The 56,196-nt window shown below is 43.6% G+C and carries 66 protein-coding genes (1 of these 66 running past the window's edge); 18 read left to right on the top strand and 48 right to left on the bottom strand.

The features are described 5' to 3' along the window. Window positions 1-581: 581 nt before the first annotated feature. The 22 genes from ACE2AL_RS16670 to ACE2AL_RS16565 form a co-directional block, all read right to left on the bottom strand. Complete coding sequence (locus tag ACE2AL_RS16670) at window positions 582-2,258, bottom strand: hypothetical protein (RefSeq protein ID WP_375083707.1); 1,677 nt, start codon at window positions 2,256-2,258, stop codon at window positions 582-584. A gap of 2 nt (window positions 2,259-2,260) precedes the next feature. Continuing rightward, window positions 2,261-2,827, bottom strand: a complete 567-nt coding sequence (locus ACE2AL_RS16665; RefSeq protein WP_166184524.1) for a hypothetical protein — start codon at window positions 2,825-2,827, stop codon at window positions 2,261-2,263. Further along, window positions 2,772-3,548: a hypothetical protein gene (locus tag ACE2AL_RS16660; RefSeq protein ID WP_375083706.1), complete on the bottom strand. Its 777-nt coding sequence runs from the start codon at window positions 3,546-3,548 to the stop codon at window positions 2,772-2,774. Before ACE2AL_RS16660 ends, ACE2AL_RS16665 begins: the two co-directional genes overlap by 56 nt. Next, on the bottom strand, window positions 3,530-4,147 hold the full coding sequence (locus ACE2AL_RS16655; protein WP_375083705.1) for a tail fiber assembly protein: 618 nt from the start codon (window positions 4,145-4,147) through the stop codon (window positions 3,530-3,532). Before ACE2AL_RS16655 ends, ACE2AL_RS16660 begins: the two co-directional genes overlap by 19 nt. Continuing rightward, window positions 4,147-6,156, bottom strand: coding sequence for a phage tail protein (locus tag ACE2AL_RS16650; RefSeq protein WP_375083704.1), 2,010 nt, complete (start codon window positions 6,154-6,156; stop codon window positions 4,147-4,149). Before ACE2AL_RS16650 ends, ACE2AL_RS16655 begins: the two co-directional genes overlap by 1 nt. A gap of 12 nt (window positions 6,157-6,168) precedes the next feature. After that, entirely contained in the window at window positions 6,169-6,786 is a 618-nt protein-coding gene (locus ACE2AL_RS16645) for a phage tail protein (RefSeq protein WP_375083703.1), read from the bottom strand. Continuing rightward, window positions 6,773-7,963, bottom strand: a complete 1,191-nt coding sequence (locus ACE2AL_RS16640; RefSeq protein WP_375083702.1) for a baseplate J/gp47 family protein — start codon at window positions 7,961-7,963, stop codon at window positions 6,773-6,775. The genes ACE2AL_RS16645 and ACE2AL_RS16640 overlap by 14 nt, the downstream gene beginning before the upstream one ends. After that, on the bottom strand, window positions 7,953-8,288 hold the full coding sequence (locus ACE2AL_RS16635) for a DUF2590 family protein (protein ID WP_048608849.1): 336 nt from the start codon (window positions 8,286-8,288) through the stop codon (window positions 7,953-7,955). Before ACE2AL_RS16635 ends, ACE2AL_RS16640 begins: the two co-directional genes overlap by 11 nt. Further along, window positions 8,281-10,380, bottom strand: coding sequence for a phage tail tape measure protein (locus ACE2AL_RS16630; protein ID WP_375083701.1), 2,100 nt, complete (start codon window positions 10,378-10,380; stop codon window positions 8,281-8,283). The genes ACE2AL_RS16635 and ACE2AL_RS16630 overlap by 8 nt, the downstream gene beginning before the upstream one ends. Then, window positions 10,377-10,460, bottom strand: coding sequence for a hypothetical protein (locus tag ACE2AL_RS16625; protein ID WP_375084321.1), 84 nt, complete (start codon window positions 10,458-10,460; stop codon window positions 10,377-10,379). The genes ACE2AL_RS16630 and ACE2AL_RS16625 overlap by 4 nt, the downstream gene beginning before the upstream one ends. A 107-nt stretch (window positions 10,461-10,567) precedes the next feature. Then, on the bottom strand, window positions 10,568-10,831 hold the full coding sequence (locus ACE2AL_RS16620) for a putative phage tail assembly chaperone (protein ID WP_375083700.1): 264 nt from the start codon (window positions 10,829-10,831) through the stop codon (window positions 10,568-10,570). A gap of 101 nt (window positions 10,832-10,932) precedes the next feature. Further along, window positions 10,933-11,310 (bottom strand): hypothetical protein, encoded by a 378-nt coding sequence (locus tag ACE2AL_RS16615; protein WP_375083699.1) that lies wholly within the window; start codon window positions 11,308-11,310, stop codon window positions 10,933-10,935. Beyond that, entirely contained in the window at window positions 11,310-11,642 is a 333-nt protein-coding gene (locus tag ACE2AL_RS16610) for a M15 family metallopeptidase (protein ID WP_239354602.1), read from the bottom strand. The genes ACE2AL_RS16615 and ACE2AL_RS16610 overlap by 1 nt, the downstream gene beginning before the upstream one ends. Next, window positions 11,639-11,932, bottom strand: a complete 294-nt coding sequence (locus tag ACE2AL_RS16605; protein ID WP_239354600.1) for a phage holin family protein — start codon at window positions 11,930-11,932, stop codon at window positions 11,639-11,641. The genes ACE2AL_RS16610 and ACE2AL_RS16605 overlap by 4 nt, the downstream gene beginning before the upstream one ends. Window positions 11,933-11,945: 13 nt before the next feature. After that, a complete protein-coding gene (locus tag ACE2AL_RS16600; protein WP_048608860.1) occupies window positions 11,946-12,401 on the bottom strand; it encodes a phage protein in 456 nt (151 codons plus the stop codon). Continuing rightward, window positions 12,401-13,519 (bottom strand): DUF2586 domain-containing protein, encoded by a 1,119-nt coding sequence (locus tag ACE2AL_RS16595; RefSeq protein WP_375083698.1) that lies wholly within the window; start codon window positions 13,517-13,519, stop codon window positions 12,401-12,403. The genes ACE2AL_RS16600 and ACE2AL_RS16595 overlap by 1 nt, the downstream gene beginning before the upstream one ends. Window positions 13,520-13,531: 12 nt before the next feature. Next, window positions 13,532-14,236, bottom strand: a complete 705-nt coding sequence (locus ACE2AL_RS16590; protein WP_048608864.1) for a phage protein — start codon at window positions 14,234-14,236, stop codon at window positions 13,532-13,534. Further along, on the bottom strand, window positions 14,226-14,705 hold the full coding sequence (locus tag ACE2AL_RS16585) for a phage tail protein (RefSeq protein ID WP_375083697.1): 480 nt from the start codon (window positions 14,703-14,705) through the stop codon (window positions 14,226-14,228). Before ACE2AL_RS16585 ends, ACE2AL_RS16590 begins: the two co-directional genes overlap by 11 nt. After that, window positions 14,702-15,154, bottom strand: coding sequence for a head completion/stabilization protein (locus ACE2AL_RS16580; protein WP_272671135.1), 453 nt, complete (start codon window positions 15,152-15,154; stop codon window positions 14,702-14,704). Before ACE2AL_RS16580 ends, ACE2AL_RS16585 begins: the two co-directional genes overlap by 4 nt. A 336-nt stretch (window positions 15,155-15,490) precedes the next feature. Next, entirely contained in the window at window positions 15,491-16,198 is a 708-nt protein-coding gene (gene gpM, locus ACE2AL_RS16575) for a phage terminase small subunit (RefSeq protein WP_375083696.1), read from the bottom strand. Continuing rightward, window positions 16,198-17,235 carry a phage major capsid protein, P2 family gene (locus tag ACE2AL_RS16570; RefSeq protein WP_375083695.1) on the bottom strand — a complete coding sequence of 346 codons (1,038 nt, stop codon included), beginning with the start codon at window positions 17,233-17,235 and terminating at the stop codon, window positions 16,198-16,200. The genes gpM and ACE2AL_RS16570 overlap by 1 nt, the downstream gene beginning before the upstream one ends. 28 nt (window positions 17,236-17,263) lie before the next feature. Beyond that, complete coding sequence (locus tag ACE2AL_RS16565; RefSeq protein ID WP_272671140.1) at window positions 17,264-18,058, bottom strand: GPO family capsid scaffolding protein; 795 nt, start codon at window positions 18,056-18,058, stop codon at window positions 17,264-17,266. A gap of 161 nt (window positions 18,059-18,219) precedes the next feature. Here ACE2AL_RS16565 and ACE2AL_RS16560 point away from each other — a divergent pair, with 161 nt between their 5' ends. The 3 genes from ACE2AL_RS16560 to ACE2AL_RS16550 are packed head-to-tail and all read left to right on the top strand — an operon-like array spanning window position 18,220 to window position 21,355. Then, window positions 18,220-20,007: a terminase large subunit domain-containing protein gene (locus tag ACE2AL_RS16560; RefSeq protein WP_272521529.1), complete on the top strand. Its 1,788-nt coding sequence runs from the start codon at window positions 18,220-18,222 to the stop codon at window positions 20,005-20,007. Further along, window positions 20,007-21,038 carry a phage portal protein gene (locus ACE2AL_RS16555; RefSeq protein ID WP_375083694.1) on the top strand — a complete coding sequence of 344 codons (1,032 nt, stop codon included), beginning with the start codon at window positions 20,007-20,009 and terminating at the stop codon, window positions 21,036-21,038. The genes ACE2AL_RS16560 and ACE2AL_RS16555 overlap by 1 nt, the downstream gene beginning before the upstream one ends. Continuing rightward, window positions 21,038-21,355 carry an ogr/Delta-like zinc finger family protein gene (locus ACE2AL_RS16550; protein ID WP_141395919.1) on the top strand — a complete coding sequence of 106 codons (318 nt, stop codon included), beginning with the start codon at window positions 21,038-21,040 and terminating at the stop codon, window positions 21,353-21,355. The genes ACE2AL_RS16555 and ACE2AL_RS16550 overlap by 1 nt, the downstream gene beginning before the upstream one ends. Here the strand turns inward: ACE2AL_RS16550 and ACE2AL_RS16545 are convergent. From ACE2AL_RS16545 to ACE2AL_RS16495, 11 genes are all read right to left on the bottom strand, one after another. Continuing rightward, window positions 21,341-21,562, bottom strand: a complete 222-nt coding sequence (locus tag ACE2AL_RS16545; RefSeq protein ID WP_096864691.1) for a hypothetical protein — start codon at window positions 21,560-21,562, stop codon at window positions 21,341-21,343. The two genes, ACE2AL_RS16550 and ACE2AL_RS16545, sit on opposite strands and share 15 nt — an antisense overlap. 120 nt (window positions 21,563-21,682) lie before the next feature. Beyond that, window positions 21,683-22,054, bottom strand: coding sequence for a hypothetical protein (locus ACE2AL_RS16540; RefSeq protein ID WP_375083693.1), 372 nt, complete (start codon window positions 22,052-22,054; stop codon window positions 21,683-21,685). Window positions 22,055-22,067: 13 nt separating this feature from the next. Further along, window positions 22,068-22,766 carry a hypothetical protein gene (locus ACE2AL_RS16535; RefSeq protein ID WP_369106749.1) on the bottom strand — a complete coding sequence of 233 codons (699 nt, stop codon included), beginning with the start codon at window positions 22,764-22,766 and terminating at the stop codon, window positions 22,068-22,070. A gap of 1 nt (window position 22,767) precedes the next feature. Next, entirely contained in the window at window positions 22,768-24,894 is a 2,127-nt protein-coding gene (locus ACE2AL_RS16530; RefSeq protein ID WP_375083692.1) for a replication endonuclease, read from the bottom strand. Continuing rightward, window positions 24,891-25,229 carry a DUF3850 domain-containing protein gene (locus ACE2AL_RS16525; RefSeq protein ID WP_239354574.1) on the bottom strand — a complete coding sequence of 113 codons (339 nt, stop codon included), beginning with the start codon at window positions 25,227-25,229 and terminating at the stop codon, window positions 24,891-24,893. Before ACE2AL_RS16525 ends, ACE2AL_RS16530 begins: the two co-directional genes overlap by 4 nt. Continuing rightward, window positions 25,226-25,468, bottom strand: a complete 243-nt coding sequence (locus ACE2AL_RS16520; protein ID WP_272661885.1) for a hypothetical protein — start codon at window positions 25,466-25,468, stop codon at window positions 25,226-25,228. The genes ACE2AL_RS16525 and ACE2AL_RS16520 overlap by 4 nt, the downstream gene beginning before the upstream one ends. Window positions 25,469-25,539: 71 nt before the next feature. Continuing rightward, the gene (locus tag ACE2AL_RS16515; RefSeq protein ID WP_272661887.1) at window positions 25,540-25,890 is read right to left on the bottom strand and encodes a DUF5347 family protein; all 351 of its coding nucleotides are present in this window, start codon (window positions 25,888-25,890) and stop codon (window positions 25,540-25,542) included. A gap of 9 nt (window positions 25,891-25,899) precedes the next feature. Then, the gene (locus ACE2AL_RS16510) at window positions 25,900-26,055 is read right to left on the bottom strand and encodes a hypothetical protein (protein ID WP_369103817.1); all 156 of its coding nucleotides are present in this window, start codon (window positions 26,053-26,055) and stop codon (window positions 25,900-25,902) included. A 10-nt stretch (window positions 26,056-26,065) separates the two neighbouring features. Further along, the gene (locus ACE2AL_RS16505; RefSeq protein ID WP_272539261.1) at window positions 26,066-26,326 is read right to left on the bottom strand and encodes a hypothetical protein; all 261 of its coding nucleotides are present in this window, start codon (window positions 26,324-26,326) and stop codon (window positions 26,066-26,068) included. Between the two features lie 7 nt (window positions 26,327-26,333). Further along, the gene (locus tag ACE2AL_RS16500; RefSeq protein WP_195697486.1) at window positions 26,334-26,843 is read right to left on the bottom strand and encodes a phage regulatory CII family protein; all 510 of its coding nucleotides are present in this window, start codon (window positions 26,841-26,843) and stop codon (window positions 26,334-26,336) included. Between the two features lie 30 nt (window positions 26,844-26,873). Further along, entirely contained in the window at window positions 26,874-27,098 is a 225-nt protein-coding gene (locus ACE2AL_RS16495; RefSeq protein ID WP_375083691.1) for a helix-turn-helix transcriptional regulator, read from the bottom strand. A gap of 140 nt (window positions 27,099-27,238) precedes the next feature. Between ACE2AL_RS16495 and ACE2AL_RS16490 the strand changes: the two genes are divergently transcribed. From ACE2AL_RS16490 to ACE2AL_RS16480, 3 genes are read left to right on the top strand one after another with little or no spacing between them, the layout of a single operon-like run. Beyond that, the gene (locus tag ACE2AL_RS16490; protein WP_375084320.1) at window positions 27,239-27,826 is read left to right on the top strand and encodes a phage repressor protein CI; all 588 of its coding nucleotides are present in this window, start codon (window positions 27,239-27,241) and stop codon (window positions 27,824-27,826) included. A gap of 11 nt (window positions 27,827-27,837) precedes the next feature. Beyond that, window positions 27,838-28,284: a hypothetical protein gene (locus ACE2AL_RS16485; RefSeq protein ID WP_375083690.1), complete on the top strand. Its 447-nt coding sequence runs from the start codon at window positions 27,838-27,840 to the stop codon at window positions 28,282-28,284. Then, complete coding sequence (locus ACE2AL_RS16480) at window positions 28,274-29,290, top strand: tyrosine-type recombinase/integrase (protein WP_109911729.1); 1,017 nt, start codon at window positions 28,274-28,276, stop codon at window positions 29,288-29,290. Before ACE2AL_RS16485 ends, ACE2AL_RS16480 begins: the two co-directional genes overlap by 11 nt. A gap of 279 nt (window positions 29,291-29,569) precedes the next feature. Here ACE2AL_RS16480 and ACE2AL_RS16475 read toward each other — a convergent pair whose 3' ends face one another. The 15 genes from ACE2AL_RS16475 to ACE2AL_RS16405 all read right to left on the bottom strand — a co-directional run bounded on the left by ACE2AL_RS16475 (window position 29,570) and on the right by ACE2AL_RS16405 (window position 43,752). Next, complete coding sequence (locus ACE2AL_RS16475) at window positions 29,570-31,213, bottom strand: thiamine pyrophosphate-binding protein (RefSeq protein ID WP_349415571.1); 1,644 nt, start codon at window positions 31,211-31,213, stop codon at window positions 29,570-29,572. A 41-nt stretch (window positions 31,214-31,254) separates the two neighbouring features. Beyond that, a complete protein-coding gene (locus ACE2AL_RS16470; RefSeq protein ID WP_206083612.1) occupies window positions 31,255-32,724 on the bottom strand; it encodes an aldehyde dehydrogenase in 1,470 nt (489 codons plus the stop codon). Between the two features lie 11 nt (window positions 32,725-32,735). Further along, a complete protein-coding gene (locus ACE2AL_RS16465) occupies window positions 32,736-33,527 on the bottom strand; it encodes an aspartate dehydrogenase (protein WP_206083613.1) in 792 nt (263 codons plus the stop codon). Window positions 33,528-33,538: 11 nt separating this feature from the next. Next, window positions 33,539-34,333, bottom strand: coding sequence for an SDR family oxidoreductase (locus ACE2AL_RS16460; protein ID WP_206083614.1), 795 nt, complete (start codon window positions 34,331-34,333; stop codon window positions 33,539-33,541). Then, window positions 34,330-35,172 (bottom strand): alpha/beta hydrolase, encoded by an 843-nt coding sequence (locus ACE2AL_RS16455; protein WP_349422104.1) that lies wholly within the window; start codon window positions 35,170-35,172, stop codon window positions 34,330-34,332. The genes ACE2AL_RS16460 and ACE2AL_RS16455 overlap by 4 nt, the downstream gene beginning before the upstream one ends. A gap of 15 nt (window positions 35,173-35,187) precedes the next feature. Next, window positions 35,188-35,700, bottom strand: a complete 513-nt coding sequence (locus tag ACE2AL_RS16450) for a cupin domain-containing protein (RefSeq protein WP_206083618.1) — start codon at window positions 35,698-35,700, stop codon at window positions 35,188-35,190. A 26-nt stretch (window positions 35,701-35,726) separates the two neighbouring features. Further along, window positions 35,727-37,007: an MFS transporter gene (locus tag ACE2AL_RS16445; RefSeq protein ID WP_206083619.1), complete on the bottom strand. Its 1,281-nt coding sequence runs from the start codon at window positions 37,005-37,007 to the stop codon at window positions 35,727-35,729. 18 nt (window positions 37,008-37,025) lie between these two features. Continuing rightward, a complete protein-coding gene (locus ACE2AL_RS16440; RefSeq protein ID WP_375083689.1) occupies window positions 37,026-38,240 on the bottom strand; it encodes an NAD(P)/FAD-dependent oxidoreductase in 1,215 nt (404 codons plus the stop codon). Between the two features lies 1 nt (window position 38,241). Further along, a complete protein-coding gene (locus ACE2AL_RS16435) occupies window positions 38,242-39,171 on the bottom strand; it encodes a VOC family protein (RefSeq protein ID WP_272539271.1) in 930 nt (309 codons plus the stop codon). A gap of 107 nt (window positions 39,172-39,278) precedes the next feature. Then, the gene (locus ACE2AL_RS16430; protein WP_206083622.1) at window positions 39,279-40,055 is read right to left on the bottom strand and encodes an IclR family transcriptional regulator; all 777 of its coding nucleotides are present in this window, start codon (window positions 40,053-40,055) and stop codon (window positions 39,279-39,281) included. Window positions 40,056-40,087: 32 nt separating this feature from the next. Continuing rightward, window positions 40,088-40,843: an SDR family oxidoreductase gene (locus tag ACE2AL_RS16425; protein WP_206083623.1), complete on the bottom strand. Its 756-nt coding sequence runs from the start codon at window positions 40,841-40,843 to the stop codon at window positions 40,088-40,090. After that, window positions 40,836-41,876: an aromatic ring-hydroxylating dioxygenase subunit alpha gene (locus ACE2AL_RS16420; RefSeq protein ID WP_206083624.1), complete on the bottom strand. Its 1,041-nt coding sequence runs from the start codon at window positions 41,874-41,876 to the stop codon at window positions 40,836-40,838. The genes ACE2AL_RS16425 and ACE2AL_RS16420 overlap by 8 nt, the downstream gene beginning before the upstream one ends. 54 nt (window positions 41,877-41,930) lie before the next feature. After that, window positions 41,931-42,239: a recombinase-like helix-turn-helix domain-containing protein gene (locus ACE2AL_RS16415; protein ID WP_206083625.1), complete on the bottom strand. Its 309-nt coding sequence runs from the start codon at window positions 42,237-42,239 to the stop codon at window positions 41,931-41,933. Between the two features lie 2 nt (window positions 42,240-42,241). Then, a complete protein-coding gene (locus ACE2AL_RS16410; protein WP_272574039.1) occupies window positions 42,242-42,556 on the bottom strand; it encodes a non-heme iron oxygenase ferredoxin subunit in 315 nt (104 codons plus the stop codon). A 266-nt stretch (window positions 42,557-42,822) separates the two neighbouring features. Then, a complete protein-coding gene (locus tag ACE2AL_RS16405; protein ID WP_206083627.1) occupies window positions 42,823-43,752 on the bottom strand; it encodes an MBL fold metallo-hydrolase in 930 nt (309 codons plus the stop codon). Between the two features lie 460 nt (window positions 43,753-44,212). On the opposite strand from ACE2AL_RS16405, the gene hypF reads away from it, so the two are divergent. The 12 genes from hypF to hypE form a co-directional block, all read left to right on the top strand. Continuing rightward, window positions 44,213-46,489, top strand: a complete 2,277-nt coding sequence (hypF, locus tag ACE2AL_RS16400) for a carbamoyltransferase HypF (RefSeq protein WP_375083688.1) — start codon at window positions 44,213-44,215, stop codon at window positions 46,487-46,489. A 605-nt stretch (window positions 46,490-47,094) separates the two neighbouring features. Next, window positions 47,095-48,213: a hydrogenase 2 small subunit gene (gene hybO / locus ACE2AL_RS16395; RefSeq protein WP_206083631.1), complete on the top strand. Its 1,119-nt coding sequence runs from the start codon at window positions 47,095-47,097 to the stop codon at window positions 48,211-48,213. Window positions 48,214-48,215: 2 nt separating this feature from the next. Continuing rightward, window positions 48,216-49,202, top strand: a complete 987-nt coding sequence (gene hybA, locus ACE2AL_RS16390; protein WP_206083633.1) for a hydrogenase 2 operon protein HybA — start codon at window positions 48,216-48,218, stop codon at window positions 49,200-49,202. After that, window positions 49,186-50,373 carry a Ni/Fe-hydrogenase cytochrome b subunit gene (gene hybB, locus ACE2AL_RS16385; protein WP_206083634.1) on the top strand — a complete coding sequence of 396 codons (1,188 nt, stop codon included), beginning with the start codon at window positions 49,186-49,188 and terminating at the stop codon, window positions 50,371-50,373. The genes hybA and hybB overlap by 17 nt, the downstream gene beginning before the upstream one ends. Beyond that, entirely contained in the window at window positions 50,370-52,073 is a 1,704-nt protein-coding gene (gene hybC / locus ACE2AL_RS16380; protein WP_206083635.1) for a hydrogenase 2 large subunit, read from the top strand. Before hybB ends, hybC begins: the two co-directional genes overlap by 4 nt. Next, complete coding sequence (locus ACE2AL_RS16375; protein WP_206083636.1) at window positions 52,073-52,567, top strand: HyaD/HybD family hydrogenase maturation endopeptidase; 495 nt, start codon at window positions 52,073-52,075, stop codon at window positions 52,565-52,567. The genes hybC and ACE2AL_RS16375 overlap by 1 nt, the downstream gene beginning before the upstream one ends. Next, window positions 52,560-53,045, top strand: a complete 486-nt coding sequence (gene hybE / locus ACE2AL_RS16370; protein WP_272574043.1) for a hydrogenase-2 assembly chaperone — start codon at window positions 52,560-52,562, stop codon at window positions 53,043-53,045. The genes ACE2AL_RS16375 and hybE overlap by 8 nt, the downstream gene beginning before the upstream one ends. Beyond that, on the top strand, window positions 53,045-53,386 hold the full coding sequence (gene hypA, locus ACE2AL_RS16365; RefSeq protein WP_206083638.1) for a hydrogenase maturation nickel metallochaperone HypA: 342 nt from the start codon (window positions 53,045-53,047) through the stop codon (window positions 53,384-53,386). The genes hybE and hypA overlap by 1 nt, the downstream gene beginning before the upstream one ends. A gap of 89 nt (window positions 53,387-53,475) precedes the next feature. Further along, window positions 53,476-54,567: a hydrogenase nickel incorporation protein HypB gene (gene hypB, locus ACE2AL_RS16360; protein ID WP_375083687.1), complete on the top strand. Its 1,092-nt coding sequence runs from the start codon at window positions 53,476-53,478 to the stop codon at window positions 54,565-54,567. Beyond that, on the top strand, window positions 54,558-54,854 hold the full coding sequence (hybG, locus tag ACE2AL_RS16355) for a hydrogenase maturation factor HybG (protein ID WP_206083804.1): 297 nt from the start codon (window positions 54,558-54,560) through the stop codon (window positions 54,852-54,854). Before hypB ends, hybG begins: the two co-directional genes overlap by 10 nt. Continuing rightward, window positions 54,838-55,950, top strand: coding sequence for a hydrogenase formation protein HypD (gene hypD, locus ACE2AL_RS16350; protein ID WP_206083640.1), 1,113 nt, complete (start codon window positions 54,838-54,840; stop codon window positions 55,948-55,950). The genes hybG and hypD overlap by 17 nt, the downstream gene beginning before the upstream one ends. Further along, a protein-coding gene (gene hypE, locus ACE2AL_RS16345) for a hydrogenase expression/formation protein HypE (protein WP_349415575.1) crosses the window boundary here: on the top strand, window positions 55,951-56,196 show its 5' portion. 780 nt of this gene lie beyond the right edge of the window; only the first 246 of its 1,026 coding nucleotides appear in the window; its start codon is at window positions 55,951-55,953; the stop codon falls past the right edge of the window.

The following is a 56,196-nucleotide window of genomic DNA, read 5'->3' as shown; positions in this document are numbered from 1 at the left end:
GCAGCGGTTGTTTTTTTCGTGACATGTCACAGCGTGATTTATTTTTTCTAAGTATGTCACGCTAATTCCCCCAAATAATTTTCCAGTTCATTTCAGTTTTTCATTTCTTCTAAAGCCGCATGTTTACTGGCTTTTTGAAATTATGCGGCTAATATCGCGATCCAATAAAACTCACGTAAAATAGAAAATATTTATATATTTCATTGTGTTGTGTTTTTTGCGCGATCCATCACGTGATCTAAAAACTGAAATCTATTGAAATTCTTTTCACACATTTCAGTTTGAGATTTTTGGCAACTCTCTAGTATTGGCGCGGCTTGGCGATATGTTTTGTAGAATTTTAAAACTGAAATAATTTTTAGATCCAAATTGTGCAGGCGGGTGCGGTGTAGTGCGTTTTACGTGGTGAAATCTTTTATTTCGTGAGCACTGTGACTCGCCAGCGCAATACAGTAAGTGCGATCCATTTTATTTATTGCATGGTGTGGCTGGGTAATTGGTGCGCTCTGAGTTGCTCTCAGGCTGCTATATTGGATGCATAAAAAAGCCCACACTCGGTGGGCAAATGGTGGACGATAACTTTACTTACCAATGACGGGAGAATACTTTTTATTCAATGTGTCTGACTTGGAGCCTGTGCCTTTGATAGCTGCTGCATTTATTGGCGCACCTGTATTGCTGTGAGTATGTGCGGCTGTGAGTTCTGCTAATTCCTTGACCACATCTAATGTGTCTATCATCAATTGTGCGACGTTGATTTGCTGGCTACCTATCCAAACAACAGGGGCAATAATCTGTTGCTGTGCGCCTGCAATGCTTTGCTTTATTTGTCCAACTTTCTCTATCAGCTTTTGTCCCACGGTGATACTTGAGTTTTGCCCAACATCAAGGGTCATGTCTTTTTCAATACTGGCGACATAATTTGATGATGTGGCGATTGAGTAGTCACCCTCTGATAATTGCTGTATAGCGCCCGCTAGTAATTTTCGTGTACCTAGAACGGTTAATGTGTCGCTGGCCTGTACTGTAGTTTCCCTCGCGACCAGTTCGCGCTGTTCTTTGTCCGCTTTGATAATACGTAACATTGACGCTTCATTAATGCTTTGGTCTGTTTCACGGTTCCAACTACCATCTTGGGTTACACGCTGAAAAACTTCTTTGCGCTGTTGCTGCAATTGCTCCCCTGGTTGTATGTCCGGTAGGGTATTATTTTGACTGAGCGTTTGCCGGATAAAGGGTTTATCTGGCCTGCCGCCTTCAAAAGCAATTTCGACTAATGTTCCCTCGGGTGGAAATTGAAACATACCGCTTTCACCGCCTGCCATTGGTAGTGGTAAAGGTACGGCTTTGTAAGTTGGTGCGGCTGATTCGTTACCGTCACTATCTAGCAATTGTACGTCAACGGCATATTTCGGTCTGAATGGGTCAGAAATATCACCGGCACTAACTGACTCGCTAGGTGATTCAATTCGCGCGAATTTTGGTAAATGTAAACCTGCGGATAATTCGGGGTAAGCCTTATCAATTTGTTTTTGAATTGGGCTCTTATTTTCGGCTTTCCCTGTCAGTGGATTTGCGGCTGTCCAATAGAGCGTAATATCGTCATTTTCAAGCTGAATTTTATTAACCCGCTGATTATTTACCACGGTTCCAGCACGTAAAGCGGGGATTAATGGATAAGTGGCACTGTTACCTGCAGATTGATTTTTTGAAAACTCTTCAGGTATCTCGTAGTTATCGGCTTTAAACATCGAATCAGCCCAACTGCCGACAAAAACTTTACCATCTGGCATTTGATACCACACATAATCAGTGATGCTAAAAACAGCCCCTAAATTGGTTAATAGCTGATATCCAGTGCCGTTGTGGGTGAAATGAGGAATAGGTGTATTGATATATTTCGCATCGGGCAAAATAAAGGTTAGTCCGCTATTTTCCTGTAAGTAGTCGGTGATGGTTTTTAATGTAGGGTGCTGAAATGAACATGGCCACATTTTATCAAACAAGCCAACGAGCTCACGAACAAACAATTTTTGAAAGCCATTATCTGCAGGTTGTGAGCGTTCAACGTACCCAGTGAAATACCGATACAATGAATCCGTGTAACCTGTATCAAATCGCACTAATTTACCTGTGTAGTCGTTTTCTGTTTCAACAGTTAAAAAGCCTCGACCACACGCTGATAGTTCAAGCATGATTTTAGCATCCACAATATGGACTTCATCATTAGATAAATAACAGCGGCTAATGGGTTTCATTATTATTTATTCCCTAAATCATCAATCGGTTTCAAAACCGTACTTTCAAACCAACTTAATTCGTCTTTTTCTTCTTGTGACTCTGCCGTCGGTGCTTTCGGGTTGCCCGTCTGCTTTTTCGCTTTGACTTGGGCTGCGGCTCTGGCGTCTTTTTTCTCAGAAACAGATAAATGCTCTCTTAATGTGAATGTGACTTGCCACGCCATCTGCCCGTCAATTTCACTGGCATCAAGATTGTTGGTAAAAGTACCAATGCGAAAATTAATCGCTTTAGCTGTGTGATTAGCTACCCGATAACGTTTTAGCTTTCCGTTCTCGGTGGCTCTCGCTAATGTAAATAAGCGCGTGAGGATTTTTTCATCAATAAAATTAATCACGCCCGTTATACGCAACTCTTGGGGCTTAATGCCTTGCTCTGCGACGGATGTGCTTGACGTTTGACCGGACTGGTCTTTATCTTGAAATTGAATTGATGAATTAACTTTGATGTTTTTCAGCGGAATAGCTTCACCGTCAAGAGCTAGTGTTATCGTCGGGTTCTGTGCTGTTGATTGATTTTGTTGGATCATGAAGCATTCCCTTTAGTGGTGCCAGTTCGCTTCCTGCGAACAGTGTTGCCAATGTAAAAATAGCATCTGGCTCAGGGATATCTTTTTGTAGCCGTTCCGCTAAATAATCGCCTGTGCCTTTGCCCGTGAAACTCCAAATAACTACCGATTTTCCAAGTAAATCCGTGAGTTTATTGCCAATCTCTTTAAGTGCGTTCTTTCTGGCTGATTTAAAGCCAGACATAGCGGATTTCATTGCATCGATACCGCTTGCACTGCCTGCGCTATTTTTGGCCTGTTCTATCAATTGGGCATTAATTGTTGCCCGACTTGTTGATGTTGATAGTGACTGCGGTTTGGGTAAGCCGCCAAACTGTTTGCCCGGCAATTGCATTTTGGTGACTTGCAGATTAGCCGCTGTTTTTGCCATGCGTTCCACCTGTGAGAAAACATGCAATGGAAATACAGACGAAAACACTTGCAACAATGACATAAATTCGACCTGTGATTTAGCGCAGACCATCATGACAACAATGTCAGTTTCACCCACACCCGCCAATTTCTTTGCAATATGGTTAATGGCGTTGGTTGGGCTTAAATAGCAGCCTGTATCGGTTTTTTGCCCAAGCCCGTAGACAAACGGATGTGCTGATACCATCGAACATGTTAACCCCGACATAGTCGGGGACATTTTCATCAATGATTTACGCCACGTTGGGTGGATTATGGTTTCACTGGCCATTCGATATCCGGTGCGTTTGAGGTGTCAATATCAGATACTCTGACGCTGTAAACTTCCCACTGTCTAAGTAGCTCAATTTCTTCATCAGTTGCCATTCCTAAGCGCACTTTGCGCTCAAGCATTAAGATATTTTGCTCTGCCTCTTCTAAACGCTGAGTTTTTTCCTGCTCTGCTTGTTCGACTAGCATCGCTTTTTGCGCATCAGTATCTGTTACCCATTTTTTACCGTTCCACACATCGAACTCAGTTTTTGGTACTAACAATGTTAAATTGCTTGGTAGCTCACCAATAAAATCAACGTTCATCGGTTGACGGGTTTCTGTGCTGTACGCTGTTTTACCTCGGTTATCTGTGACGATTTCCCATTTAGAGCCATCTTCACTACGCACCACCGCAAAGCCCGCTTTTGTCGGTAATTCAGGTGCGTCGATATAAGCTCCAGCGGATACACTCACATCAAAATAAATATTCTCCATGCTCGCGTTCAAATATTCGCGCGTTTGTGGGTCTGCAATATAGACTTTAATCCAACCTGCTTTTGTTGCTAAACCATTGTCGCCAATTTTGGCTTGTTCAATCTCTAAATTATAGTTTTTCATTATGCTGCTCTCACAATATATAAAAATGCAATGTTGCGCGGACGAAATTCATTTGCAGTCGGAACCACTCTTGATGAATCAAAAGTAATTTCATAAAGCGGTGTTTGCCCTGTTCCGGGGGCGCCTTTATTAGAGCAACTTCCTGCAAATGCGCCCGTCGGAATTGATGAATCTGCGGAAGCCCAAGACCGAATATTTTCACCTGTGATTTTGCGCATGGCATCACTTTGGTTTGATAATACGGTGCGGCTATTGTCCACCCCTCGACTGGCATCAAGGCCACGAATAAATTCTGCACGTAAATCAGGAAGTACGCCCGATGGATAAGCCGACGCCAATAACGGATACGTTGCTTTATTGAATGATTGACCATTGCAAACTAAAAAACCAGATGGAGCTGTTGCATGAGGCCATGGTATAGGCGCACCGACAGGGTAATCACTAAGTTCAGTAGCCGTTATTGTCTTTATATATCCGTTTCTATCAATAATTGTGTTTGATGTTGAAAGCGTATCAATCCACGGAGTTTCTATATCTTTTCCTGCAACATCTGAAAACCGATAAGATAGCGTGAGAGGGTTTCGATTAATAAATAACTGCGCACGTTTATTCGATTGATAGCTAACTTGAACGCCTCCCCCCGCACCCGGAAAACCGTCACTTTTTGCAGTTAGGGTTGACCCATATTGAATAAACATAGTTTCGTTTAATTCACCAATACCCGCTAGCTCATAACTTGCCACACCGAAACCAAAATCACCAATATGCGCCAGCGTGCCTGATTTTTCTGGTAGAATATGGTCATACCAGCGGTTAGCAATGCTCTTGCCTCTTATTTTCGCAATCTCACCAGTACCATCTAACTGTATGCCTGCTGCCCCCTCTAAATTAGACGTTACTTTTCCTGAGTTTGATTGAATATTTCCAGCAGATGTAATATGCCCATTAATAACACCGCCTTTTTTATCAAACTTTCCATTCAGCCCGTTGGTTAATGCTGCATTTGTTGCATAGTCACCCGCTGGTTGTTTTTTGCCTAATTCAGTGGTTAACAATTGCTGATTAACAACCAATTCAGTGCTATTACCTGTTTGACTTGTAATATTGGCTTTATCAATTTTTTTACTTAAATCTAATTTTAAACGAGTTTCTAAAGCGCTGATTTCTTGGCTACTTAAAGCCCCCATTGAGCGCAAATCTTTTACGTTCCCTGATGCATCAATGCTGGCAATGGCAAATGTTTGGTGAGTAAATCCAGCCGCATCAACATAATTATTTAATGTTGCTGCTGATGTGATTTTAACAACGGTATTCCATTGGCTAACAATGTTGCCCTGATAAGAAAAATCAGCGTAAATCTTAGTATTGCGCAGGCCATTTAAAATCTGATTTTGTGCCAGTTCACCGCGCAAACCGCCCACATAGCCCAAGCCTTTTTTAACCATGTATTGTTCACCACTGCGGGTGACTTCAAAACCATCATTAAAGAATGCAGCTGCGCCATAACTATCAACATTAATTAGGCGCTGTATTTCATCAATACCCGACAAACGCGCCGTGAAATCAATTTGCCACGTTTCCGCACTGGTTTTGATTTGAGTTTCTTCGGCTGCGCCTTGAAACTCCAATATAAATGAGCGGGTTAACACGTTCCCTTGCTGCCCATTTTGGGTTTTAAGTTTCTTTTGGATAGGGGCGTGGGTAATCATTGCAACCGTGCCGGATGCTTTATTTAATAAGCCTATCCAGTTGAAATCAAAGTTACCGACTTCTGCACCCAATGTGACGCTATAGGCCACTGCATTTTCGCTGGCTAAACCTGCTTTATTGACCGCTTGACGGTGAACAATTTGATTTGCAGGGGGTAATTTTTCATTGCGGTCAATCGGTTGTGTCGGGTCTAAATTCGGCACATTGGCAAACACGAATTCATCCAACAATACGGCCTTACCGCTTGCTGCTTCTTGGGCTTTCCAATTTTCGAAAGCAACTGTAATAACTGATGCCATGAATGTAGTCCTTTACATTAATGATGCGCCAAAGGTTTCACTTGACGCGGTAATTTGTCCAATTCGAATAAATAACGGCTGATTTGGGAGCGTGGCGTAATAGCAAATATAATCGGCTTCAACAAAGCCCACTCGCATTCCTAACTCATGCACCGCCATGACTTCAAAGCGATAGCGCCTGCACGTTCGCCCGTACTGTCTAATGATTTGTAATAACAAATCCGGGTTATTTGCGATTTGACCATCACTGACCCGTAAAATAATGACATCCCAGTCAATATCCGGTTGTCGCTCATTGATTTCGATATAGCCGACGCCAAGGCGTTTAAATATCTCAATAAACCCCGCGACGCTGCCCGAGTCCTTGGCATTAATAAACGCATACTTCACGCGCTTACGGTATAAATCCAACGGTTCATTATTAAAGCGGTGGATATCTCGCTGATAGGCCAACAAGTTTAATAATGGCTCGGTGCATGTATCGGGGTCTAATTGCGCCAAAGGCCACGTTAACCAGCTATAAACCATTTCCCAAAATCGCTTTGCGGCTCGTAATAATGTGGCGAGCTCACCAAGGTTCATCCATGACGGCAGTTGCAGTCGTTTTAATCGTTCTTTAAACTCGGGCATTTTGCACCTCTATCGTGAGCGATTTTAGGCGAGGAACGCTTAAATCACTGACAATGTCGGGAATGCTAAACACAATAGAATCCAAGACGGAAAATTGTTTATGTAACTCACGGCCTAAATTTGAGAATGAAAAACGCGAATATGGCCATGTTTTTTTAACGTCATAATTGGTGTTCTCACGAAAGGCACAACGCACCAAATCACCCGCATCTTGTTTAAGTTTTTGCAGTTCCTCAGCCGTGAAGTTTTCCACGCTTTGCACAAATAACGTGATTTTTAATGCGTGCTGTGTTTCCGGCATAGGAAAGCACTGCATATCATCACCGTGCCCGTGGTGGCCTTGTGCATTAATATAATCATTCACTTTGTCGATAAATGGCTGACTGGTGACGCCACTGTCTAATAACAAATAGGCATTAGCCGTTCCCGCGCCGCGCGGTGCATCATGTAAAAAGAAAATACGGTCAATACTCAAGCCGACAACATTCGCTATCATGCCGCGATACACTGCATCAGTGTGATATTGACCGACTAAGTTGTATTGATTGCGGCAGCGGTCACGCAAATCATTGTCACTTTCTGCATTTGCACCCGGAACTAATAACCAATTTTCTTCACTTTGAACACGCTCAATCCCTGCAATCGCCACGGGTAAAATACGAAAATAACCAGGAGCAAGATTGTAAGCCCCTCCGGCATTTTCAGCGATAACCGGCACTAATGCGCTATCGGTATTTATCGCTTGGGTTTCAACGGTTTTCATACTGTAAATAATTCCGTTGATACGCTCTGTTTGCACTATGGTTCCGGCAGGAATGGTGACCGTTCCCGCACCTGCGGCACGATAAAAACGGATGACGCCTTTTGCTTCGGTGGCAGGCTTGCGCGTTAAATTGACGCCCCATGCAAACATATCTAGCCATTGCCCTGATGCAGTGGCTAAATACATATTTTTCAAGGTGACATTAATTAATGCTTCCGTAAGCCAGCGAACAGGCTTTGTTACGATGGTATTAATCAAGCGCCAAAACGGTGACATGTCCGAGGTGTTAGTAACAAAGCCCTCATCGTGGACAATTTCCGCAAATTTATCGCTAATTTCTTCCTCTGAGACTGGCATCCCGCTATCACGTAAAACCTGTTCATAATCAATTTCAGGGATGTTTTTACTGTTCATAATTTACCCCTAAATTGATACGGCCAAAATCATACGTATCCGCGGTTACCCAAAGTCGCTTGGTATTTTCTTCATCAATCACAACGGTACCCGGAACTAACCGTTCATCACTTTCAACCAAGATTTCCATTTGCGTGCGAATGTCCGCGCGTAATGTTGGGCTACGCTCTGCCACTAATTGGGTGGCGAGTCCGCTTTCAATAATACGGTGTGCCACATCTTGGGTGATTGATTGACGGTTATTGCATAACTCCGGTTCATTGCCGGAGTTTAATGTCAAATCTCGGTTTGTAATTAATAAATCAATGTAGAGTAAGTTATCCATTATCAAGCGCAGTCCATTCCGCTAAATCCGTTGGTGACATTCCGTTTGTCACATTGATATTTACTGTATCGTATCGCTTGCTGTTATCAATCGATTGGGTTCGGTTATTGCTGATTTGCCGACTAATACCGCCTTTCTCTACACCGCTAAGTTGCCCACCGACTAATAAACCTGCCGCGCCTGCTGGGGCGGGTGAGCCGTCAACGGTTCCTGTGGTTTTGGTTTCAATATTGACGCCCGGCAAGTAATTTAGTGTTTCTACAATGGTGTTATATACACTACGAAAAGAATCCGTAATTGATTGCCAAACCTTTGAAAAAATAGCTTTAATACTATTTCCCATTGCTTCAAATGTTTTATCAATAGGTGAATCACTAAAGAAATTGCAAACCGTATTCCACCCATCCGTAATGGCCTGCCACGTTTGAATAAATGCAGTCTTCAAAGTGTCAACCACAATCATGATCGCCTTGAATGCCCATGTATCAGCAAAATAGGCTGTAAATTCTTGCCACTTTTGTGACATCCATTCCCACGCCTGCATAGCAACAAGCCCGACGGCACGCACTGCAATCGCAACCACTTTAAATGCTGTTGTGTTCATTACTGCAGCTTTAACATCATCCCAATGTTTAATGAGTTTATAAATGCCATAAGCTAAAAGCGCGATAGCGCCAATAACTAATAAGACAGGCCAACTCATAAATGAAAAGCTAACACCTGCCGCCATTGCCGCAATACGCACCGCTAACAATGTGCCACGAATAAATTTAAGTGCGGTATTCCATGCCAATATTGCTGTGCGATATAGCCAAATAGCAGCGGTGCCAATTTTCAGCACACCACTAAATACCCCCATGATGATACTTAACCCTGCCATGATAAATTTGGAAATACCCATCACGATATTGGCGGCAGCACCTGCGGCAGCAAAACCGAGCGTCCCCATTGTTATATAGCCTACCCATCGTGCAATGTTAGGGAATAATGTAAACCACCGTACAAGGGTTTGACCGCCCTCCGCGAGTTTATCGATTAATGGGGTAATGACAGGTAATAACGTCATACCAATGGCGATACGGATAGATTGCCAAATAGACATAAGCCGTTCCCACGGATTGGCTAATTTTGCGGCTTGCTCCGTGGTGCGCTTCATTCCATCACTGGCACCCAAGAAACCAATATTTTTACGCAAAATATCAACATTGCCATAAAGCTGTTTGACCACGACGGCAGAATCACCAAAGGCCGCTTCAATTTCTTTTTGGGCTTTTAAATTGCCCTCAATACTTGCGCCATATTTAGCCTGTAATTTATCCAACATTTCAGGCATGGATAACATCTGACCTGACGCATTGACGAATGACAGGCCGAGTTTTTTACCGCTATCGGTAGCTGTTTTGAGGAATGCTTCATACGCTCCCGACGACTCACCGCCTAGCGTTCTTTGCAGTTCACCCAATACCGCAAGCTGCTCATCAATCCCGACGCCAAATTGCGTACCTGCATTTTTTGCGCCCTCCATCAAACCTGTTATTTCAGCCATCGATACGCCAAATGCTTTTGACATATACACGGCCTTACCTGCCAAATCTTCGGCAAATTTAACATGCCCAACGGCATTGGCTTGGTTTTCAAACTGATTGAACATTTGCCCCATATATTCGGTGGCTTCGGTTGATGTAGTTTTTAATGCCGCTGCGGTTGTGTTTGTGATACGGGTTAATTGCGGCAAATCTTGCTGTGTGACATTGTTAATGGCTTTGCTGATTGCCGTAGTGGAATTGACAAAATCAATGGATGATTTTCCGTATTGGGATGCGAATTTCAGGGCGTCTTTAGACACTTTAGACATGATGCCATCATCAATACCCTGTAATGATGCACTCATCATGGCGTCATTCATTTCAATGGCAGGGTCAAGAATGCTTTTAATAGACCAGAACGCCCCGGCAAGACCTGCACCGCCTACAGCAATTTTACCAAAGGCGACTTGGCTATCTCTAGCAAAATTAGAGACAGCCGATTGCACTTGTCGAATAGGCTTTGTGATATTGTCGATAAGGCTGAGAGTAAAATCTAACTCGCTCATGAGTCACCTTTAAACGCTAATACAATTCCGTTTGCGACTGCAATTTGCGTGTTTTCCCAGTGACGGTTATCTAACCAGATTGCAGTAGCGATATTTTCTTCCGTGTCCGGCTCATGAGGTAAATAGTGTTTTCTGAGCGCAATGAATTGCTCTAACTCATTGCGCTCAATTGCACGAACACGGTTTTTTAGTTTTTTACGCTAATTTCCAGTTTTGGCGCGTATTCTTTGTTTACTGCTTCGGCAAGTTGTGCGGCAGCCCCGGGAAAGCTGAGTAATTCGTCTAAATGTTCTTTGCTTTCAGCGGTGACAATACGTTTTAAATAAGTGGTGAGCGGAGCAACTTTATTGTCCATCGACATATCGTTAATCATGCCGTTATAAGCCGTGATATTTGGCTCAAAGCTAACGTCTTTTTCATTGATAGTTAACGTAATAATTTTTTTAGTCATGAGATAGTTCCTTTCTCTTTCTGATTTCGTCCGTTAATTGGTTGTGCCGTGCGGCACATTGACCGTATAAAATAGCCATTTTTTCTAATGGCTCTGAGATATCACGGCCTGTTGTTCCCGTGAGTCTCGGAATGTCCGTCGAGCATTTTTTTAACAGGTTTTCCTGATAGTTCACGCTCGATATTGTCGGCGGTTTGGTTGTACATGCTGACAAACTCATCACTAACACAAACGTTAGTAAACACAGGCTTAATAATTTCAGTGCGTATTTCTCTGGGGGCAGCATTGGCAATCCCCTCCAATTTTTCCTCAAGCGCTTGGCCTGATTGGCTTGATATTTCTTCAAGATTAATACGGGTTTTATCTGCCACTTTTTGAGCTGTTAGCTCTAAGCTGTCGTGATAAAGCCCGTTGACTCGCCAACCTGCGCCAAATGCACAAAGTAATAACGCAAGTATTAACGCAAGTTGCTTTGTCATTACTTAACCCCGTTATGCTCTAATGAGTAGTGATTACCGTCATTAAATCGACCGCCCCACGTTCCTCCGATAGATTCCCAATATTCGCCAAGCGGTTGATGGTCAGTGGATTTTGTCAGCCACACACCATTTTTAAACAGATTAAAATCGACGGCTAAACGTTGCGTATGCAAACTGTTTTTAATGCCTTTGCCTGATTTTGCGTTAGCTGCGGCCTGTTCTGGCGTGCGGTAAGCTTCACCAAAGGTGAGGCGGTAGCCGTGCTCGTCAGCCCAAAAAATTAATTTAGCAATCATCACGGTAAACAATGCTTGTTTTTCACTGAGTGTCATTTTTTTAACTTTCCTTGTAATAATGCGCTTCCACGCTTTTTCAGCCACATTTCAACCAATTGATATCCTGCTATCCCGAATGCCGTGCCAATTCCTGTGAGTGCTAAGGGTGAAATATCAGGAAACCATATCAATAAAGCCCCTGCTAAAACTGATATTGCCGCGCCTAAAATTACACGCCCAAAAAACAACCGAACTGTAATTTGCTCATCACTAGTTAGAATTTTTCCTATAGCAATCAAGACCCCCATAAAAAATAGGGCTATAAACGTTTTTTCGTGTTCTTCCATGAACAAAATTACCTTATCCGATAAGGGTTTGAGTTAATTCCGACTCTAAATACGGAATACCTTTAATCCGCACAAAATCAGGACTGGTGACCAGATATTTAATTTTGTGAGTAGTGAGTGCGCCACCTTTTGGGTCGGTATCTAAAATATCAGTCAAAATCAATTTATTACCGAATGATTCGACTTTCATTTCTTCATTGCCCGCCTTGGCATACCATAAGAAATCCATTGGCTTAATCCCACGCCATGAACCTGCCGCCCGCGCTTTTGCGACGATAATCTCAAAATATTTTGTACTAATTTCGATTTCACCCTCTGCGCTCACATCACCCGCGACAAAGCCGTCGGGCATACCTTTGGTTTGCGCGGCTGCGGTATTATCAGTAATGGATAGGCTCACTTTTTCGACGTGAATTAAGTCACCATCAATATTAAAGTCAAAGGATTGACCAGATAAACGTTGGCTCATTATGCGCTCTCCAAGCTAGCATCCAGTAAGATACTGACCGTAATTCCTTTCGGACATTCATACGTTCTTACTGTGATATAAATTTCAACGGTATTTTTGGTTTTCCACACAATCACGACGTCATTGTCTTGCGGTGGCTTGCACTCACCGGGGAACGTAACACCGTTAATTTCTGCACTGCGTGACATTTCACGCATGGTGCGAGCAAAATAGGATTTGTGGGTTTCGATGCTGTTTGGTGTACTGTTTAAGCTACGGTCTGCAATTTTTGCAATAGCTTGTAAACGAACGCGACGTGCGACCTTATCAACAATACGCAAATTTTCAATCGCTTGAAAATCACCGCCCTCAACATCTAAAGTGCGACCATCCGACCAATACATGCCGTCATAGTCGGGGTACCACATTGGCACGCTATAACGGAGTTTTTCCAACGCTTGCAAGGTAGCTAAATCAATTTCTACCCCGCTATCGTCTTTAGGTTTATCAACGCTACCTAAATCAAGCAAAGCGCCTGTTTTCACTCGAGCCGGGCTATCAGCAATGGTAACCGCACGGTTACATAAACGACCCGCCAATACGCCCGCTTCATTTCCCCAAAATGTGGGCACTAATTGAATAGATTCAACCGCTTCGCCTTTTTGAAGTTCACCAAGGCGCGTTAATGCTAGTTGCCACGTTTCTTTTGCTTGTAACCCTGCAACAGAAAGAATTGCCCATGTCCAGCGCCCAAACTTCGCCATTAGATTTGCGCGGAGTGTTTGCGCGGCCTTAATGGTGGCTTTGGTGGTATCACCGATATAGACATAGCCCTCAACACTGGCAACAGATTGCGCTTTCATTACCGCATCAACAAAATCGGTTTCGGCTGCGCTCTCCGGTAAGAAGTGAACATAACCAAACCAGTTCTGCCCAGCATTCGCCATTGCTGCCTTGATATTCGACTTTAAAGGGCTATTTTCTACCCCCAATAATGTATCTAAATCAGTTTGAGTATTAATAGGTAAGGTTTCACCAATATGGCTTTTCCCTTTTCCCACAAACAGCAAAACACGCTCAATTTCTTTGGTTTCGCCTTGTAACTGATTGACTTGATTAACCTGAATGTTAGGCCACATAGTTAAGTCCTTTTATTTAATATCCTGCGCTTTAACATCAGCGCCAAATCCAATCCCTTGTAACTGCCTTGCGAGTGCCTTTTTAAAATCGCTATCGCTCATGCCGAGGAAAACACGTGCGGGAACGTCAATTGTCCAACTGGCTTTCGCTGTTTTTCCACTTAACTTTTTGATAAGTAAACCCGCTTGATTAAAAGACATGGTTTCTGTTATCTGTTTTACCGTTGGCTTTTTAAGCCGTTTCCCTGTTTTAACTTGGTACCCTAAGTCGCGCAGTTTCTTTGCCTGTTTTCGGGTCGCTAATCGGTTCGGGTCACTATTTTGCTGGCTTTGCACTTGCTTTCTGCTGATAGTGACATTCATCCCATGTTGCTGGGCATATCCGACAACGCCTGCGGGCACATTTTTAGCCCCATTACGGTACTTGCCGCCTTGTAAATAAATGCGTACTGCTTCAACTTGTGGCATTTCTTTGATGTGCAGTAACTTAGGCATGTTACGCAGCATCTTTTTACGCCAAGGGCTTTTTCTGGCCTGCCAGTTTTTTCCGTCTGGCGATTGTTGATTCTTAACATTTCGTTTAGCGGCTGCAATTACGCCATGTTTCGCCATACGCCATAAAAACCGTTGTCGTTTTTTAGGGGGCAACTCCAAGCCTTTTAAGGCTTTTTGCATATCCGCAAACTGGCTTTTATTAAGTTGACCATTAATTATCATTTTTCACGTCGCTATAAATTTCAGCGTGTTCGGCATAACTAAACTCGGTATCTGCCAGCGACCAACGTTTACCATCAAATGGAACGATACCATTTGGATCTTCTTTCATGACAACGGGCTCAAATAATGAAATAGAGACAACAATAACGGCGGTTTCATCGTCAACATCAACCGTCATTGACGGGAGCTCTTGCTCAATATTGCTATTACCTAGCTCGTTATCTTGTTCACTTGCCCATGCATCAATAAGCAGGGGAATATAATCAGGGTGAATTTCACGATAAGGAAATCGCCCCCAAGAAATCAGCGCATCACATTGGCGTATCATCATTTGATACTGGTCTAAACCTAAATCTTTATGCGCACGGATAAATTGAATTTCGTCCGTTTCGCTAGTGAATTCGACCTGACAAACTCGCTCAGGTAAATTCGCTTTTAAAAACTGGGTTAGACTTTGTAATTTGCTCATATCATTGCCACCGTGACACGCTTTAAGCCTTTCATGTTTCGAATAACAAACGCAGCTTCTGCAAGTAAACTGTTTTTAGTTTCTGGGTTTTCTTGCTTTGGATTCGGAGCGCGACTTGATACAGAATTAAACTCGCCAATTAAGTCAGCCTTTGCCCTTGCATAGAGTGCTTTTTTATATTGTGCACATAATGCATTTTGCCCTTTGGTCTTAGCTCCCGGTACATCATTTGCGGTGCTATAGCCTTTCGAAATATATCGACTTTTTAACGATTCAAGCGATAAATTAATTTCAGCAATACTGGCTAAGAGCGCATCGGTTAATAACTCACTATCTAAATCAATCGGTATTTTCCGCTGTTTTTGAAAATCAGCTAAATTAATATCAGGCCAAAAAGCATCATTCGTTATTTTAACGGACTGATAATTTAATTCATTGCCGTTTAACATAGATATTCACCTAATCAGAATTATTTCGTTGGAAAATATATCTAACAAAACAAATAATAATGAATAAACCTATAACTGTTCCCCAATTAACAGGAACCGTTAAACTTAATTCAGCAGATATAACAAACCAATTCCAAGCGCTAAGTAATATCCATGAAAAACCCAAAGGAATACAGATGCATAAACCAAAAATGAGCACAATTAATAAACTAGCTAACATCCGTTCTAGCATTTAATTCTATCCTTATAATAAAAATCGGGCTGACTGGCTTCCAAGACTGAAAGCAATAAATTGCATCATCTCCACCACGCCCGATTGGCTTGCGGTAGTCGTTTTTATTCAGCTGTTAACGCTCGAATGCGCATTGCGATCCGTTTTAAATGCGTATCAACACCCACTTTCGGATTAAGCTCTCGTGCTTTTTCCATGTATGATGCGGCTTGCTCCAATGTATCAACACAATCAATGGCACTGGCTTTCGCATCTTCATTGATATTGCTTCTTAGTAAATTCAATGCAGCAAATTTGTAGTATTTCGCCCTGATTTTTTCGTGAACTCGCCATTTTTCAGTGACATTTTTAAAGGTTCTTGAAAAATAAGGCTCAACACTGTTTCCCGCTTCATTTTCCAATATTGCCCACGCTAAGATAGTGTCAGCAACAAAGGCCGGAAAATTACTGCGGAAATTGTCTGGGGTGAGCTGTCCTTGCTCAATGGCAATATCTGCCCAATCCAATCCCTTGTCGAAATCCCCAATATCAAATAGCCAAATGGTGCAGTAAGCAAAAATCGGGTTTCGGTAGACTTCCCCCTCGGACAAGTAACGTTCAGCGGTGGGAAGATAAGCGGGGAGTAACTCCCGCTTTTTCATTTCCACGCGGTCAGCCGTTGTCGGTTGCTCACGCAATCTTTTGACATCCCGCTCAATCGCCCTCGCTTGTAAGTGCATACTGGCACCATCAGCGATAGTGACGGCCTCTTGCCTTTCCAGCTTTTGCTTGACTTCAACGTCTAAGCGGTGGCGTTGTGCGGGTGATAACATTACTCTTGTTCCTGATTATCTGGATTGTTCGGTAATTCAGAAACGGTGCCGATAGTAACTGCATCTTCATCATAAGCGGCATATAACTCTGGGTATTCCAACGCATATCCCTCATTACGCAGATATTTGTTTTCATACTGCTTACGGTCTTCTACAAACTCTGCTTTACGCTGACGCGTGTTGCGCTGGGTGTAGATATGCAGGTTTGACAACATTGTCACAACCATGCGCTTACCGGGCATAAATGGCGGCACTAACGCTTTACGACCCGCGATAGTATCTGCCAGCATTTGTGCAGCGATTTTTTCCGTTGGTTTATCAGCCGCTTGATATAATCGATATTGCTCTGCTGCCACTAAATCAGCACCAACAAGCACCACCAAGCGCGGGTCATTACGGAATTGCTGTGGAATGCAGGTATTAATCAGGTCGGATGCCATCGCATCTAATGAGCGATAATCGCCTTTGTCATCCAATGTGACCGGAGTAGTAATAATTTGCTTACCATTCTCCCAGTTTTTAGCAATTTGATGCCAACCGATATTGACATCTTCACCGTTCGGGTATTTTTCAGGATCGGTTTTAGCCGCAACTTTCACACCATTAAAACCAATACGGAGCATATCTAGCGCAAAAGATTCATTAGTAAATGTTTGCATGCGTTGTGCAAATTCGTCTTCCGAGCCAGCATTAGCCCAAACAGACAATAAACTCCATGGCAACGCAGCACCTGAGTCGGTTTCAACCAATTTATATTCGTTACCACTAACCGCAGTTTTTCGAATAAAACGACCAGTATCACTTCGACCTGTAAAAATGCCCGGATTACCAACAGCGACGACTTGGCCTTGTAACTGGTCAACATCAGCGCAAGTAATCATATTAAGAAACTCAATGCGGTCTAATAATGCAGAACGCAAAGCGGTTTCTTTTGGGTCAGACAAATTAAAATAACGAGAAGTCTTATCAATCCCATAAGATTTTCTAAGGCCTTCTTCATAACTATCAAGACACTTAACTGCCTTTTGATTTAACATGGAAATCCCTCTCCTAAACTAATGACGATTAAAGATATTCGAAGCCTTTTTTGCGTTCTTTATCTTCGCCTTTAGGGTTATTTTTTGGCAACTTAGTGACTTTTTCGTCTAACTTTCCAAAGTTTTTAACGATTTGTGGTAGGTTCTCACGTAAACGTGCGAATTCTTCTGTGTCTACCACTTCTTTTACTGTGTCGACGTCGTCTTGAACGTCTTCCACTTCCTGCTGAGTAGATGCAAGCTGTTCTTTTAACAGTTTAATTTCTTCTTCGGCAGCGGCTAATGCTTCCGCTAGTTTCTGTAACTTATCACCGTCAACCGTTTCCTCTGGCGGTGTCGCTTCTGGCTCAGCAATATTAAACAACTTACGCCAGCTTGTTTTCTTAGACTTTGTTGACATGTCCTTGTCCTTTCGTTTTTTTCGGCTGAAATGTAGCCTTGTGGTTCCAACACTGGCAGGCTCATTAGTAACAGCCAGCCCTTCAAGATACGATTTACCTGTCCCTCTAAAATTACCGTCAGGCGTTAATTCTATGGAGGTAAACAGGTATTTATCCTCGGCATTTGCGATTAATAAGCTGACAAATGGCCTGATAATGGCGAGAAGCTGTAATTCACCATGCTCATTTTCTTCAAGCATGACCTCAAGCACTTCGCCCATTGGTTCTGCGTCGTGATTATGTTCCGGCCAAATTAGTGCCGCATATAATTTATAATCGTAGAGCTCTGCTGCATCTAACAGGTCTTGCCTTTCAATGACTCTGCCGTCTACGGTGTCACCCTCTGTCGCGATACATAACCATGTTGTTCTTAATTGCGACATTTACATGTTGCTCCCGTCCTTGGGTTTGTTGCTTCCATTTCGTTAGGTGCTCAGTATTGCCCACATTTTTTTCACTGGCGACAAGTTCGATTCGGTTATAAATGCTTTGCCGAAAGCCGCTTAATGCCAGCGTTTAAAGGTCGGGGCACAATGCATCTACTATGGCTAAATACACGGATGCAAAAATACAGGTCGCAAAATCGTTATATTTGCGACGCTATACTCCAGCGGAAATCGCGGAGGAATTGAGCCTGCCTAATCGTCGGATTGTTTACTATTGGGCAGAAAAATGGAATTGGGCAGATATGCTCAGTCATGAGAGTGTGATTGAAGCAATTAACCGTCGCATTGTTTTATTGAGCGAGCGAACTAAAAAAACGGAGCTTGAATTAGATGAGTTAGACCGCTTGATTGCTAGCCACGTTAAATTAATGGCGCAAGCGAATAAACACGCTGAAAAAATGGCAGCGTTAAAATCGCAATCAGCGGATATGCAAGGCGGTGCTGATTATGCAATGAATGAAGATGGCGAACCGAAGAAAAAGAAACGCTATCGTAAAAATGACATTTCTAGCCTGACGCCAGAAGATTTCCAACGCTTTGCTGATGAAATGCTGTTTGGTTATCAAAAGCATTTGCGCATTAATATCACGCAGGCAGTGCGCAATATATTAAAAAGCCGTCAAATCGGGGCAACGTGGTACTTCTCCTTTGAAGCCTTTGAGAATGCCTGCTTGACGGGTGACCCGCAGATATTTTTATCTGCGTCAAAACCCCAAGCGGAAGTATTCCGGTCATATATTGTGAATATTGCGGAGCAATTCTTTGGTGTATCGCTAACGGGTAATCCCATCCGTTTAAGCAATGGCGCAGAGCTGCGCTTCTTATCCACCAATAAAAACACGGCTCAATCTTATAGTGGTCATTTATATTGTGACGAATATTTTTGGGTTCCTGATTTTAAACGCTTAAATGATGTTGCATCAGCAATGGCAACACATGACCGCTGGCGTATCACCTATTTTTCCACGCCTAGCTCTAAAACACATCCAGCTTATCCATTTTGGATGGGGGATGAATGGCGCGGTAATGACCCTAAACGTAAGAACGTCGAGTTTCCAAGTGAGAAAGAAATGCGTGACGGGGGGCGTGAGTGCCCCGATGGGCAATGGCGCTATATCATTACCCTTGAAGATGCGATAAAAGGCGGCTTTAACTTAGCGTCTATCGATAAATTACGACAACGATATAACCCTGACACATTCAACATGTTGTATATGTGCGTATTTATTGATAGTGGTAAGTCTGTCTTTAAATATGACACCTTAATGAAATGCGGTGTTGATGTGAATTTATGGGAAGACCATAAACCCGACGACCCGCGCCCATTTGGCAATCGCGAAGTGTGGGGCGGGTATGACCCTGCACGCTCTGGCGACACGTCAACATTTGTTATCGTTGCACCCCCCATGATGGCACCCGAAGTATTTCGGGTATTGGCAACATTTTATTGGCAAGGGTTTAGCTGGCGACATCAAGCAAAATTGATTGAAGACTTAACCAAGAAATATCGTTTCACACACATTGGCATTGATACCACAGGGATAGGTCAATCCGTATATGAAATGGTGCAAGATTTTGCGCCACGTATCACACAGCCCATTCTTTATAGTCTGCAAATGAAAACGCAACTTGTGATGAAAATGATAGATATTGTCGACGAAGAACGCATTGAATGGGATATGGATCAGAAAGAAATCCCCGCGTCATTTTTATGCATCCGTCACACAACTACAGGTAAAGGTGGCGCAATGACATTCGTCGCAGATAGAACACAAGAAACAGGCCACGCGGATGTTTTCTGGGCAACGTCTCACGCAGTAATTAAAGAGCCGCTTAACACGGATAAAAAGCGCAAATCTAAATATATATTACCAAAGGCTGCATAATGAAAAAGAAACGGAATTCACGCAAACAAATGGTGCAATCCACTAAAGCCCCCTCGAAAGGGTTTAGTATCACACTGGGCAAGCCAACGCCTATTTTAACGACGCATACTGATTATAAAAATATCTGGTATGACAATGATTTTGACCATTGGACACCACCAATAGACCGTGAAGCACTGGCGCAGTTAGTGAATTTAAATGGCCAACATGGGGGCGTTCTTTATGCTCGTCATAATATGGTGACGAGTGATTATATCGGCGGTGGTCTAACTCATGAGCAATTAAAAGCGGCTGTCTTTAATTATTTTCTGTTCGGTGATGTCGCTATTTTAAAAGTACGTAACGGTTGGGGTGAAATTATCGGATTGGAAGTTTTACCCTCACTTTATTTACGTAGGCGTAAAGATGGTGATTTTGTCATTTTACAAGAGGGTGAGCCGTTGGTTTATACGCCTGACGAAATTATTTACATCAAAATGTATGACCCACAACAGCAAGTCTACGGTTTACCGGACTATATTGGCGGCATCCACGCAGCCCTACTGAACAGTGAGGCCACCATATTCCGTCGTCGTTATTACCACAACGGGGCACATACTGGCGGGATGATTTACTGTAATGACCCGAATATGACCGATGAAGTGGAAGAACAAATTATCCAAAAACTTAGCCAAAGCAAAGGGATTGGTAATTTTGAAACTATGTTTGTGAGTGTGCCGAATGGTGACCCTGACGGCATCAAATTTATTCCCGTTGGGGATATCTCTGCAAACGATGAGTTTAGCAATGTGAAAAGTATTAGTGCGCAAGACATTCTAAATGCTCACCGTTTCCCTGCTGGCCTTGCTGGAATCATTCCCGGCTTAGGCTCTGGCGGCTTAGGTGACCCATTGAAAGCAAGGGAAGCGTACCGACAAGATGAAGTTATCCCCGTACAAAATTTATTTATGAATGCGGTCAATAGTGAAATCGGTAAAAATGAGCCTTTGAAATTAAATTTCCGTCAAAATATCATTAAGGAAAATGAATAATGTCTAAAAATAGGGTAAAATTAAGACGTTATCAACAATCGGAGGTCTGGAACGTGCGAGTATTAAAAATATTCTGCCCCATTTGCGGCCAACGCGCGACAATTCGCAAATCGAATCGTAAACATCGTGAAATTTCAGACCTTTATTGCGCCTGTAATGATGTTGAATGCGGTCACACCTATGTTTTAAATCTAACGTTTAGTCACACAATCAGCCCTAGCGCCCACTCAGATGATTTGATTCAATCCATGATTGAAAAATTTAACCCTGAACAGCGCCAACTGGCGCTAGGGTTATTAACCTCAAAGGGTGCATGATTGCTGATTTACATCAGGGCTGCTATTTAGCAGCCTAATTTTTTGGTTGCTCTTTTTTGCTATTTCTTCCCTTGCACCGTCTGCAAGTTCAGTAATCAGTGTGAGTACAACTTGACGCTCATAATGGTTGCAACCCTCTAAACTCCCCAGCTTTGCAATAACACTAATGCGCTCAAACGCTACCGATTCCTGTAATAAATCGCTCATATTCAAATTCCCATTTGTATACTGGATATTTGTACAGTATACATAAATAAAGTCATTGGGAAACCCTGTAAATCAGAAATAATTAAAATTTCTTTTGAATTACAGGGTTATGTGATTCATTTATAAACTATCCGCTTTGTGACATGTCACGGCAATATTATCCAGCTTCAAATCATGCCAGCCGTTTGTATTCCAACAATCAGACGCACCTGATAAGCAACACTGACTAACAGGCAATTGCTCACCGCATTTTTTACAGGTTGATTTTGATAACTCGTGAATTTTGTCACTTAGTCGTGCAGTATCTTGGCGAATTAATAGTTGAATGTACTCATTCATTTCGTAAGGCTCCCGCCCTGGTCGACGAATAGCACAATTATTTTTCAACATTTCCAATTCTTGACTATCGACAATCAGCTCAAATTTCGTTTCGCCACTGTCTTTTTGTCGTTTACGCTGTTCCGCTTTGCGCTCTGCTGCTGTTTTTGCCATTAGTTCTACTCCCTTAGTTATCGTTAAAACAACAAAAAATCATTTCTTGAGCTATTTCATTAGTGAATATCAATTCCCAATCGTTTAACTTTTTAGTATTAATTTTAAACAGACTACCTAATTCATATTCTGAGTTTTGAACCAAATCATAATGATAATCACGGCCTAATAATGAATCACACAATATTGAATTACCGCGATTAGAAGAAACATCACATTTTGACCTATAGGAGTAGAGAGTAACTCGCCATTTATCATGCGCTGAAAATGCCCCAGCTAGCGATACAACATCGCGTAAATTCTCAATCCATGACCACTCTGATATATAAACATCACCAGATACCCCGCCTAAAGGTATATCGTTAAAATACTCATGATTTAACACATAAATATGTGCACCATTACTTAAATTAAAAATATAATTTCTGGCGGCTTTAAATTCTTTTATTCCTGCATGTTTTAATAAATATTCTACTGGAATATTACCCATAAATATTTTATCTCTGCCTGTTAAGCAGGCATCCTGTAAAGCTTCAAATAAAAAGTAATAATCTGCTCCAACCTGACGAGCTTTTTTTAATGACCTATTTTTCAAAAATCTATTTTGATACCAACGCTTTTGCCACGGCAAAAAATTCAATTGTTCTTTTTGTAAACTGAATAGCAATTCATTTGTAATATCAATTTTATAGTTAAATATTTTTAGCATCATATTAATTTCCTATGAGTGATTGAATTCTAGACATGGCTTGTTCACACCGAGCCAGTGATTTTTTGACTTTATCTGACTTAAATACGATTTTTTGAATATGGCCATTCGCGTGAAACTTCACGCTTTGACCGTTTTCTGTATAAATTGCCCCTCTTGCTATTGAATGGATCATGAAAGGGTCTTTTTCGGGGTCTAAAGTGATGCCAATTTCTTTGGCTTTTCTGACAATATCGGGAATAACCGTTTCTTTGCCTTTAATCGTCCTCCGTGCCTGCGTACAGTTATTGACAGAACTCCAAGGGGCGCTATTCGCGCCATCAAAACCAGCCTGCGCTGTCGCTTCGGCTAACTTCGGCACAATCTGCCAGTTCTTAATGCGTGTGATAATTGGGGAGTCGTTACCCACTAAAGTACAGTAAACCCCTTTGATACAATCAACAGGCTCACCGTAGGCGTTGGTCTTTTCTTCGCGCTCATACCAAAGACGGGCGATAAGGTCGGCACGACGTACAAATGCACCACCTTGCAATTTGGTGTATTCGCTCCAATTGCTTGTGTCTGCGGCCTTATGGACTTCGGCAAATTCAACATCTAAACCTGTTGATGCTTCGGTATCATCACCCATGCGGCGCAATTCACGCCATACCGACACAGGCGCACCGCCTATTTGTTGAAACTGGCGAATTTTCCAATGTGAAGCCCAAGCGGAAACCGCCCGTGCCATGTCCTTGCACTTCTGGCCTGATTCCTTATCGACTTCATCGTCCATCGCGTAACCATCGATATTTTTTGAAATGTATTTAGCGATATAGCCAGTTGCACTGCCTTTTCTTTCGTCTATAGGCTCAACGTGAAAACGGGCTCTTAATGCTTTAGGTGTAGTAAGTTCGTCTTTATCTTCTAAACGTGCATAGTGACTAAAAATAGAACGCAATTGTTTTTTATGTTCAGGCATAACAAACAGCAACATATGCCAGTGCGGTGTACCATCATGGTGTGGCTCAGTAACACGAAAACCAAAAACACGGATACCCGCACGGCTATAAGCCGCACGTATTTTCGCCCACGTTTTACATAGATATTTTTGGGTTGCTCTTGGATCACATCCGTTCCAATTATCAACAAAACCACCTGCTTGATAGGCTGAATGGTATTTTGATGGAGCTGTCATTGTGTAAAATTCACCATCACAGCCCATTTCATTTGCGAGGTCTTCAAACCCGCGCATGCGTGCCATTAACTCACAACGACGAACAGCAGGGTTTGCCACGCTACCTAAAACCATTTTTGTAAGTTCAGTTCGGTTGCCGTCTTCGTCTTCTAATTCAAAGTCTTTAAGAAATTGCCAGTTTGAACGCTTTTGCTCTACCCAGCGATGCAAGGTTGTTTTTGAAACATAAGGGGATGCGGATTTTTGAACTTGACCAATCGCGATAGCAAGGTGCTCACGTTTAAGATCACATAAACGCTTTAAGCGACGATACCACCAAGCAGCATCAAACATACGAAGTAATGCCGCGCAAAGTTTATCCTCACTCGGTTTAATTCTGCCTTTAATGAATTGCTGCCAATATGGCGGCTGGGTGCCCGACTGCAATGTTAATTTAGCAAGGAAAGCGTAAGTTTTATCAAGCCGCTGACGGGCTTCACATTCATCTTTTGGGTCTCTGTTGGCGTATTGCTTTGTTGCAGCTTCATAGTTATCACTCATAAAACTGGCAATTTCATTTGCCAAGGTTTTGATAACCGTTCTATCTAACTGCGCTATATTTTCAAGCTGTTCAATAAAAGGAAATGGCCTATCACCTGAAATATGATGTTTAAACTCATACTGCTTCATGACACGTTCGAATCGTGGCAATACATTTTTAGCGGTTTTGCGTAAAAATTCATTGGCACGACGACGACCTTTTTGATTAAAAAGGCGTGCGTATTTGGTAGCAAAGTAAATGGCGAGGAAATCGGGGACATGCGAAATAATCTCATGACGCCACTCGGCATCATCTTTATTAGCATCCCACATAATGCGTTCAGCCAGAGTCGCTGATTTCGGCAACTCTGGCTTATTTTCTTCTTGTTGGCGACGTATTGAAATATATACGTCGCTATTATGTTCTTGAATGTTCAAAGTATAACTACGCCTCGTTTGAAATCAGTCATACTCAACACATCAAACGACAACATTACAAATTTTGGTGAATCTGGAATTTCTTCATAAATAGCATTAACAATCGTTACATCAGTAATACAAACAACTAGTTCTCTGCTCGTATAAACTAATTCACGAGCCAAACTATCCCCTTTTGCGGAATCAATATGTAACCAAATGAATTCCCTTAAACGTATTAATTCACCGCATCTGAAATCACGCCCATCATCTTTACGAAACTCTGCTTTTTTATTTCCAGTTAAAATAGCTAAAAAATATTCCTGTTGTATTTTTAAAACATGAGTGATATTCATTGCGCCACCGCCTGATTTTCGATGTGATTAATTTCGCTTTCTAGTAACTGGCTGATTGCTGCATAATCTGGTTTTTCTTGCAGCACATACATTTGAAGCTTACGCAGGCGAGAAGCGTAACGGTCATTGCAAACTTTGCGTTCATCGTTACGATTCCAAATGATGCAACCATCAATTAAAATTGCATCATTTGAAGTGGCATCTAATACGGGTGTGAATGTTGGTTCTGGTATATTCATTTATTTAATTCCTAAATTTAGAGTGTAAAAATCCCTGACGCGCTAACGTCATTTATTTAATCGGGTATTATTTAATTAAGTGGCAAGGTTAAATTTTTAGGCAACAAGGCGCTTGAGCCTTTAATATAATTAATAGCTTTAACAATATTAAATATTTCTTTTGAAGTGAAATCTTCAAATTGACAACCATGTCTAGACTTATCAATTCCAGCCATGAAAAATATAATAGCTAAAAGCTTTTTATTATTTGCATGGTCTTCATTAAAACGGTCACGCATTTCTTTTATAAATGATTTTAATTCTTTATTCTCTAATCCCGACGTTTTAGATTTAACTTCACATACTTTATTGATACCGTGTACACGCTGGCCTATAGACATTGGCATGTAACGTTGCTCAAGTATTGCAGGGTTCTGTTGCATAGTAATTACCTATATTCTAGAAATTAAATAAACAGTTGCAAACAAAATAACGGGAACAATATATTTTAATGAACCATCTTTTTTGTTTACGCTGATTACTTCTAAACGTTTAAATGAGTCACCAGTGACTTTATATTTGTACTGCTGTTTATGTGCTTGAGTCATTTCTTATTCCTCAGAATGGAATTTCATCATTACCTAGTCCGTAATCAAACTCGTTACGAACATCATTAAGTACTTCATAAACTGCACCAATATCTAGTGAACATATATTCATTGAATAAAAAATTTGATTTAAAAGTTCTTTTTTCAATGTTGCTTTTTCTGATACTCTTTTAAAAACATCACCCTTAAGCTTTTCTTGTGATGGTGTTATTACAATGTTTTTTCCTGTCATTTCAGCTAACTTTTCTAAATCACTTTTTTTATTGCACATAATTACCTCACACCATTGCTTGACTGAATCCCACAACGGTATCAATCGCTGATACAAACGCAGGGGATGAATGTAAACGGGCTGAAATTGTCACACCAACTAATGCTAAACAACGGATCGCATTATTTACGCTCTGTTTAATTTCAGCGGAACGGGCATTATTAATATGACCACCTAAAACCGCTTGGCTTGCTAACTTTCCGACCTCTGCCGTTGCATTTAGAATATGCGCAGGGAAATTTCCTTCACTTGCATTATTCAAAGGTACAGACGGCTGGCATTGAAGCTGCTCTAATAAACCATCTAACAACGTGGCATCTTCTGTCGCATCCGTAATTTTAACTAAATCACTTGATGTTAATTGGTGCGGCTGTTCTGGGTTTAACTTGTTACGCAACATTTGCGCATTCATGCCGATTGCTTCCGCTATCTGAACAAGGTCACCTTTGTGAGCAATCGCAAAAGCACGACATGCATTATCAAAATGTGATTGTTTGGAAGCCTGATAATCAAACATGGTATTTGTTCTCCTAAAGCGAATAATTAATTACGCATTAAGCGAAATATCACAGTCTGATAATGCTTCAACGGTTAGCTTTGCCATATTTATAAAAACACGGCCATTTTTCATGTTTTTATGTTTTTTTCGTACAGGTAAGCGACCATCTTTAATCATGTCAGTAACTGTACTTTTAGCCATTCCAAACCTTTCACAGTAGGCTTCTATAGTGAGGTAAGGCTCAGTAATGGTGATTGTAATATTAGGGCGCATAGTGCAAAATCTCCTATTTAGGTTTTATCCGTTTTTATTCGAGTTTATTCGTATAAAACTACAACATGAGGCAAGTCTATTTCGTGTTTAACTACAAGTCAAGTTAATTGTAGTTTTTTACGAATGTGGACGGTATGACTATGGGAAAATTTCATTTAGAAATGTTTGGTGAGAGCGCGCCAGTTCTCGACCGTATTATTGAAGCTTATGGGTTTGGCTCTAAACTAATGCTGGCTCAGCATTTTGAAATGGCTTCTAGCAGTCTTGCGGGAAGATATAAAAGAGATAATTTTCCTGCGGACTTAGTAGTAAGGTGTGTTGCTGAAACTGGAGTAAGTCTTGAATGGCTTGCTACAGGGCAAGGTAAAAAATTTGATGATGAAGAATTAGATATACTTCGCTTAAAAAAATACAAAATTATTGACGGTGAGGAATTTGATGCTGGTATAGCTATGTTTGATAAAGTTTTATTCAAACAAGGCGCTCCTTTTCCTAGCGAGCCAATTATGGTTCAAGATGGACAAAGTTATTTTATTGTTGACCGTAAGTTTGGCGAGGTATACGACGGTAAATGGCTAGTTCGTATAGATGACAAAATAAGCATTAGAGAATTAACTAGAATGCCAATGCAGCGAGTTCGCGTGTCAGGCGTTGGAATGGCTTTTGATTGTGAATTAAAAGATATTTCTATTATTGGTCGTGTAGTTACTATTATTGATAATCAGTAAGGATTTTTTGTATGAAAGTCGTTTTATTATCAAGTTTAATTTTATTTTCTTCATCAGTTTTTTCTATGAGCAAAGAATGTAATATAGCCACAGATATATTTACAGATGCAGGGCTAATAATGGCTGATGGTATGCAAATGTCTGTTAATGATGGTGAAACTTTAAATAACACCACTGTAACTTATGATGAGTTTTCAATTTGGTACAAAAAAATCTATCCTAAGAAAATATCTAAAGTGGCTAAGAAATACAGTGAATACAAGAATGTTTCTAGTGATAACCCAATATATTTAGGAATGACATCAATACTTGAAGCCAATAATTTTGTAAAAGCACTGGATAATTTTATGCAGTCAAAAAACGAAGATAATAGAAAGTTAATCATGGAATCAAAGGATCGCCTTGAGAAGTCTTACTATAAATTAGTCGAGGATTGCGGCAAAAGATATGACCGTTAAGAAACAACCCGATGGTCGTTGGTTAGTTCAATGCTTTCCCAATGGGCGAGATGGAAAAAGAGTTCGAAAACTTTTCACAACTAAAGGTGAAGCTATTGCATTTGAGCGTCATATTCTTGATGAATCACAAGATAAGCCTTGGCTTGGTGAAAAACAAGATAAACGCAAGCTTACCGAATTAGTTGAAACTTGGTTTCGTGCTCATGGTGTGACGCTAGGTGATGGTGAAAAGCGTAAATCTTTAATGATGTTTGCCTGTGAAGCTATGGGAGACCCTCTCGCCACTGAATTTAATGCCAAGATTTTTTCCCTATATCGTGAAAAGCGTTTGAGTGGTGAAATTACACGAACAGATAGATTAAAAACTGTTACTCCACGCACGGTTAATTTAGAACTTGCTTACTTTAGGGCAATGTTCAATGAATTAATTCGACTGGATGAATGGGCAAAAGAACACCCGTTGGCAAAAGTTCGTTCATATAAAACTGATGAACAAGAAATGGCTTTTCTAAATGATGATGAAATTAGGTTATTACTTTCAGAATGTGAAAAAAGCACATCGAAGGATTTAATTCACGTCGTTAAAATTTGTCTTGCAACAGGTGCTAGATGGTCAGAAGCTGAAAATCTGACAGCAGCACAGATTCGTAATAATACAATTACATATACGAAGACAAAAGGTAAGCGCAATCGTTCTATTCCAATTAGTGATGAGTTAGCAAACGAATTACCCAAAGGGAAGGGTAATGCTCGGTTATTCAAGTCCTGTTATTCTGCATTCCGTTCGGCTCTTGGTCGAACAGAAATTGAACTCCCTGAACGGCAATCATCTCATGTTTTACGTCACACTTTCGCTTCTCACTTTATGATGTCCGGTGGAAATATATTAGTTTTACAAAGAATACTAGGACACACCGATATAAAAATGACAATGCGGTATTCGCACTTTTCACCTAATCACCTTTCAGAAGCTATAGAGTTTAACCCGCTGCAAAAAATAAAATAATGGCAGCAAAATGGCAGCGCAGAAAACCAATCATCGTATTTATTCGGTTTTATTCGTTAATTAACTATTTGAAAATAAAGTAAATCATTGTTTTTGATAAGTGATTTAAAGGACTCATAATCGATTGGTCACTGGTTCAAGTCCAGTAGGGGCCACCAAATTTTAGCTGTTAAATCAGCGCATTAAGCCACTTTTAGCGAAGTGGCTTTTTTGTATCTGATGGATTGGCATACAAACAAAAAGAGCAGCCTTTAGCTGCTCTGGTTGGGTCTAAATCAATTAAAACAACTTTTTCTGTGGTGGGCCTGAGAAATTCATTTTGCCGATTTTATCCATGAGAACCTCGACCACGACAGGTTTTTTTAAATCAATAGCTTGCTGGAGGGTGGGTTTAAAATCAGTGGCTTTGTCGATGGTAAATGCAGTAATACCCATAGATTGAGCTAATTGATTGAATGAAGGCGTCAGTAATTCATTGTAATATTGCCTACCTGAGAAATATTTTTCCTGAATGCCTCGCATCACGCCATATCCATTATCATTCATAATAATCAATACGATAGGAAGTTGTTCTTGTGCCATGGTGGCCAGTTCGCCAATCCCTAACATCAAACCGCCATCACCGACAAGGCCAATAACCGAGGTGTCTGGGTTGGCTTTTGCGCTGCCAATCGACATTGCGAGACCCAAGCCAATTGCGCCAGCAAGGGAGTGAATATTGTGCATTGGCTCAGTGGCTTTTAATAACCGACTGCCCCATAAGCTCCCTGAGACCGTAATATCGCGCACAAAAATACCGTCTTTTGGTAGAACTTGTTCGACAGCATCACTGAGGCCACTATAAGCACCGCATTGTTCACGTAGTTGTTGCTCAGCTTGCTGAACGGCGTCTTGTACCTGTTTTTTCCAAGAATCAGATACAGGGCGCTTGGCGAGCTCCATTTTGTCTGCCAGTGCTTCCAGTAAGGCTTTAGCATCGCCAGTAATATTGATATCAGCAATATAATTTCGATTGGCAGCTTGAGGGTCAATATCAAGTTGGATCAGCGGGCGCGGTAAGGGCAATGACCATGTTTTGGTTTCATTGCTGCGCAAACGGGAACCAACTACTAAGGACAAATCACAGCTGCGCATTAAGGCATCGATGGAATCTGCATTATGAAAGGCGCGTAAGCTAAAAGGGTGGTCATCGGGCAGAATCCCGCGTCCGTGGGTACTACTAATCACGGCAATCCCTTGATTTGCTAAACGTTTTACGGCATCAGTGGCTTGTAATGCCCCTGCGCCAATCCACAATAATGGCTGTTTGGCTTGTTGAAGTTTCTCCCAAATAGTGTCGACGTGAGATTCGTTGCATGCAGGCAATACCGAGGGAACAACGGGGGGGCTTAATACGGAAATAGGCACTTGAGCACTTTGAATATCGATTGGGATTTCAATAGATACGGGGCCGCAAGGCATAGTTTGAGCGACTTGGATAGCTTTGTGTAAGACGGAGATCGCTTGCTCTGCACTGTGTACGCGAAAAGCTTGCTTGGAACTTGCTCGCAGGAAGCTGAGTTGATCTGGGGTTTCATGGATAAACCCTGCATCCATATCTAAATAGGCTTTTTCCACCTGACCCGTAATATGGATCATCGGTGAACACGCATTCATCGCTTCAATCATTGAACCAACGGCATTCCCTGCGCCCGCTCCTGTACTGGTTAATGCCACACCTAACCCGCGAAAACGGCTATGGGCATCAGCCATTGTCACCGCGCCCGCTTCGCCACGGCTTGGGGTAAAGTCGATGATCCCGCGGCGGCCAATTGCATCAGCAATGGGTAAATTATGAATCGAAATGACACCGTAAACCGTGGTGACTTGGTATTGCTCTAATGTTCTGGCGACGGCTTCGCCAACCGTAATCATGTCAGACATTATATTCTCCTAAATGCTTGAATAATCCTTTAACGGATTGGTTATTCACACCAACGGTTTGGTTGTGGGTTAAGTGCCAGAAACAGACTTTTTTGTTGCATATAGGCCTTGAGGCTTTCGATACCTTTTTCGCGACCAAGACCACTTTCCTTGAAGCCACCAAATGGGGTTGAAATAGAAAAAACTTTGTAGGTGTTGATCCAAACGGTGCCTGTTTCAAGAGCATCAGCAAGTTTAAAGGCGCGGGTATAATCACGCGTCCAAATCCCTGCCGCGAGGCCATACACGGAGTCATTGGCTTCTTGAATGAGTTCATCTTCGTTATCAAAGGGGATAACAACCAAAACAGGGCCAAAGATTTCTTCTTGGCAAACACGTGTTTGGTTATTTAAGCCTTCAATAATGGTGGGGCAATAATAGTTCCCCGATTGCAGGGCTGGGTCTGAAGGGATTTTCCCGCCAAGACGAATTTCTCCACCTTCTTGAATGGCCAGATCAACGTACGCCTGAACGCTATCGCGGTGAGCAGGGGAAATTAATGGGCCAATGTGTACGCGTTCTTGGCGAGGGTCACCGATAATTAGGTTTTGGGTTAATACGGTGAGTTTTTCCATAAATTTATCGTAGATATCACGGGCGACAAATAAACGTGAACCTGCAATGCACGCTTGCCCCATCGAACTAAAAATGCCGTAGCAAACACCGTGAGCAGCAAGGTCAAGGTCGGCATCGGATAACACGATCGTCGGGGATTTTCCGCCTAATTCTAACGAGGTGGTGATCAGTTTATCTGCCGCAATATGCGCCAGTTGTCGCCCTGTATTGGTGCCCCCTGTGAAGGATATTTTTCGTACTAAAGGGTGGCGTACGAGGGCATCCCCGATAATTGAGCCTTTTCCAGGCAGTACGCTTAACAAGCCGCTAGGTAAGCCCGCTTGCTCAAAGATTTCAGCGAGTTTTAACGAAATTAGTGGCGTTGCCTCCGCAGGTTTCAAAATAACGGCGTTTCCTGCGGCAATTGCAGGGGCAATTTTTTGCATATCACTGGCAATCGGTGAGTTCCACGGCGTGATCGCTGCAATAACGCCAATAGGTTGGTAAGTACTTATTGTCATGATATCCGTCTGGCGGCGAGGGGGAAGCTCTCCACCCAACACTTCACAAACCGCAGCAAAATAACGTGCGGTAGCCGCTGCACTTATCACAAGTCCACGGGCTTCAGCCCAGGGTTTCCCGTTATCTAATGTTTGTAAGTGGGTTAATTCTTCGCGCTGTTCGTCAATTAAGGTGCTGACTTTATATAAAATAGCCGCACGCTGGTGGGCGGGCATATTTCGCCATGAAGGCTCTCGCCATGCGGCTTCTGCGGCTACAACCGCATCCTCGACATCTTCAAGGCTAGCGCTATTTAGGGTTGCGACAATATGGTTGTCGCCAGGAAAACGCGATTGCATCTCTTTGCCACGGCCCAATTGCCATTTTCCGCCGACAAAAATATCCATTTTATTCATGATGTACTCCGTCAAATGGCATCCTGTTCAGCAACATGGCGGCAAATCGCCACCGCACTCAGTGCTGACAACATGGATGTTTTAGGGTTAGAGGGAAGTGGGTTGCCATTGAGTTCGATGCAAAATTGCCCAAAATCACCTTGTACTTCAATGCGATGGGTATTTTTTCTCGTGTTTGGGTCAACAATTAACTGTACTTGTGTGTCATCCATACCGATTCCGTAAAGGGCAACGGTTGCAGCAACATTGGCATTCGCTGGGAAGTTAAGTGCGGCCTCCCGAGCACTACCCGTAAAAAATACAGTCGCTTCAGTTACTTGGGATAAGTCGATAAATTGTTCGGCGGGGCCATTACGCCAACTCGCTGGGCTTTTGCGTGATTGATAAGTTACCTGCGTAATATTGGCCTCTTTCGCTGCACGCAGCCCATCAAGCCCTGCAATTGCTCCGGTTAGTGGAATTAATTGCCCATGATGTTGTTTGGCTAACGCGGTTAAATGTTGTGCCGTTGTGGTGTCAGCGAGTGCACCCGTTGAAATAATTGCTAGTCGCCAGCCCTTTTGTAAAACGAGGGGGGCGTACTGTTTAACAGCTTGATGGCTGGCACATTCCAACACAAGAGAGGGTTTTTCATTAACTTGGTTGATATCCTCAATCGGGGTGACTTCCCCATGAAAGCGCTTAAGAATAGCTTCGTGGTGATGCGCGCGTGCCACAATCCAGCGCAGCGTTATTCCACGAGGTAAGCGAGTAATCACCTCTTCTGCCATCGCGCCATAGCCAATTAGCATTAACGTTTTCATATTTCAATCCTTTAAATTTGATGGGCAAAGCCACCAGAGACATCCAAAGCGGCACCTGAGGTAAACGACGCCATCGGGGATGCTAAGAAAACCAGTGCACGAGCAGGTTCTTCAGGTTTACCCAAGCGCTGCATGGGAATGCCGCGGTTTTTGGCGATGTTGCCTATCCATTGTTCCCATGTGAGGTCAGTATCGCTGCGATTTTCGAAACGGCGTCGCCATTGGTCTGATTCCACCATGCCAAGTAAGATGGAATTGACACGAATACCTTTAGGTAACAATGTCTTAGATAAATTCAGTGTCATGTTTAATAATGCGGCTCTTGCAGCGGAGGTTGCGACCATGTGTGGCTCAGGTTGCAATGCTAGCAATGAATTCACGCAGGTAATTGATGCGATATTGGACTGTTCTAAGAGTGGTAAGAATGCATTCACTGGGTTTATCACCCCAAATAATTTCAGTTGGGCTTCATGTAGCCAAGCTTCTTCAGGGGTATCTGAAAAGCTGGCGACATAACCTTGACCTGCGTTGTTAATCAGTAAATCAACGTGCCCATATTGCTGGCGAACTTGTTCAGCAAAGGCCTCTGTTTGGGTTTTATCTAATACATCGCAGATTACAGCGGTAAAATTTCCTTGTGGGTATAAGGCCATTAATTTTGTTGTTGCAGCCTGTAATTTATCTTTATTTCGACCACAAAAGGCCACTTTGCACCCTTCGTCGAGTAATAATTTGACGGTCGCAAAGCCAATGCCAGAGCTTCCGCCAGTCACGACAGCCACTCGGTTATCTAATTGTAAATTCATGCGTTTTTCCTTTGCAAAGCGGCCGATAGAAAGTGAGTTAGGTGCTGGTTAAATTCAGCGGGTTGGTCAAGGTAGCTCGCATGACCCGCTTGTGGAACATAAAACAGCGGACACTGCTTCTGCTGCGCTAATCGGCTGACTTGCGAAGGCGGAGTGATGGTGTCCTCTTCTCCAACTAGCATTTCGAGCGCACCAGTATAGGCCTTTAAATACAGGCTGATATCGTCATGAGCCAGCATCCAAGCGGCGGATAAAAAACCTGGTGGGTTGAGTTTTCTCATATTTTGCTGCACCCACTCGATTTTTTCTTGTGAAGCAGTGGGTGAAAGTAAGGCTGCCGCGCGGTTTTGTGCATAAGCCTCGATGCCTGAGCTAAACACAATATCGTGCCTTTGGTCATACACGCGGTTGCGTTCTTCAAGGCTTTTTGTTCCATAACCTTGTGCGGGGTTAGCGAGAAATAAGCCATTGACGCGCTGAGGATGCAAAGAGGCAAAAGCACAGGCCATTAAAGCCCCCAGCGAGTGGCCAACGAGGGTCACTTGCTGTAAACCCAGTCCATCAAGAAAGGCTTCTAACGCATCGGCGTAATCCAGCGCTACAGGTGTTTTTGTCGCCAATTCAAGGCTATTCATATAGCCAGGTGCATCCCAACAATAGAGATGATAGTGATGAGTCAGTGATGACGCCGTCAGTTGAGAAATCCATGAGGCCGATCCTGAACTGATACCATGGAGGAGGATCACTGGCTCACCTTGGCCTGCCTCCCGCCAATTAAGGCGATATTGACCAAAGTTGGCAATCTGTAACTCGGGTAAATTTTCAATTGGCAGATTCATCACTGATTACTCCTGTTATCCGCGTTTCACTTTTGATAGTGGGTGGTCTTCTGGGTATGTTGGGATAGCGGGTTTTTGTGTCCCAATCATCACACACATTAAGGCCTCCTCTTCCCCGTGATTGAATAAGCCGCGGTAAATTCCCGCAGGGACAGAAATCAAATCACGTTCTTTTAATACCGTTTCATATTCTTCATCACCGTCTTTGATAAACAGCGTGATGGTGCCTTTTAGCATGAAAAAAACTTCTTCAACGTCAGGGTGCAAGTGCAGCGGCCCTTCACACTTAGCGGGTAAGACCATGGTGGAAAAGGTGAAGTTTTCTGCAGGAACAGTATTTACATCGCTTGCGACTCCTGTTGCGCCAGTGCCGATATAACGCATTTGTGCGCGGCGATATTTCGGGTCGTAATCGGCTTGGAATTTCAATGCGTTCCAATCGTATTTGCGCCCTTCAAGGCGGGCTACTCGGGATTCAATCCACTGTGCCATTGGGATCCCTTGTGGTTTGATTTGAGGTTGTGACATGGCGTTATCTCCTAAAAAGGCAGTGTTTAGTATTTTTTCAGTAAGGGGAGCAATAACAAGCTACCCACTAAACCAATAATGACGATAAATAACAGCCCACTATCCATAGTGTGGGTAACGGTAATCAACACACCCATTAATAGCGGTGCGGCAGCGCCAGCAAGGTTTCCAAGGCCATTGAATATCCCACCAGCAAGGGCACTGACTTGTTTTTGTGTTGCTTTAGCGAGTAATGCGAAAATGTTAGGAGCACCAGCTCCCCACATAAACATGCTGAATGCCATCATTAAAATGATGCTGTAGGTCTCAGTGAGGAACAGCACGCCCGCCAAACCAAGCACGGCACCCAACAACGAGATAAAACACACTAAGGCTCTGCGGTCGTAGCGGTCAGAAAGCCACGCGCCAATTGCTTCACCAAACAGCATGGCAATGAATGGGAGGGAAGAGAGGATCCCTGCGTGTTCCAAGTGAATGGATTTCCCTTTAATTAAGTAGCTTGGTAACCAGCCATTCATGCCCCAGAGATAGACTAAAAACGCAATGTTGAATATGCAGATAATCCAAAAATGGCTATTTTGAAATAGGCGTTTTTTATGAGCTTTCATTTCTGCAATTTGTTCTTCAGGTCGTTTTTCCCCTGATGCTGTTTTTAACTGAGCACTCCGATTGACCAAATTTGGGTGGCGAATTCCGAAGACCACCAACCACCACACGGGCACGGTAAAGGCTGCCATGACGAAGAAGGTGCTTTGCCAGCCAAAATTATTTAATAGATACAACGAAATAGGGAAACCTAGTGCTGCACCTAGCGGAGTGCCCAGCAACCAGAGCATCGTGGCTCGAGCCTGCATTTTGGGCGGGAAGGTGCGGCGGATAATGGCATAGGCGATGGCTAACAATGGCCCTTCGGCTATGCCGAGTAATACGCGTAGGAAAACCATGGTGCCATAATGGTGGGTAAATCCCATAAAGATCATTAAGAAGCACCAACTGCTGATCATAAATAACAACATTTTTGTGGGGTGAAAGCGGTCACCAATCCCACTCAGTAACATGGATGAAACGCCATACGCGAATAAGAAAGCGCTCATCAATAAGCCTAAACGAGTGGGATCAAAATCGATCCCCAGCGCTTGTTGGAACTTTTCGTCTGAAAACAGTGCAGCGATGCTAATTTTGTCGAAAAATGCCAGTAAAACGCAGGAAAATAGGCCGATTGGGATCAGCCAGTTCACTTTTTCTGGTGTATCCTGCGTACTTTGTGCATTTTCATTGGCGGGTATCGTGATACTTTGATTTGCCATGTTTTTTCCTCGCTGGCACTATTTAAGTGACATTAGTGAAAATGTGGGGTCGGCAAGCTCTGAGGGAACCAATTTACGCTGGCTTTGCAACCAACGTTTACCCAGTTTGATCGCGCGAGCATCATTAAACGCCACCATTTGAACCAATTCGTTAGCTTCATTTAATGCAAAGTGAACCTCTGAATTTTCGCTGTGGCGTTGGATGTGTTGCAGAGTCTGTGTGCTCGGGACTCCTAAAATTTGTATGTTGTCTTGGTATTGATCAGACCAAAGCCAAGCGGGTTCATTAAACCCTACGGATTGCGGGTTAAGCATCGCTTTTGCTGTGGTGATGGCTTGGTTTTGCGCATAAGCCCAAGATTGCAAACATAAAGAAAGTGTTGGGTGGCATGCAACGTCCCCCGCGGCGTAGATGTCAGGGTGCGAGGTTTGCCCTTGAGCGTCGATCACGATGCCATGTGTGACCGTTAACCCCGCATCTTTTGCGAGCTCAAGGTTGAGCTCAACACCAATCCCCATAACGGCAAGGTCAAAGGACTGAATTGGGTATTTTTGACAACCGATTTGTAAAGCGTCGTTGTCATCAACCAATTGAATATCGCCACAATCTGTAATGACCTGTACGCCAGCCTCATGATGGCGCTGCGCTAATGCGTCGGAGACACTTTGCGGAACACTGCGCTCACACAGACGGTTTTGGCGTTCAAAAATCGTCACATCAAGACCCATTTCCCGTGCAGAAGCTGCGACCTCTAAGCCAATCCATCCACCGCCAATGATGGCAATTTTTTTTGCGGATAAGAGGCTGGAGCGTAGTGCTTGGGCATCATCCCATGAGCGTAGGGCAAATACGTTAGGGTGTTGTTGCCATGCTTTTGATAGATAACGAGGACGGCCACCTGTTGCAATAAGCAGTTTATTAAAGCTAACTAACCGCCCATCATTGAGATAAACACACTTAGCTTGCGCATCAATTCGCTCGGCTCGAATGGGTCGAAACCACTGCAGGTTCAATGCTCGGGTATCATCTTCACTAAATAAACGCGATAAAACAGCGTCTTCTTGCGTGAGAACTGCTTTTGACAGTGGAGGGCGTTCGTAAAAATCGTGGTTTTCATCACTGATCACCGAAATAGTGCCTTGATAGCCTTGTTCTCTGAGCGTTTTTGCAGCCCAGCCACCAGCTTGGCCACCGCCAATAATGACAATACCGCCTTGAATTAGAGTGCTCATCTTATGACTCCTTGGCGGGTTTAACTTGGCGGCGTGTTTCATAATCTAAGCCACCTTCAACCGCCCATTCGGTAAATGAAACCAGTGAGTGTTCCAGTTCCCTTGGCTGCCATTTTTCCGTGAGGTAGTCGTCGTTGGTGTAGTATTCGAATGCGCCGCCCGTTGGGCTATTGACGTACCAAAAATAAGCGGACGAAATCGGGTGGCGACCTGGACCAATAAAGGTACTCCAATGATGGCGGTTCATAGCTAAGCCCCCACCAATCACCTCGTGAATATCCCGAACAGTAAAGGCAACGTGGTTCAAGCCACTGCCGCGATGCGGTAACTTGAGTAAGAACAAATTATGGTGGCAGCCATTAATTTGAGCGCGTAGGAAAACGGCGCGATCGATGTAGCGATCCGAAACTTGGAAACCCAGCTTTTGGCAATAAAATGCTTCTGTTTCAAGGAGGTTATCAACAAAGAAAACAACATGACCCACGTTAATAGGTGTAGCTTTTTCATAAATTGGGCTAGGTTCATCAATGCGGCGAATGTCTCCCCATTGATTGATACCTGTGACGTCGAGTTGGACGTCTTTTTGTTGTGAAAGGCAAAAAGCGACAGTCATGCCATTAGGATCGCGGCATTGTGCGCCAGAAGATGTTCGCTCAAATCCATCACATTCCTGAATATTATCAATAATTTGATTTAGGTTAGTGAGGTTCTCAACGCCCCATGTAATGCGCCTTAAGGTTGATCCCGTTTCAAAAGGTGCAGGAAGGGAAGCATCATCAAGGGGGAATAATGCCAGCTCGGCGCCTGATAGAGTGGTAAACACGTTTGGATTATTGTTAGAAACGTGTAAGCCAAAGTCATGTAAAAATTTTTGGCAGGCTTTAAGGTCTTCAACGCCAAATTCTAATTTTTCTATTCCAATCACTGACATAGCTTAATCCTCTGTAGGTTGGTGTTATTGCCTGATACGTTTTTTGGGCAAAGGAAAGCCGAGGCTTATGGCAATAAACCGAAAAATGGGTAAGTTTTTCGCTAACGCTAAATCACTTTGGCTGGGATGATGCCGCCAATAAATTCAGTTAGCTTTTGTGCTGCACTGCGCACTTCATTTTGCAAATATTGGCGCTCCTGCACAGGGATGCTGTCCATGGGAACCATGATACTGATTGCCGCTTCGACCCCGTTGTCTTGGTTGTAAACAGGATAAACAATGGAGGAGATGCCACGGCGATAAAATGATTCACCGATAACATAACCCCGCAGTTTGTCAGCTTGGATCATGTTCCAGAATTCGTGTTTGCTGCCCGCGTTATCAGGTAGCTCTTCATCAGGGTAAAGAGCATCAAATTCTGTAGAAGAAAGCCCGCTTAATAGCATTCGCCCTAAAGATGTTCGATGAGCTAATAAGCGTGTGCCGACGCTGACATGGTTAATTTTTGATTCCGCACCGCTGACGCGAGCGATGTAAATAATGTCTCGGCCATCGCGAATTACAAGATGGCTATTGCACTGGCTTCGGTCTCGCAAATGTTCAATAATCGGTTGGCCTAATTGGGTTAAATCAAGAGAGGCGATATAACCGAGACCAAGGCTAAGTACTTTGCGACCAAGTGAAAATGCCCCTGTTCTCGGGTGTTGGACAAGGAAATCCAAATGTACCAAGGTTTGTATCGCGCGATAAGCCGTGGCTTTAGGCATATCGACTAAGCGTAGGATTTCGGCAAACGTGAGCTCGCGGTGCTGCTGTGCGAGCAAGAGAAGAAGTTGCAATCCTTTTTCCAGACCAGGTATCAAGTACTTACATGTTGAATTCAATGCCTTAACCTCGCCGCCCACGCGGTCATCAATTAGTTAAATACAAAGCCGCCGTTGACGGGGATGAGCTGCCCCGTCACAAAATTAGCCATATCAGAAAGCAAGTACAATGCAGTACCAGTGACATCTTCAGGTAATTGCTCCCCTTGTAAGGCGCGACCATTTTCATAAAGCTGGTGGCGTTCTTCAGGGACATATTCAGTGGCTTCAACTTTTGTCAGCCCTGGCGCGATCGCATTAACGCAAATGCGGTGTTGGCCTAACTCACGGGCCATTGAGCGAGTCATACTGATAATTGCCCCTTTACTGGCGACATAGGCCATTAGCCTTGGCGCCCCCCAAAGGGCAGTATCAGACGCAATATTGACGATTTTTCCATGTTGGCTTTGCTTTAATAGCGGTAACGCCGCTTTTGTTACCAGCCATGTTCCTTTGACATTTACAGTCATGACGCGATCCCAAAGCTCAAGATCGTATTCATCTAAGGCTTTACCCCCCACGCCAGTCGCAAGAGCCGCATTGTTGATCAACCCATCAATGGCACCTTGTTGGGAGATGTGTTCAAAGGCTCGGCGAATAGAGGCGGGATCAGCAAGATCGATACAGTAACTTTGTGCATCAAACCCTTGGCGGCGCAATGTTTCGGTACTTTCTTGCAAACGTTCTTCAAGAATGTCGCACAGAATGACCTTAGCGCCTTGTTCTGCGACGGCTTGGGCAAAGCTAAAACCCAGCCCCCTTGCCGCGCCAGTGACCACAATACGTTTTCCCGCCAATAGGTTATGCATTTTCAGTTTCCTTACTGTAAATCAGTTCAAACTGTTTTTTGGCTTCACGCTGCATGATGCGACGAAGACGGGATAAACCGACATCGTGTTGATAGAGAAACTCATGGTTACGTGCATTTGGTGCGAGGTTTTCTAAAATAATGCGGTCTTGCTCTAACACATCCCAATGCAGCCCCTCTAAGCGGTTACGGTACATAAAGCGCCAGAGATCGCGTTGCCAGTCTTTGACTTTACGAATTCGCCAGAAGAATACGCGGCAGTGATCTTTATCTTCTGGAACGACCATGCCGATGATCCAAAAGTGCCCACCTGGTCCAAAACGTTTTTGATATGGGATGGATAAACGAAGCCAGTTTGCACCTGTGCTGGCAAACTCCACCCAGTCGAAGTTGACACCAATTTGATCATTCTTACGAAAAATAAAACCCGTTTGAGTGGCTTCAAGGATCATCTCAGACTGTTTATCCCCTTCAGCCATGGAGTGTGACGAAGAGTGTAAATAGGTGCCATGCATCGGATCCATCACGTTTTCAAGGGCATACTGATAGTTGCATTTCCAAGATGCAGTGCAGAGGAAGTGGCTGTGGTTTTCGTTATCGGCTAATTCTTCAGGGAATTCAAGCGCTGGCGGCGTTTCCCCTTCAATCACAGCAAAATAGAGGAAAATCGCACCGTGAACTTCCTGAACTGGGTAGGTTTTTAAGCATTTTTGGCCTTCAAGAGGGCATTGGCTAACCGCTGGAACGTCCTTGACAATACCATCTCCGCCTACTTCAACGCCGTGGTACCAACAAGCAATGCGCTCACCAAGGTTCCAGCCCATGGATAAACGTGCACCGCGGTGAGGGCATCTATCTTCTAAGGCATGAATTTGGCCTTTATCATCGCGCCATAAGACAATTTGCTCTTCAAGGCGAGTGATGCCGATGGGATTACTGCTGACTTCCCAGCTTGATAATACGGGGTACCACTGTCCTCGTAGCCCCACATCTAAATACGCTTGATAGTTTTGAGGTTGTGTATTCGTTGTCATAATTTGCTTCCGATTATCAAAGGTTATTTTTATTTTTGTATAAATTACAAAGTATTAATATCCATTAACGAGCAAAAATTCGCGGAAACTGCTGGATGTCCATGCGTGACCTTGCCGGTCAAATAATTGTTGTTGGTTTAAAGCTTCAACGAGGGCTTCGAGAGTTTCCGTTCCTGATGCAAATAAATTTTCTAATGCGGCGATCAACGCTGTTTCGTATTCATCTGGAAGTCGCGATCGTGTTTGCCAGACAATATTTGGCGCACTTCCAGGTGCTTGAATACTCCCTTTTCCACCTTCTCGTGCAGGAATAATTTGGTTATTTGCGGGGAGGTAAGGATTAATATTTTGAATCGGTTCCATGTTTACTCCTCAATTAAGCTAATTTCGATTTGGTTTTCATGAATGCGAGTTTGATAGGTTTTTAAATCTCGACCACCAGGTTCTCGCAGACATTTTCCTGTTTTGATATCAAAGATGGCTTCATGTAGGGGACACTCAACTTTTCCATCTTCAACAAACCCTTGGCTGAGTAGGGCATAAGCGTGAGGACATACATCTTCTAAAGCGTAATATTGGTTTTCAACCAAAAAAATACCGATTTCGTTGTTATTAACTTTGGCTGAAAAGGGAAATTCTTCTTGAACTTGTGAAACATCGCACACAGCAATCCAGCTCATTTTTTTCTCCTCTTAATACGCAGTAACATTTTGTTTCATATACGAAACGTTGTTTATTATTTAAAACCAGATTAAATGTAGGGGTGATTAATAGTCAATCGAATGTTGATCATATGTAAAATATTCGTTTCGAAATGTGGAGTGTGTCGAGCTTATTGCGTTGTTTAGTTTCATATAAGAAACAGAAGGGGATTTATCAGCGATTGTGTGAGTTAATATCAGAGCCAATCATAGCCACAAGGTAGCCTGTGGCTATTTTGGTTACATTATTTTAATTCAAACCGTTGTAAGTCTTTACTTACGGTGACTGGGCCAGAGTATTGCTTTCTAACCTCCTTGATCCAAACTTCATCAGTAATCGATGGGTCATCTGCGGGAACAAGGTGGGTGAGCACCAAATGTTTTACATTGGCTTCCTTCGCGATTCTACCGACCTCTTCTGCGGTGGTGTGATGGGAAATAATCGCTTTTGCAAGGGTCGAGCCATTGCCAATTCGGTTTGCTAAGTTTTCAACGCCAGAAACCAGCACGACTTCACTGACTAAAAGGTCGGCATCTTTGGCAAATTCAGTAATTTGTTTATTATCAATCATATCACCCGTGATAACGACGGTTTTCCCCTCTGATTGGATTTTATAGGCCAGGGCTTCATCGGAATTAAAAGGGGGATGGGGCACAAACAACGCACTGATTTTTACACCGTCTTTATCAACAACAACACCTTCAGAAATATCTTTGGCGGTGACCATATTACGTAAATCAGGTTTGCCTTCATCTTTAATACGTAAATCAATATCGCGCTTAAAGGTGTCCCAAACACCTTTGGTCATGCTCTCTGTACCCACTGGACCATAAACCGTAACAGGGTGGTTTAGCCCACTGTTCCATGCATTTAATAATAACGCAGGGTAATCGGCAACGTGGTCACTGTGCAGGTGAGTAATAAAAATTGAGTCGATATTTTTTAGCGGGGCTTTGGATTGAACTAAGCGCAAAGTTGCGCCGTATCCTGCATCAAAAAGATAGGTTTTATCCCCTTTAATAAATGCTGTCGATTGCGGTAAGCGAGCTTCACTTAATATGGATGGCCCACCTTTTGTTCCAAGGGTAATAATTTCATCGGCATTAGCTAAAGAACTTGAACCGAATAATGCCGCCGCGAGAGATAGAGAGATAAACAGTGGTTTGATTTTCAAAATAGTACCTCTTTTTATTATTAATGAATTTACACTGGCATTGAATAATTGTAATTAAAATCTATATGTTGCTAAATTGTTAACATATGAATGAGCTTACTTTTGTTTGGGTGATGTGACTATCGTTCTTTAGGATTAATTATAAGGTTTTTTATTTAACCTATTAATAACAGTGAGTTAAATGACATTGGAATTCTACGGTTATATAAACTGACTTTATTATTTAATTAAGAAAGAGAGTTTATTTAATAATGCAATTTAAATTAGATTTAAAAACTAATAGGAATGAGTTTATTAAGTTTTATTAATTAGAGTTATTGGAAATATAATGAATCAACGAATTTAGCGATGTAATTCCCCATATTTTCTTATGTGTATCCCACCTTTTTTTGATCTCACGTGAAGTTTTTTGAGGCTGTTAGCGGGAAAATAGCTTCTATTGAAATAAGAGGGTGTGCAAGTGAGCAACGGAATACAGCTTCGGGTTAAAGGTAAAGTGCAAGGGGTGGGTTTTCGTCCCTATGTTTGGCAGTTGGCACATCAGCAGCAGCTGTATGGGGATGTCTGTAATGATGGTGAAGGGGTATTAATCCGCCTACTCGCAAATGCAGATATCACTAAATTTAGCCAATTATTACAACAACACTGCCCTCCTTTAGCGCATATAGAGAGTATTCAATCACAGTCTTTTCAGTGGGATGTTTTTCCCGATGAATTTACCATTCGCCGTAGTGGCGAAGGGAAGATGGATACGCAAGTGATCCCCGATGCGGCAACTTGTGATGCTTGTCAGCAAGAGATTTTTGACCCTACTAATCGCCGTTTTCATTATCCATTTGCCAATTGTACTCATTGCGGGCCGCGCTTTACGATTATTCGCCATATGCCTTATGATCGCCCAAATACTGCGATGGCTGATTTCCCGTTATGTCCTGAGTGTTTGGTGGAATATCAATCCCCCGCGGATAGGCGTTTTCATGCGCAGCCCAATGCGTGTGCTGTATGTGGACCTGAAATTAAGCTCAGCGATGCTTTCGGGCTGACGGTGGCGGAGAAGGAAGGGGCGCTAATATCGGCATCGCAATATTTACTCATGGGTAAAATTATTGCCATTAAGGGGTTAGGCGGTTTTCATCTTGCTTGCGACGCAACGGATGACCATGCAGTGCAAGCGCTACGCATGCGTAAACATCGCCCAACAAAACCATTTGCGGTGATGATCCCGTCTTTAGATTGGTTAAAAAACCAAGGGGTGAGAGTGAGTGATGGGCTAGCCTCATTGCTAAAAAGCCCCGCAGCGCCGATCGTTTTAATCAAGCAGTGGAAAAACAGCGGTCTAAGCCAGTTTGTCGCCCCCCATTTGACTGAGTTAGGGGTGATGCTGCCTTCAAATCCCTTACAGCATTTATTAATGGCGGAAGTAAAAAAACCGTTAATCATGACGTCAGGGAATGCATCTGGGAAGCCCCCTGTTCTTACAGAGCAAAATGCGTTTAAGGATTTAGCTAATATTGCCGATTTTTACCTGACGCATAACCGCGATATTGTGCAACGTGCTGATGATTCTTTAGTTCGTTATCACCAAGGCGAGGCTGAAATGTTACGCCGTGCTCGTGGGTATGTACCTGATTCTGTAGATTTACCTGAAGGGTTTGAAAACTCCCCCTCTATATTAGGGTTAGGGGCTGACCTGAAAAATACGTTTTGTTTACTGCGCGATAAAAGCGCGGTATTAAGCCAGCACCTTGGGGATTTGGACGACTTAGATATTTTTGAGCAATACCAAAGTGCGATTGATTTGTTTGAGTCAATTTACCGTTTTACACCAACTGCATTGGTTGGGGATATGCACCCAAACTATGTCAGCCATCGCTTTGCTAATCAACTATCTGCACAGTTAGATATTCCCTTTGTGCAAGTTCAGCACCATCACGCCCATATTGCGGCCGTTATGGTGGAACACGGTTTGCCAAGAAATACAGATAAGGTGATTGGTTTAGCACTTGATGGGTTAGGTTTTGGTGATGACCAACGTCTCTGGGGTGGGGAATGTTTACTCGTAGATTATACATCCAGCCAATATTTAGGTGGGTTGCCCGCGGTCGCTTTACCTGGAGGCGAAATGGCGGCAAGGCAACCTTGGCGTAATTTATTGGCTCATTGGTTACAGTTTGTTCCCAACTGGCAACAGCAATCAGATGCAATTCAACTTCTTGAGTTCCCTTGGCAAGGACTGGAAAAGGCTATCGAACGCGGGCTCAACTGCCCAACAGCGTCTTCCGCGGGGCGGTTATTTGATGCTGTTGCTGCTGCCCTGGGTATTTGTACGGTACAAACGAGTTGGGAAGGTGAGGCCGCGTGTCAGCTTGAAGCGCTGGCGATGAACTCTGAGGTTATGACACACCCAGTGACGATGCCATTAATTAATCAACGCCTTGACTTAGCAACGTTTTGGCGTGAATGGTGTGCTTATCAAGCGCCTAAAGCGCAACGCGCCCATGCGTTTCATGTCGCATTAGCAAATGGGTTTGCGCAGCTTGCGAAAACATCTGCCCAGCAATATGGCATTAAGACAATCGTGCTATCGGGGGGCGTGATGCACAATAAATTATTACGAAATTTATTAATGAATAATTTAAATGAATTTGAGGTATTAACGGCAAGGCAGTTCCCGATGGGGGATGGTGGATTGGCATTAGGGCAAGTGGCGATAGCCTCAGCAAAATTAAAGCGTTAGCCAATGAGGAATATTACAAGGCCTTTAGAGTGTATATTAGGCTGATTTTTGTATATTTTAATTTTTAATTAAAATATTCTTTTTTTGATATTGATTCTTATTTAGATAATTAATAATTATATTAATGGATTGGTTATTAATAATACTCTAATTTCGTTTAATTAAATGATAAACAAATAATGAATTCCTATATATCAATGATAATTAATGAAATTTATATTTAAATTAATGTGATATATAGCGCATTATTGAATAATAAACGATGGAGTTTTATTTCAGGTATCACTTTTACCTCCCAGTAACTGAATCGATTTTTCTAACAAATATATAAAAAAGATGAAATTTCTTATTTCCTCTTGATGAAGATCAAGTGATTAAAAATCGGTAGGAATAGGATCCTATTTTATATATATGCACCAGGTTACTTAAATAAGAATTTATTTCATTAAGCTCAGTTTTGTTGTCAATTTGAATTGCAATGATACAAGCGTAAGGCGTAAGCGTATTTAGCACGTCGGGTTTTGTGGCATCTCTAACGCAAGGATAATCAACGAAATTTGTTTAATGAATAGGTTCTAAGCCACCCATAATAATAGGAAAAAAGAATGATAGGAGATAACTCTATTAATTCTCCTCACGGTATTAACCGCCGTGATTTTATGAAGTTATGTACAGCGTTGGCAGCAACGATGGGGCTAAGCGGGAAAGCAGCGGCCCAAATTGCTGAATCTATTAGCGACCCAGCTCGTCCGCCTGTCATCTGGATTGGCGCACAAGAGTGTACGGGTTGTACCGAGTCCCTGCTGTGTTCTACCCATCCAACCCTCGAAAACTTAATTCTGGATACAATTTCACTGGAATACCATGAGGTGTTATCTGCCGCTTTTGGTGAACAAGTTGAACAGAATAAGCATAATGCGATAGAAAAATACAAAGGAAAATATGTTCTTGTCGTTGATGGTTCTATCCCGCTGAAAGACAACGGTATTTACTGCATGGTTGCAGGGAAACCGATTGTTGAGCATATCCGTGAAGTGGCTGAACATGCCGCCGCCGTGATTGCAATCGGTTCTTGTGCCTCTTGGGGCGGTGTTGCAGCGGCGGGTGATAACCCAACGGGCGCTGTTGGGCTAAACCAAGTTATCAAAGATAAGCCGGTGATTAATATCCCAGGTTGCCCGCCAAATCCACATAACTTCCTTGCGACCGTTGCCCACTTAATTACGTTTAATCGCCCGCCAGCACTGGACAGCAAAAACCGTCCAATGTTTGCTTATGGCCGATTAATTCACGAGCACTGCGAGCGCCGCCCTCATTTTGACGCAGGCCGTTTTGCCAAAGAGTTTGGCGATGATGGTCACCGTGAAGGTTGGTGTTTATATCACTTAGGCTGTAAGGGCCCTGAAACTTACGGCAACTGTTCAACATTGCAGTTCTGCGATGTTGGCGGTGTATGGCCTGTGGCGATTGGCCACCCTTGTTATGGCTGTAACGAAGAAAACGTCGGCTTCCACAAAGCGATTCACCAACTTGCGAGTGTGGAAAATCCAACGCCACGGGCGGATAAACCTGATTTAAATAACCGTGAAGGCGGGCAAATATCATCAACCGCCGTTGGCTTAATTGGTGGTGTTGTGGGGTTAGTCGCTGGGGTGAGTGTGATGGCGGTACGTGAATTAGGTCGCCAAAAACGCCAGCAAGACCATGACTCACGGGGAGAATAACCGTGAATAGACGAAATTTTCTTAAACTCTCCGCAGGGGGAGCGCTCCTTGCGGGCAGCTCACCAAGCTTGGCGGGAGCGGAAAACCGACCGCCAATTCCAAACTCCCTTGGCATGCTGTACGACTCAACTTTGTGTGTTGGGTGCCAGGCCTGCGTGACAAAATGCCAAGATATCAACCACCCAGAGCGTAATCCTGTCGGGGAGCAAACATGGTCGAACAACGACAAGCTTACCCCATACACCAACAACATTATTCAGGTCTGGAGTAGCGGCACGGGGGTGAATAAAGATCAGGAAAAAGACGGCTACGCCTACATTAAAAAGCAGTGTATGCATTGTGTTGACCCAAATTGCGTCTCTGTTTGCCCTGTTCAAGCACTGAAAAAAGACCCGAAAACGGGCATCGTTCATTACGATGCAAGTGTGTGTACGGGTTGCCGTTACTGCATGGTGGCGTGTCCGTTCAACATTCCAAAATATGCTTACGATGATAAGTTTGGTGCTATCCATAAGTGCGAGCTATGTAATCAAAAAGGTGTTGAGCGTTTAGATAAAGGCGGTTTACCTGGCTGTGTGGAAGTGTGCCCAACTGGGGCGGTGATTTTCGGTACGCGGGAAGAGTTGCTCGCCGAAGCAAAAAAACGCTTAACACTCAAAGTGGGGGATGAATATGGCTTCCCACGTCAAACCCTGCATAGTAATGATCCAAATGTCATCAAAGTGCCGAAGTATGAAAACCATGTGTATGGCGAGCTTGAAGGCGGCGGAACGCAGGTCATTGTGCTCTCTGGCGTGCCATATCAACATCTTGGCTTGCCTGAATTAGAGCAGCTTTCGACAGGTGCGCGCTCTGAATATGTTCAACACACGCTATACAAAGGCATGGTGTTGCCGTTAGCGGCGCTAGCAGGGCTGAGCTTCTTGGTGTATCGCAATACCAAGAATGACAAACACGAAGGAGATGACTCAAATGACGACGCATCATAAAGAAAAGCCGCTAGGCGGGCGTTTAGTCAGTTGGCCAATTATGGTCTTTGGGCCATTGGTGTTGCTTTGCGTCATTCTGATTATCAAACGTTTAGTTTTCGGCTTAGGTTCGGTTTCTGATCTTAACGGCGGTTACCCGTGGGGGATTTGGATCGCCTTTGACTTGCTGATAGGGACAGGTTTTGCCTGTGGTGGCTGGGCACTGGCGTGGGCGGTGTATGTGTTTAACCGCGGAGAATATCACCCACTGGTTCGCCCTGCATTACTGGCCAGTTTATTTGGTTACTCCCTAGGTGGTTTATCCATCACTATCGACGTGGGGCGTTACTGGAATTTGCCGTATTTTTATATTCCAGGCTTCTTCAATACCAATTCGGTGCTGTTCGAAACCGCCGTGTGTATGACGATTTACATTGGTGTGATGGCGTTAGAATTTGCCCCAGCCTTGTGTGAACGTTTTGGCTGGAAAGTCTCATTAAAACGCTTGAATAAAGCGATGTTTTTTATCATCGCATTAGGGGCATTGTTACCAATGATGCACCAATCCTCAATGGGATCATTAATGATTTCAGCGGGATACAAGGTACATCCAATTTGGCAAAGTTATGAAATGTTGCCGCTGCTCTCGCTGTTGACCGCGTTTATTATGGGTTTCTCGATTGTCATTTTCGAAGGCTCATTGTTGCAAGCTGCCTTAAAAGGGCAGGGGGCAGATGAACGGCCACTGTTTGTGCGGCTAACGCAAATTCTGCAAGTGCTTTTAGTGTTGTTCTTAGTGTGTCGATTTGGCGAGTTGATTTATCGCGAAAAACTGCACCACATCTTTAATGGCGACTTCTACGCCATGATGTTCTGGATAGAAACCGTGTTAATGGTGATCCCATTAATTATTTTCCGCATGCCATCGCTACGAAATGATTCGCGTTGGTTATATATAAGCGGATTAAGCATGTTAATCGGGGCGGCAATGTGGCGAATGAGCTATTCCCTTGTCGCGTTTAATCCTGGGGGCGGTTACGACTACTTCCCAACATCAGAAGAACTTTTAATTTCAATGGGTTTTGTGGCAATTGAGGTCTGCGCGTATATCTTGCTGATCCGCCTACTACCCGTTATTCCAGCATTGAAAAAAACAACGATGAGCCATTCAGAGGCCCGAGGTAAAGCATGAGCCAACGTATAACAATAGATCCAGTCACTCGTATCGAAGGTCACTTACGCATTGATTGTGAAATTGAAGATGGAAAGGTCACCAAGGCTTGGGCTTCAGGCACCATGTGGCGCGGTATGGAAGAAATTGTCAAAGGGAAAGACCCTCGTGATGCATGGATGATTATGCAGCGTATTTGTGGGGTTTGTACCACTGTTCACGGAATTGTATCTGTACGTACCATTGAAAGCGCTTTGAATATTGATGTGCCCGTTAATGCGCAATACATCCGTAATATGATTTTAGCGGCGCATACCATTCAAGATCATATTGTCCATTTTTATCAATTATCGGCGCTAGATTGGGTAGATATCACCTCCGCGTTAAATGCAGACCCAAATAAAGCAGCAGAAATCCTCAAAGGGGTTTCCACATGGCCACTCAATAGCGCAGAAGAATTTACTCGCGTACAAGACAAAATCAAAAAACTGGTGGCGAGCGGGCAATTAGGAATTTTTGCGAATGGTTACTGGGGGCACCCAGCGATGAAATTGTCGCCTGAAGTGAACTTGATTGCGGTTGCGCACTATTTGCAAGCCCTTGAATGCCAACGGGATGCAAACCGCATTGTGGCATTGCTTGGGGGTAAAACACCACACATCCAAAACCTCGCCGTGGGCGGTGTCGCGAACCCGATTAACCTTGATGGCGTGGGTGTTCTTAACCTTGAGCGTTTAATGTATGTGAAATCCTTTATCGACCGTTTAGGGGATTTTATCGAGCAAGTATACAAAATCGATGCAGCAGTGATTGCAGCGGGTTACCCAGAATGGTTAGAAGTCGGCCAAGGGGCGAAGCATTACATGTGTATGCCTGAAATGCCGATGGACGGCAAAAATGGCAGTTTCTTATTGCCAGGTGGCTACCTCGAAAACAGTGATTTCAGTACTTATCGCCCAATTACCAGCCACATGGACGAGTATTTGATCAACGGTATCAAAGAAAGTAGCAAGCATGCGTGGTACAAAGAAAACGAGCCACAAGCACCGTGGGAAGGCACTACAAACCCTGACTACACAGGTTGGGACGATGACGGTAAATATTCATGGGTGAAAGCGCCGACCTTCTATGACAAAACCGTCGAAGTGGGGCCATTAGCGGACTTACTGTGCAAGCTGGCGGCAAAACACGAGCCAACGGAAAAACATTTTAACGATGTGGTGAACCTGTATCAAACACTGACGGGTAACAGCATTGGTATCGATCAGCTGCACTCCACCCTAGGCCGTATTATTGGTCGTAGCGTGCGTTGCTGTGTGCTGAATGAAACACTGTCAATTCAGTGGCAAGCACTAGTGGATAACATTGGCAAAGGCGACTTTACTACCTTTGTAAAACCAAATTTCCCAGAAAACGCAACGATTAAAGGGGTTGGATTTGGGGAAGTACCTCGCGGACTGCTTTCACACTGGGTAGTTATCAAAGACGGTAAAATTGAAAACTATCAGGCTGTTGTGCCATCTACATGGAACTCTGGCCCACGTAATTTCAATGACGAACCAGGTCCTTATGAGCAAGCGTTGGTAGGAACGCCTGTTGCTGACCCAACTAAACCACTTGAGGTAGTGAGAACCATCCACTCATTTGACCCATGTATGTCTTGTGCGGTGCACATTGTGGATCCTGAGGGTGGGGAAGTCACTAAGGTTAAGGTGCTGTAATGCGAATTTTAGTCTTAGGCGTTGGCAATATTTTGCTGAGCGACGAAGGGATTGGCGTGCGCATTGTTGAAGCATTGGAAGAACGTTATCACTTGCCTGAATGTGTGGAAGTGCTTGATGGCGGTACTGCGGGAATGGAATTGATCGGCCCAATGGCCTCCCGTGACCACTTAATCATTGCGGATGTGGTGTTATCGAGCCAGCAACCTGGCTCGTTATTAGTGTTACGTGATGGCGAGGTGCCTGCGTTGTTTACCCGTAAAATCTCCCCTCACCAGCTAGGATTATCTGATGTGTTATCTGCTCTGCATTTAACGGATGAATTTCCACAACGTTTGACCTTAGTGGGCGTCGTACCTGAGTCCTTAGAGCCACACATCGGTTTAACCGCAACAGGGCAAGCTGCGTTAGAGCCTGCATTGCAAAAAGTGGTAGACGTGCTGCGAAGTGAAGGTTTGGAAATTACGGCAAAAGAAGAGAGTTTACATGCCTGATGACATTAACGGTTATCAAAGTAACCCACGGCCTCTCGTTGAGGCCGCATTTCAACGGGTGGCGGAGCAATCGATGCACGATTTGTCTTTTCTCCACCCCTCGATGCCCGTCTACGCCAGTGAGTTCGCTTTGTTTGAAAATCAATGGGTTGGTGCGGTTATCACCCCGTGGATGCTCAGCGCCCTCATTTTACCTGGGCCTGACCAGTATTGGGAGCAGCGTACTGTCGGCGACAAAATTGGCTTGATTTTACCGTATGGGGAAATGACCTATACCGTTGGGGAACTTGACGGACTAACACAATATTTAGCCTGTTCGTTAATGTCGCCATTAGATAAAAGTTTGAGTCCTGAGCAAGGTATTCACCTTGCGGATGATTGCCGCCGTATTTTGCTGTCGCTGCCAGTAAGTGACCCAAATGTACCTCAATCGCCAGCACGCCGCGCGTTATTTGCACGCCACTTGAAGGAAGCATAATGCATGAAGTTTCATTGTGCCAAAGCACACTCGAAATAATTGAACAGCAAGTCAAGCAAAACGCCGTGAAAAAAGTCACGGCAGTTTGGTTAGAAATAGGTGCGCTTTCCTGTGTTGAAGAAAGCGCATTTCGCTTTTGTTTTGATATCGCTTGTCGCGGTACTGTCGCGCAAGGTTGCCAATTGCATATGGTGCATCGTCCCGCACAAGCTTGGTGCTGGGATTGCAGTGAAATGGTGGAAATTGATAGCCACCAATCCGTTTGCCCACAATGCCAAAGTTTGAATTTAAAAGTGGAAAGTGGCGATAGCTTGCGCATCAAAGAATTAGAGGTCGAATAGTTTTCAAAGTGACTTTGAGGTGCATCAACCTTGCGATTTTGATTATGTATTAATCTAATTTAACTATTTAGCGGTTGGGAGTGAAACTTATGTGTAGTACATGTGGATGCGCATCGGGAGAGCGCAGAATCGAGGGTGATGAGCACAGTCATCATCACCATGACCATCATCACGACCATGACCACCATCACGGCCATGATCATCATCACGATCATGAAAATGCGCATGACCATCATCATGGGCACGCTCACCAGCACGATCACCACCACGATCATGACCATCATGACCATGAAAACCAAGGCCAAACCGTCATTATTCATCACCATTATTACCACCAAGGCGATGTGCATAACCATTATCACCAATATGATCCTGCGCTTGTTGAGGGTAAAACCAAAAAACAGAAACACAAGCATAAGCATAAGCACGTTTACGCCATGGCGGAAAATAGCTTTAAACCTGCGGGCGAACACCATGATTTGGATTACGGGCAGGGTGAAGCTGGCACACACGCACCGGGGATCAGCCAAAAGCGTATGCTGCAAATTGAGATGGACGTTTTAGATAAAAACAATCACTTAGCAGAACATAACCGTGAAGCGTTTGCAGAAAAGAATATTTTAGCGTTAAACCTGGTTTCCAGCCCAGGCTCTGGGAAAACCACGCTATTAACGGAAACCTTGCTACGTCTGCGCGATAAAATTAACTGTGCGGTGGTGGAAGGCGACCAGCAAACCACCAACGATGCCCAGCGTATTCGCGAAACGGGGGTGCCTGCTATCCAAGTGAACACAGGTAAAGGTTGCCACTTGGATGCACAGATGATACACGATGCGGTCTCACGCTTAGGTTTGGATGATAATAGCTTGTTATTCATCGAAAATGTGGGGAACTTAGTGTGCCCTGCAAGCTTTGATTTAGGCGAGCGCCATAAAGTGGCTGTTTTGTCCGTGACCGAAGGGGAAGACAAACCCTTAAAATACCCGCATATGTTTGCCGCGGCAGACATTATGTTGCTCAATAAAATCGACTTACTGCCGTACCTGCATTTTGACGTGGACGCCTGCATTGCTAATGCCAAACAAGTCAATCCAAACATCCAAGTGATTAAAGTCTCAGCGACACAAGGAGACGGTATGGATGCATGGCTCGCATGGCTGGAGACTCAGCTATGTGCTTAGGCATTCCAGGAAAAATCGTGGCGGTGGGTGAAGATATTCACCAACTGGCACAAGTGGATGTCTGTGGCGTGAAGCGAGACGTTAACATTGGCCTGATTTGTGAAGGGGAAACCAGTGAGTTATTAGGCCAATGGGTGCTGGTTCACGTGGGCTTCGCCATGAGTATCATCAACGAAGAAGAAGCGCAGTCGACATTAGATGCCTTAGCGGCGATGAGCCAGCTTGACCATGAGGTTGGCGATTTTAGTGGTTTAAATGCAGGGGCTACAGATGCAGTACGTCGATGAATTTCGTGACCCTGCTTTAGCAAAAGTATTATTGGCGAATATCCGCCAACGTGTGAATGACATTCCACGGGCTAAGCAGCGCCCATTGCAGTTAATGGAAGTGTGCGGCGGGCACACTCATGCGATTTTTAAATTTGGTATCGACCAACTTTTACCGCCAGAAATCGAATTTGTTCATGGCCCAGGTTGCCCCGTTTGTGTCTTACCAATGGGGCGAATCGACGGTTGTATCGAAATTGCTGAGCAGCCAAATGTGATTTTTTGTACCTATGGGGATGCGATGCGTGTCCCTGGTAAAAATGGCTCTTTACTTGATGCAAAACGCCGTGGGGCAGATGTGCGGATTGTCTACTCTCCTTTGGATGCCCTCGGGATAGCAGAGCAACATCCTGATAAACAAATCGTTTTCTTTGGTTTGGGGTTTGAAACTACGATGCCAAGCACGGCGATTACCTTGCAACAAGCTAAACGCCGTCAACTGAACAATTTCACGGTGTTTTGCCAGCACATCACCATCATCCCCACCTTAAAAAGCCTATTAGAACAGCCAGATGTTCGCATCGACGGCTTTTTAGCTCCGGGGCATGTCAGTATGGTGATTGGGGCACACCCTTACCAGTTTATTACTGACGACTTCCATAAACCGCTGGTGGTAACGGGGTTCGAACCGTTGGATATTTTGCAGTCTATATCTATGCTAGTGAATCAGATAGCGGATGGACGTTGTGAGGTGGAAAACCAATATAAGCGTATTGTCGCTGACCAAGGCAACACGTTAGCACTCAAGGCATTAGATGAAGTGTTTGAGTTAAAAGAAACCAGCGAATGGCGCGGTTTAGGGGAGATTGCAGGCTCAGGTGTGCAGCTTAGCGCCGCTTATCAATCCTTTGACGCCGAGCGCCGTTTTCACGTACAACCACACCAAGTGGCGGATGACCCGCAAGCACGGTGTGGCGATGTGTTGACGGGGCGCTGTAAACCCAATGAATGCCCACTATTTGGCACTCGCTGTACACCACAAACCGCTTTTGGTGCCTTAATGGTGTCTTCGGAAGGGGCTTGTGCGGCTTATTATCAATATCGTCGGGAGGCATAGATGAGCAATGATGCGAACAATGTGGTATTGATGGCCCACGGCAGTGGTGGGCAGGCCATGCAACAGTTAATTGAACAACTATTTTTAAAAGCATTCGCTAACCAAGCGTTGAATGAGCGCGAAGACCAAGCGCGACTTTCGCTGGCGGAACTTACCACACTAGGGGATCGTCTTGCGTTCAGCACCGACAGTTATGTGATTGACCCGATTTTTTTCCCCGGTGGAAATATCGGTAAATTAGCGGTT

The sequence above is a fragment of the Providencia xihuensis genome (assembly GCF_041953405.1).
GTDB classification, from domain to species: Bacteria; Pseudomonadota; Gammaproteobacteria; order Enterobacterales; family Enterobacteriaceae; genus Providencia; species Providencia vermicola.
The sequence above is the reverse complement of the archived record's forward strand: the minus strand, read 5'-3'. Positions and strand labels throughout refer to the sequence as shown.

Bases quoted from the DNA above. Each gene is read 5' to 3' on its own strand.
- ACE2AL_RS16505 (WP_272539261.1), bottom strand. From the start codon at position 26,326: ATGTGCAATAAAAAAAGTGATTTAGAAAAGTTAGCTGAAATGACAGGA.
- ACE2AL_RS16560 (WP_272521529.1), top strand. From the start codon at position 18,220: ATGGCTAAATACACGGATGCAAAAATACAGGTCGCAAAATCGTTATAT.
- ACE2AL_RS16665 (WP_166184524.1), bottom strand. From the start codon at position 2,827: ATGATCCAACAAAATCAATCAACAGCACAGAACCCGACGATAACACTA.
- ACE2AL_RS16570 (WP_375083695.1), bottom strand. From the start codon at position 17,235: ATGTTAAATCAAAAGGCAGTTAAGTGTCTTGATAGTTATGAAGAAGGC.
- ACE2AL_RS16650 (WP_375083704.1), bottom strand. From the start codon at position 6,156: ATGGCATCAGTTATTACAGTTGCTTTCGAAAATTGGAAAGCCCAAGAA.
- ACE2AL_RS16445 (WP_206083619.1), bottom strand. From the start codon at position 37,007: ATGGCAAATCAAAGTATCACGATACCCGCCAATGAAAATGCACAAAGT.
- ACE2AL_RS16615 (WP_375083699.1), bottom strand. From the start codon at position 11,310: ATGACAAAGCAACTTGCGTTAATACTTGCGTTATTACTTTGTGCATTT.
- ACE2AL_RS16605 (WP_239354600.1), bottom strand. From the start codon at position 11,932: ATGGAAGAACACGAAAAAACGTTTATAGCCCTATTTTTTATGGGGGTC.
- ACE2AL_RS16565 (WP_272671140.1), bottom strand. From the start codon at position 18,058: ATGTCGCAATTAAGAACAACATGGTTATGTATCGCGACAGAGGGTGAC.
- ACE2AL_RS16420 (WP_206083624.1), bottom strand. From the start codon at position 41,876: ATGACAACGAATACACAACCTCAAAACTATCAAGCGTATTTAGATGTG.
- ACE2AL_RS16495 (WP_375083691.1), bottom strand. From the start codon at position 27,098: ATGCGCCCTAATATTACAATCACCATTACTGAGCCTTACCTCACTATA.
- ACE2AL_RS16460 (WP_206083614.1), bottom strand. From the start codon at position 34,333: ATGAATTTACAATTAGATAACCGAGTGGCTGTCGTGACTGGCGGAAGC.
- ACE2AL_RS16480 (WP_109911729.1), top strand. From the start codon at position 28,274: ATGACCGTTAAGAAACAACCCGATGGTCGTTGGTTAGTTCAATGCTTT.
- ACE2AL_RS16580 (WP_272671135.1), bottom strand. From the start codon at position 15,154: ATGTTAAACGGCAATGAATTAAATTATCAGTCCGTTAAAATAACGAAT.
- ACE2AL_RS16520 (WP_272661885.1), bottom strand. From the start codon at position 25,468: ATGAATATACCAGAACCAACATTCACACCCGTATTAGATGCCACTTCA.
- hybB (WP_206083634.1), top strand. From the start codon at position 49,186: ATGACGACGCATCATAAAGAAAAGCCGCTAGGCGGGCGTTTAGTCAGT.
- hypB (WP_375083687.1), top strand. From the start codon at position 53,476: ATGTGTAGTACATGTGGATGCGCATCGGGAGAGCGCAGAATCGAGGGT.
- hypD (WP_206083640.1), top strand. From the start codon at position 54,838: ATGCAGTACGTCGATGAATTTCGTGACCCTGCTTTAGCAAAAGTATTA.
- ACE2AL_RS16465 (WP_206083613.1), bottom strand. From the start codon at position 33,527: ATGAAAACGTTAATGCTAATTGGCTATGGCGCGATGGCAGAAGAGGTG.
- gpM (WP_375083696.1), bottom strand. From the start codon at position 16,198: ATGTTATCACCCGCACAACGCCACCGCTTAGACGTTGAAGTCAAGCAA.
- ACE2AL_RS16525 (WP_239354574.1), bottom strand. From the start codon at position 25,229: ATGAATATCACTCATGTTTTAAAAATACAACAGGAATATTTTTTAGCT.
- ACE2AL_RS16500 (WP_195697486.1), bottom strand. From the start codon at position 26,843: ATGTTTGATTATCAGGCTTCCAAACAATCACATTTTGATAATGCATGT.
- ACE2AL_RS16620 (WP_375083700.1), bottom strand. From the start codon at position 10,831: ATGACTAAAAAAATTATTACGTTAACTATCAATGAAAAAGACGTTAGC.
- ACE2AL_RS16475 (WP_349415571.1), bottom strand. From the start codon at position 31,213: ATGTCTGACATGATTACGGTTGGCGAAGCCGTCGCCAGAACATTAGAG.
- hybE (WP_272574043.1), top strand. From the start codon at position 52,560: ATGCCTGATGACATTAACGGTTATCAAAGTAACCCACGGCCTCTCGTT.
- ACE2AL_RS16635 (WP_048608849.1), bottom strand. From the start codon at position 8,288: ATGGATAACTTACTCTACATTGATTTATTAATTACAAACCGAGATTTG.
- ACE2AL_RS16540 (WP_375083693.1), bottom strand. From the start codon at position 22,054: ATGGCAAAAACAGCAGCAGAGCGCAAAGCGGAACAGCGTAAACGACAA.
- hybC (WP_206083635.1), top strand. From the start codon at position 50,370: ATGAGCCAACGTATAACAATAGATCCAGTCACTCGTATCGAAGGTCAC.
- ACE2AL_RS16595 (WP_375083698.1), bottom strand. From the start codon at position 13,519: ATGTGGCCTAACATTCAGGTTAATCAAGTCAATCAGTTACAAGGCGAA.
- hybO (WP_206083631.1), top strand. From the start codon at position 47,095: ATGATAGGAGATAACTCTATTAATTCTCCTCACGGTATTAACCGCCGT.
- ACE2AL_RS16375 (WP_206083636.1), top strand. From the start codon at position 52,073: ATGCGAATTTTAGTCTTAGGCGTTGGCAATATTTTGCTGAGCGACGAA.
- ACE2AL_RS16600 (WP_048608860.1), bottom strand. From the start codon at position 12,401: ATGAGCCAACGTTTATCTGGTCAATCCTTTGACTTTAATATTGATGGT.
- ACE2AL_RS16590 (WP_048608864.1), bottom strand. From the start codon at position 14,236: ATGATAATTAATGGTCAACTTAATAAAAGCCAGTTTGCGGATATGCAA.
- ACE2AL_RS16415 (WP_206083625.1), bottom strand. From the start codon at position 42,239: ATGGAACCGATTCAAAATATTAATCCTTACCTCCCCGCAAATAACCAA.
- hybG (WP_206083804.1), top strand. From the start codon at position 54,558: ATGTGCTTAGGCATTCCAGGAAAAATCGTGGCGGTGGGTGAAGATATT.
- ACE2AL_RS16435 (WP_272539271.1), bottom strand. From the start codon at position 39,171: ATGTCAGTGATTGGAATAGAAAAATTAGAATTTGGCGTTGAAGACCTT.
- ACE2AL_RS16670 (WP_375083707.1), bottom strand. From the start codon at position 2,258: ATGAAACCCATTAGCCGCTGTTATTTATCTAATGATGAAGTCCATATT.
- ACE2AL_RS16410 (WP_272574039.1), bottom strand. From the start codon at position 42,556: ATGAGCTGGATTGCTGTGTGCGATGTTTCACAAGTTCAAGAAGAATTT.
- ACE2AL_RS16455 (WP_349422104.1), bottom strand. From the start codon at position 35,172: ATGAATCTGCCAATTGAAAATTTACCCGAGTTACAGATTGCCAACTTT.
- ACE2AL_RS16440 (WP_375083689.1), bottom strand. From the start codon at position 38,240: ATGAGCACTCTAATTCAAGGCGGTATTGTCATTATTGGCGGTGGCCAA.
- ACE2AL_RS16550 (WP_141395919.1), top strand. From the start codon at position 21,038: ATGTCTAAAAATAGGGTAAAATTAAGACGTTATCAACAATCGGAGGTC.
- ACE2AL_RS16490 (WP_375084320.1), top strand. From the start codon at position 27,239: ATGGGAAAATTTCATTTAGAAATGTTTGGTGAGAGCGCGCCAGTTCTC.
- ACE2AL_RS16485 (WP_375083690.1), top strand. From the start codon at position 27,838: ATGAAAGTCGTTTTATTATCAAGTTTAATTTTATTTTCTTCATCAGTT.
- ACE2AL_RS16545 (WP_096864691.1), bottom strand. From the start codon at position 21,562: ATGAGCGATTTATTACAGGAATCGGTAGCGTTTGAGCGCATTAGTGTT.
- ACE2AL_RS16515 (WP_272661887.1), bottom strand. From the start codon at position 25,890: ATGCAACAGAACCCTGCAATACTTGAGCAACGTTACATGCCAATGTCT.
- ACE2AL_RS16630 (WP_375083701.1), bottom strand. From the start codon at position 10,380: ATGAGCGAGTTAGATTTTACTCTCAGCCTTATCGACAATATCACAAAG.
- ACE2AL_RS16610 (WP_239354602.1), bottom strand. From the start codon at position 11,642: ATGACACTCAGTGAAAAACAAGCATTGTTTACCGTGATGATTGCTAAA.
- ACE2AL_RS16450 (WP_206083618.1), bottom strand. From the start codon at position 35,700: ATGTCACAACCTCAAATCAAACCACAAGGGATCCCAATGGCACAGTGG.
- ACE2AL_RS16645 (WP_375083703.1), bottom strand. From the start codon at position 6,786: ATGCCCGAGTTTAAAGAACGATTAAAACGACTGCAACTGCCGTCATGG.
- ACE2AL_RS16640 (WP_375083702.1), bottom strand. From the start codon at position 7,963: ATGAACAGTAAAAACATCCCTGAAATTGATTATGAACAGGTTTTACGT.
- ACE2AL_RS16555 (WP_375083694.1), top strand. From the start codon at position 20,007: ATGAAAAAGAAACGGAATTCACGCAAACAAATGGTGCAATCCACTAAA.
- ACE2AL_RS16470 (WP_206083612.1), bottom strand. From the start codon at position 32,724: ATGAATAAAATGGATATTTTTGTCGGCGGAAAATGGCAATTGGGCCGT.
- ACE2AL_RS16425 (WP_206083623.1), bottom strand. From the start codon at position 40,843: ATGCATAACCTATTGGCGGGAAAACGTATTGTGGTCACTGGCGCGGCA.
- ACE2AL_RS16510 (WP_369103817.1), bottom strand. From the start codon at position 26,055: ATGACTCAAGCACATAAACAGCAGTACAAATATAAAGTCACTGGTGAC.
- hypA (WP_206083638.1), top strand. From the start codon at position 53,045: ATGCATGAAGTTTCATTGTGCCAAAGCACACTCGAAATAATTGAACAG.
- ACE2AL_RS16585 (WP_375083697.1), bottom strand. From the start codon at position 14,705: ATGAGCAAATTACAAAGTCTAACCCAGTTTTTAAAAGCGAATTTACCT.
- ACE2AL_RS16660 (WP_375083706.1), bottom strand. From the start codon at position 3,548: ATGGCCAGTGAAACCATAATCCACCCAACGTGGCGTAAATCATTGATG.
- ACE2AL_RS16655 (WP_375083705.1), bottom strand. From the start codon at position 4,147: ATGAAAAACTATAATTTAGAGATTGAACAAGCCAAAATTGGCGACAAT.
- ACE2AL_RS16535 (WP_369106749.1), bottom strand. From the start codon at position 22,766: ATGATGCTAAAAATATTTAACTATAAAATTGATATTACAAATGAATTG.